General features: G+C 57.5%; 56 protein-coding genes (2 of these 56 only partly in view). 24 read left to right on the forward strand and 32 right to left on the reverse strand.

The features are described 5' to 3' along the window. Positions 1-161: the 5' portion of a Cys-tRNA(Pro) deacylase gene (ybaK, locus tag VCA57_RS09165; protein ID WP_411184678.1), read on the reverse strand. 310 nt of this gene lie to the left of the window's left edge; only the first 161 of its 471 coding nucleotides appear in the window; it begins with the start codon at positions 159-161; its stop codon lies beyond the left edge, outside the window. Between the two features lie 172 nt (positions 162-333). Between ybaK and VCA57_RS09170 the strand changes: the two genes are divergently transcribed. Then, positions 334-1095 (forward strand): DeoR family transcriptional regulator, encoded by a 762-nt coding sequence (locus tag VCA57_RS09170; protein WP_411184679.1) that lies wholly within the window; start codon positions 334-336, stop codon positions 1093-1095. A 138-nt stretch (positions 1096-1233) separates the two neighbouring features. Next, positions 1234-2775, forward strand: a complete 1542-nt coding sequence (gene glpD / locus VCA57_RS09175) for a glycerol-3-phosphate dehydrogenase (protein ID WP_411184680.1) — start codon at positions 1234-1236, stop codon at positions 2773-2775. A 233-nt stretch (positions 2776-3008) separates the two neighbouring features. Here glpD and ccoM read toward each other — a convergent pair whose 3' ends face one another. From ccoM to VCA57_RS09195, 4 genes are all read right to left on the reverse strand, one after another. Then, entirely contained in the window at positions 3009-3125 is a 117-nt protein-coding gene (gene ccoM / locus VCA57_RS09180; protein ID WP_325175658.1) for a cytochrome c oxidase subunit CcoM, read from the reverse strand. Between the two features lie 154 nt (positions 3126-3279). Beyond that, positions 3280-3441, reverse strand: a complete 162-nt coding sequence (locus tag VCA57_RS09185) for a hypothetical protein (protein WP_411184681.1) — start codon at positions 3439-3441, stop codon at positions 3280-3282. Beyond that, entirely contained in the window at positions 3438-4040 is a 603-nt protein-coding gene (locus tag VCA57_RS09190; RefSeq protein ID WP_411184683.1) for an alpha-ketoglutarate-dependent dioxygenase AlkB family protein, read from the reverse strand. Before VCA57_RS09190 ends, VCA57_RS09185 begins: the two co-directional genes overlap by 4 nt. Positions 4041-4051: 11 nt before the next feature. Next, positions 4052-4351 (reverse strand): aspartate-semialdehyde dehydrogenase, encoded by a 300-nt coding sequence (locus VCA57_RS09195; protein WP_411184685.1) that lies wholly within the window; start codon positions 4349-4351, stop codon positions 4052-4054. A gap of 174 nt (positions 4352-4525) precedes the next feature. On the opposite strand from VCA57_RS09195, the gene rapA reads away from it, so the two are divergent. Beyond that, positions 4526-7369 carry an RNA polymerase-associated protein RapA gene (gene rapA, locus VCA57_RS09200; RefSeq protein WP_411184686.1) on the forward strand — a complete coding sequence of 948 codons (2844 nt, stop codon included), beginning with the start codon at positions 4526-4528 and terminating at the stop codon, positions 7367-7369. Between the two features lie 66 nt (positions 7370-7435). Here rapA and VCA57_RS09205 read toward each other — a convergent pair whose 3' ends face one another. Continuing rightward, positions 7436-8764 carry a spinster family MFS transporter gene (locus VCA57_RS09205; protein ID WP_411184687.1) on the reverse strand — a complete coding sequence of 443 codons (1329 nt, stop codon included), beginning with the start codon at positions 8762-8764 and terminating at the stop codon, positions 7436-7438. A gap of 308 nt (positions 8765-9072) precedes the next feature. On the opposite strand from VCA57_RS09205, the gene VCA57_RS09210 reads away from it, so the two are divergent. Further along, positions 9073-11277, forward strand: a complete 2205-nt coding sequence (locus VCA57_RS09210; RefSeq protein ID WP_411184688.1) for a hypothetical protein — start codon at positions 9073-9075, stop codon at positions 11275-11277. 122 nt (positions 11278-11399) lie between these two features. Here the strand turns inward: VCA57_RS09210 and VCA57_RS09215 are convergent, their stop codons facing one another. From VCA57_RS09215 to VCA57_RS09230, 4 genes are all read right to left on the reverse strand, one after another. Then, positions 11400-12194 carry a hydroxypyruvate isomerase family protein gene (locus tag VCA57_RS09215; RefSeq protein WP_411184689.1) on the reverse strand — a complete coding sequence of 265 codons (795 nt, stop codon included), beginning with the start codon at positions 12192-12194 and terminating at the stop codon, positions 11400-11402. Further along, a complete protein-coding gene (locus VCA57_RS09220; RefSeq protein WP_411184690.1) occupies positions 12191-13081 on the reverse strand; it encodes an NAD(P)-dependent oxidoreductase in 891 nt (296 codons plus the stop codon). The genes VCA57_RS09215 and VCA57_RS09220 overlap by 4 nt, the downstream gene beginning before the upstream one ends. 127 nt (positions 13082-13208) lie before the next feature. Further along, a complete protein-coding gene (locus tag VCA57_RS09225; RefSeq protein WP_411184691.1) occupies positions 13209-13577 on the reverse strand; it encodes a DUF5064 family protein in 369 nt (122 codons plus the stop codon). 67 nt (positions 13578-13644) lie between these two features. Further along, on the reverse strand, positions 13645-13962 hold the full coding sequence (locus VCA57_RS09230; RefSeq protein WP_411184942.1) for a DUF2288 domain-containing protein: 318 nt from the start codon (positions 13960-13962) through the stop codon (positions 13645-13647). Between the two features lie 323 nt (positions 13963-14285). Between VCA57_RS09230 and VCA57_RS09235 the strand changes: the two genes are divergently transcribed. The 10 genes from VCA57_RS09235 (at position 14286) to VCA57_RS09280 (ending at position 23820) form a co-directional block, all read left to right on the forward strand. Then, a complete protein-coding gene (locus tag VCA57_RS09235; RefSeq protein WP_411184692.1) occupies positions 14286-15407 on the forward strand; it encodes a branched-chain amino acid ABC transporter substrate-binding protein in 1122 nt (373 codons plus the stop codon). A 120-nt stretch (positions 15408-15527) separates the two neighbouring features. Next, positions 15528-16451, forward strand: coding sequence for a high-affinity branched-chain amino acid ABC transporter permease LivH (livH, locus tag VCA57_RS09240; protein WP_411184693.1), 924 nt, complete (start codon positions 15528-15530; stop codon positions 16449-16451). Beyond that, entirely contained in the window at positions 16448-17707 is a 1260-nt protein-coding gene (locus VCA57_RS09245) for a high-affinity branched-chain amino acid ABC transporter permease LivM (RefSeq protein ID WP_411184694.1), read from the forward strand. Before livH ends, VCA57_RS09245 begins: the two co-directional genes overlap by 4 nt. Beyond that, positions 17704-18471 carry a high-affinity branched-chain amino acid ABC transporter ATP-binding protein LivG gene (gene livG, locus VCA57_RS09250; protein ID WP_411184695.1) on the forward strand — a complete coding sequence of 256 codons (768 nt, stop codon included), beginning with the start codon at positions 17704-17706 and terminating at the stop codon, positions 18469-18471. Before VCA57_RS09245 ends, livG begins: the two co-directional genes overlap by 4 nt. Then, the gene (locus tag VCA57_RS09255; RefSeq protein WP_411184696.1) at positions 18471-19172 is read left to right on the forward strand and encodes an ABC transporter ATP-binding protein; all 702 of its coding nucleotides are present in this window, start codon (positions 18471-18473) and stop codon (positions 19170-19172) included. Before livG ends, VCA57_RS09255 begins: the two co-directional genes overlap by 1 nt. Positions 19173-19371: 199 nt before the next feature. Beyond that, a complete protein-coding gene (locus VCA57_RS09260; protein WP_411184697.1) occupies positions 19372-20082 on the forward strand; it encodes an rRNA pseudouridine synthase in 711 nt (236 codons plus the stop codon). Positions 20083-20133: 51 nt separating this feature from the next. Next, positions 20134-20598: a DUF1456 family protein gene (locus VCA57_RS09265; RefSeq protein WP_411184698.1), complete on the forward strand. Its 465-nt coding sequence runs from the start codon at positions 20134-20136 to the stop codon at positions 20596-20598. A 105-nt stretch (positions 20599-20703) separates the two neighbouring features. Further along, positions 20704-21474, forward strand: a complete 771-nt coding sequence (locus VCA57_RS09270) for an SDR family oxidoreductase (protein WP_411184699.1) — start codon at positions 20704-20706, stop codon at positions 21472-21474. Between the two features lie 39 nt (positions 21475-21513). Next, on the forward strand, positions 21514-22209 hold the full coding sequence (gene tsaA, locus VCA57_RS09275; RefSeq protein ID WP_411184700.1) for a tRNA (N6-threonylcarbamoyladenosine(37)-N6)-methyltransferase TrmO: 696 nt from the start codon (positions 21514-21516) through the stop codon (positions 22207-22209). Between the two features lie 267 nt (positions 22210-22476). Continuing rightward, positions 22477-23820, forward strand: coding sequence for a diguanylate cyclase domain-containing protein (locus tag VCA57_RS09280; protein WP_411184701.1), 1344 nt, complete (start codon positions 22477-22479; stop codon positions 23818-23820). A gap of 50 nt (positions 23821-23870) precedes the next feature. Here the strand turns inward: VCA57_RS09280 and fpr are convergent, their stop codons facing one another. Continuing rightward, positions 23871-24650: a ferredoxin-NADP reductase gene (gene fpr, locus VCA57_RS09285; RefSeq protein ID WP_411184702.1), complete on the reverse strand. Its 780-nt coding sequence runs from the start codon at positions 24648-24650 to the stop codon at positions 23871-23873. A 125-nt stretch (positions 24651-24775) separates the two neighbouring features. Here fpr and VCA57_RS09290 point away from each other — a divergent pair, with 125 nt between their 5' ends. After that, positions 24776-25702: a LysR family transcriptional regulator gene (locus VCA57_RS09290; RefSeq protein WP_411184703.1), complete on the forward strand. Its 927-nt coding sequence runs from the start codon at positions 24776-24778 to the stop codon at positions 25700-25702. Positions 25703-25713: 11 nt separating this feature from the next. Here VCA57_RS09290 and VCA57_RS09295 read toward each other — a convergent pair whose 3' ends face one another. Beyond that, entirely contained in the window at positions 25714-26079 is a 366-nt protein-coding gene (locus VCA57_RS09295; RefSeq protein ID WP_411184704.1) for a diacylglycerol kinase, read from the reverse strand. 67 nt (positions 26080-26146) lie between these two features. Continuing rightward, positions 26147-26806, reverse strand: a complete 660-nt coding sequence (gene erdR, locus VCA57_RS09300) for a response regulator transcription factor ErdR (RefSeq protein ID WP_411184706.1) — start codon at positions 26804-26806, stop codon at positions 26147-26149. Between the two features lie 198 nt (positions 26807-27004). Here erdR and VCA57_RS09305 point away from each other — a divergent pair, with 198 nt between their 5' ends. Beyond that, positions 27005-27889, forward strand: coding sequence for a DMT family transporter (locus VCA57_RS09305; protein ID WP_411184707.1), 885 nt, complete (start codon positions 27005-27007; stop codon positions 27887-27889). Between the two features lie 6 nt (positions 27890-27895). Here the strand turns inward: VCA57_RS09305 and VCA57_RS09310 are convergent, their stop codons facing one another. Beyond that, the gene (locus VCA57_RS09310) at positions 27896-28606 is read right to left on the reverse strand and encodes a tRNA-uridine aminocarboxypropyltransferase (RefSeq protein ID WP_411184708.1); all 711 of its coding nucleotides are present in this window, start codon (positions 28604-28606) and stop codon (positions 27896-27898) included. Positions 28607-28763: 157 nt separating this feature from the next. Beyond that, a complete protein-coding gene (locus VCA57_RS09315) occupies positions 28764-30464 on the reverse strand; it encodes an OmpP1/FadL family transporter (RefSeq protein WP_411184709.1) in 1701 nt (566 codons plus the stop codon). 626 nt (positions 30465-31090) lie between these two features. Here VCA57_RS09315 and VCA57_RS09320 point away from each other — a divergent pair. After that, complete coding sequence (locus VCA57_RS09320) at positions 31091-31489, forward strand: quorum-sensing-regulated virulence factor family protein (RefSeq protein WP_411184710.1); 399 nt, start codon at positions 31091-31093, stop codon at positions 31487-31489. Between the two features lie 232 nt (positions 31490-31721). Beyond that, on the forward strand, positions 31722-32804 hold the full coding sequence (locus VCA57_RS09325) for an LOG family protein (protein WP_411184711.1): 1083 nt from the start codon (positions 31722-31724) through the stop codon (positions 32802-32804). 200 nt (positions 32805-33004) lie between these two features. Here the strand turns inward: VCA57_RS09325 and recX are convergent, their stop codons facing one another. From recX to VCA57_RS09340, 3 genes are all read right to left on the reverse strand, one after another. Further along, positions 33005-33472: a recombination regulator RecX gene (gene recX / locus VCA57_RS09330; protein ID WP_411184712.1), complete on the reverse strand. Its 468-nt coding sequence runs from the start codon at positions 33470-33472 to the stop codon at positions 33005-33007. Positions 33473-33483: 11 nt separating this feature from the next. Next, on the reverse strand, positions 33484-34527 hold the full coding sequence (gene recA / locus VCA57_RS09335; RefSeq protein WP_411184713.1) for a recombinase RecA: 1044 nt from the start codon (positions 34525-34527) through the stop codon (positions 33484-33486). A gap of 90 nt (positions 34528-34617) precedes the next feature. After that, positions 34618-35130, reverse strand: a complete 513-nt coding sequence (locus tag VCA57_RS09340; protein WP_411184714.1) for a CinA family protein — start codon at positions 35128-35130, stop codon at positions 34618-34620. 78 nt (positions 35131-35208) lie between these two features. Between VCA57_RS09340 and mutS the strand changes: the two genes are divergently transcribed. Both mutS and fdxA read left to right on the forward strand, forming a co-directional pair. Then, entirely contained in the window at positions 35209-37782 is a 2574-nt protein-coding gene (mutS, locus tag VCA57_RS09345) for a DNA mismatch repair protein MutS (protein ID WP_411184715.1), read from the forward strand. Between the two features lie 138 nt (positions 37783-37920). Further along, the gene (gene fdxA, locus VCA57_RS09350) at positions 37921-38244 is read left to right on the forward strand and encodes a ferredoxin FdxA (protein WP_090248347.1); all 324 of its coding nucleotides are present in this window, start codon (positions 37921-37923) and stop codon (positions 38242-38244) included. A 541-nt stretch (positions 38245-38785) separates the two neighbouring features. Here fdxA and rpoS read toward each other — a convergent pair. The 7 genes from rpoS to ispF all read right to left on the reverse strand — a co-directional run bounded on the left by rpoS (position 38786) and on the right by ispF (position 44717). Beyond that, positions 38786-39796, reverse strand: a complete 1011-nt coding sequence (rpoS, locus tag VCA57_RS09355) for an RNA polymerase sigma factor RpoS (RefSeq protein ID WP_411184716.1) — start codon at positions 39794-39796, stop codon at positions 38786-38788. 106 nt (positions 39797-39902) lie between these two features. Further along, positions 39903-40754 carry a peptidoglycan DD-metalloendopeptidase family protein gene (locus VCA57_RS09360; protein ID WP_411184717.1) on the reverse strand — a complete coding sequence of 284 codons (852 nt, stop codon included), beginning with the start codon at positions 40752-40754 and terminating at the stop codon, positions 39903-39905. 56 nt (positions 40755-40810) lie between these two features. Further along, complete coding sequence (locus VCA57_RS09365) at positions 40811-41749, reverse strand: DUF368 domain-containing protein (protein WP_411184718.1); 939 nt, start codon at positions 41747-41749, stop codon at positions 40811-40813. Between the two features lie 25 nt (positions 41750-41774). Next, the gene (locus VCA57_RS09370) at positions 41775-42410 is read right to left on the reverse strand and encodes a protein-L-isoaspartate(D-aspartate) O-methyltransferase (RefSeq protein WP_411184943.1); all 636 of its coding nucleotides are present in this window, start codon (positions 42408-42410) and stop codon (positions 41775-41777) included. Between the two features lie 41 nt (positions 42411-42451). Then, a complete protein-coding gene (gene surE / locus VCA57_RS09375; protein ID WP_411184719.1) occupies positions 42452-43201 on the reverse strand; it encodes a 5'/3'-nucleotidase SurE in 750 nt (249 codons plus the stop codon). After that, positions 43189-44247, reverse strand: coding sequence for a tRNA pseudouridine(13) synthase TruD (gene truD, locus VCA57_RS09380; protein ID WP_411184721.1), 1059 nt, complete (start codon positions 44245-44247; stop codon positions 43189-43191). The genes surE and truD overlap by 13 nt, the downstream gene beginning before the upstream one ends. Continuing rightward, positions 44244-44717: a 2-C-methyl-D-erythritol 2,4-cyclodiphosphate synthase gene (gene ispF / locus VCA57_RS09385; RefSeq protein ID WP_411184722.1), complete on the reverse strand. Its 474-nt coding sequence runs from the start codon at positions 44715-44717 to the stop codon at positions 44244-44246. The genes truD and ispF overlap by 4 nt, the downstream gene beginning before the upstream one ends. 130 nt (positions 44718-44847) lie before the next feature. On the opposite strand from ispF, the gene VCA57_RS09390 reads away from it, so the two are divergent. The 3 genes from VCA57_RS09390 (at position 44848) to VCA57_RS09400 (ending at position 48875) form a co-directional block, all read left to right on the forward strand. Next, positions 44848-45381: a sigma-70 family RNA polymerase sigma factor gene (locus VCA57_RS09390; RefSeq protein ID WP_411184723.1), complete on the forward strand. Its 534-nt coding sequence runs from the start codon at positions 44848-44850 to the stop codon at positions 45379-45381. Further along, entirely contained in the window at positions 45378-46337 is a 960-nt protein-coding gene (locus VCA57_RS09395; RefSeq protein ID WP_411184724.1) for a FecR domain-containing protein, read from the forward strand. The genes VCA57_RS09390 and VCA57_RS09395 overlap by 4 nt, the downstream gene beginning before the upstream one ends. Before the next feature lie 102 nt (positions 46338-46439). Then, positions 46440-48875 (forward strand): TonB-dependent siderophore receptor, encoded by a 2436-nt coding sequence (locus VCA57_RS09400; RefSeq protein ID WP_411184725.1) that lies wholly within the window; start codon positions 46440-46442, stop codon positions 48873-48875. Positions 48876-48914: 39 nt separating this feature from the next. Here the strand turns inward: VCA57_RS09400 and fghA are convergent, their stop codons facing one another. Together fghA and VCA57_RS09410 are read right to left on the reverse strand one after the other, a co-directional pair. Continuing rightward, complete coding sequence (fghA, locus tag VCA57_RS09405; RefSeq protein ID WP_411184726.1) at positions 48915-49760, reverse strand: S-formylglutathione hydrolase; 846 nt, start codon at positions 49758-49760, stop codon at positions 48915-48917. A 92-nt stretch (positions 49761-49852) separates the two neighbouring features. Continuing rightward, positions 49853-50965: an S-(hydroxymethyl)glutathione dehydrogenase/class III alcohol dehydrogenase gene (locus VCA57_RS09410; RefSeq protein ID WP_411184727.1), complete on the reverse strand. Its 1113-nt coding sequence runs from the start codon at positions 50963-50965 to the stop codon at positions 49853-49855. A 123-nt stretch (positions 50966-51088) separates the two neighbouring features. Here VCA57_RS09410 and VCA57_RS09415 point away from each other — a divergent pair, with 123 nt between their 5' ends. Next, positions 51089-51988, forward strand: a complete 900-nt coding sequence (locus VCA57_RS09415) for a LysR family transcriptional regulator (RefSeq protein ID WP_411184729.1) — start codon at positions 51089-51091, stop codon at positions 51986-51988. Between the two features lie 62 nt (positions 51989-52050). On the opposite strand, the gene ispD is transcribed toward VCA57_RS09415, so the two are convergent. The 5 genes from ispD to VCA57_RS09440 form a co-directional block, all read right to left on the reverse strand. Further along, positions 52051-52761: a 2-C-methyl-D-erythritol 4-phosphate cytidylyltransferase gene (gene ispD / locus VCA57_RS09420; protein WP_411184730.1), complete on the reverse strand. Its 711-nt coding sequence runs from the start codon at positions 52759-52761 to the stop codon at positions 52051-52053. Beyond that, a complete protein-coding gene (gene ftsB / locus VCA57_RS09425) occupies positions 52758-53039 on the reverse strand; it encodes a cell division protein FtsB (protein ID WP_411184731.1) in 282 nt (93 codons plus the stop codon). The genes ispD and ftsB overlap by 4 nt, the downstream gene beginning before the upstream one ends. A gap of 65 nt (positions 53040-53104) precedes the next feature. After that, a complete protein-coding gene (gene eno, locus VCA57_RS09430; RefSeq protein ID WP_411184732.1) occupies positions 53105-54394 on the reverse strand; it encodes a phosphopyruvate hydratase in 1290 nt (429 codons plus the stop codon). Between the two features lie 140 nt (positions 54395-54534). Next, positions 54535-55380, reverse strand: coding sequence for a 3-deoxy-8-phosphooctulonate synthase (gene kdsA, locus VCA57_RS09435; protein WP_411184734.1), 846 nt, complete (start codon positions 55378-55380; stop codon positions 54535-54537). A gap of 4 nt (positions 55381-55384) precedes the next feature. Next, positions 55385-56279 carry the 3' portion of a CTP synthase gene (locus VCA57_RS09440; RefSeq protein WP_411184735.1) on the reverse strand. It continues 737 nt past the right edge of the window, so 895 of the gene's 1632 nt are visible here — the last part of the coding sequence; its start codon lies beyond the right edge, outside the window; it ends in the stop codon at positions 55385-55387.

Below are 56279 nucleotides of genomic sequence, written 5' to 3' on the forward strand. Positions count from 1 at the left end.
TTCTCGCTAGCGGCAAGTAGCGTCTTGAACACTTGTGCAGGCTCAAGCTTGAGTTTTTCCGCCGCCTCCAGGCCATAGGAAGCCGCCTTGGGGTCGTGGTGATAGCTATGCACCTGATGCACAGCCTTGGCTTTTTTCAGCAAGTCGATGGCAGGAGTCATGTTCGAATGTGAAAATAATCTGACAGAGTTGGCATACCTTAGCCGAAAATACAGCCAGGAACAGTTTTTAACGTCACGCAGCGGCGGCCCACAAGGTGGCCACGATGGATGGCATGGCAATAAAATCCACCCGCCGACAGCCCATAATCTCGCGCCCTTTCAAGGAGCTTTCATGACCCTGCCACCGCGCCAACACAATATTCTCGAGCGTACTCGGGAACGTGGTTATGTCAGCATCGACGAACTAGCTCAGGCATTTGCCGTTACCCCACAAACCATTCGCCGCGACATCAACCAACTCGCCGAACAAGGCCTACTGCGTCGCACCCATGGCGGCGCAGCGAGTGAAGAAAGCTCCAGCACGCAAAACACCGCCTACAGCATGCGCGCCGGCCTGATGCGTGATGAGAAACAACGCATAGCCGCCGCCATCGCGGCGCAAATCCCCAACCACGCGTCGCTGTTTATCAATATCGGCACCACCACCGAAGCGATTGCTCGCGAGCTGCTGGGCCACAAGGGCCTGAAGATCATCACCAATAACCTGCACGTGGCCGCCCAACTTAGCGCCAAAGCTGACTTTGAGGTCCTTCTGGCTGGCGGCACGGTGCGCAGCGACGGCGGCGTGGTAGGCCAGGCGGCGGTGGATTTTATCCACCAGTTCAAGGTCGACTTCGCCCTGGTCGGCATTAGCGGTATCGATGAAGACGGCAGCTTGCTCGATTTTGACTACCAGGAAGTCCGCGTCTCGCAGGCGATTATCAGCAATGCTCGGCAGGTGTTCCTGGCAGTCGACTCCAGCAAATTTGGTCGCAATGCGGTGGTGCGCCTAGGCTCGATAGCGCTGGTTGATCGGTTATTCACTGACGCGACACCATCCACCGCGATCAGCCGTTTGCTCACCGAGCACAAGGTTCACTTAGAGTTGGTGTAAAAAAATCTAACCGTCTCTCGAGAATCAATGACCACTGAGCACAAAGGTGCATTGCCCAGTGGCAAAGCCACGCTTATTCGACTAGCATATTTTCGGAAGTGAACATAAAGCGTTCAATAATGACCTTTCGGTACCGCCATGCCTACTCGCCCCGCCAGCCTCACGCCAATTGCTGAAGTCTATGACCTTGCCGTGATTGGCGGCGGCATCAATGGTGTCGGCATTGCCGCCGATGCGGCGGGACGCGGCCTATCCGTGTTCCTTTGCGAAAAAGACGACCTCGCACAGCACACCTCGTCAGCCAGTAGCAAACTGATTCATGGCGGCCTGCGCTATCTCGAACATTACGAATTCCGCCTGGTGCGTGAGGCGCTGGCCGAGCGTGAAGTGCTGCTGAGCAAAGCGCCGCATATCATCAAACCCATGCGTTTTATCCTGCCGCACCGACCACACCTGCGTCCGGCCTGGATGATTCGTATCGGACTATTTTTGTACGACCATCTGGGCAAGCGCGAGAAACTGGCAGGCTCGCGCAGCCTGCATTTTGGTGCTGGCAGCCCGTTGCGCGCCGAGATCAGCCGCGGTTTCGAATACTCCGACTGCTGGGTCGACGATGCTCGCCTAGTCGTCCTCAATGCCATGGCCGCACGCGAGCAAGGCGCGCACATTCACAGCCGCACCCGCTGCGTAAGCGCGCGGCGCAGCAAGGGCCTGTGGCATATCCACCTGGAACGCAACGATGGCAGCCTGTTCTCGATTCGCGCACGCGCCCTGGTCAATGCGGCCGGCCCCTGGGTAGCGCGTTTTATTCGCGAAGACCTAAAGCAAGAGTCACCCTATGGCATCCGCCTGATTCAAGGCAGCCATATCGTCGTATCGAAGTTATTCGATGGTGAGCAGGCCTACATTCTGCAGAATGAAGACCGCCGCATTGTCTTCGCCATTCCCTATCAGGAGCGCTTCACCCTGATCGGTACCACAGACCGGGAATACCAGGGCGACCCGGCCAAGGTAATGATCAGCGAAGAAGAGATCGACTACCTGCTCAAGGTAGTCAACGCGCACTTCAAAAAGCAGTTGCAGCGCAGCGATATTCTGCATACCTACACTGGCGTGCGGCCGCTGTGCGACGACGAGTCAGACGATCCATCGGCAGTAACCCGCGACTACACCTTGTCACTATCCTGCCAGCCCGGCGAGGCGCCGTTGCTCTCGGTGTTTGGCGGCAAACTCACCACTTACCGCAAGCTCGCCGAATCGGCACTGGTACAACTGAAGCCTTTCTTCCCCAAGATGGGCCCAAGTTGCACCGCCAGCAGCCTGCTACCTGGCGCTGAGCAACTGGACAGCCCAAGCGCTTTGACTGACGCCCTATGCACACGCTTTGGCTGGCTACCCAACTCACTGGCGCGACGCTGGGCAAGCAGCTACGGCAGCCGCACGTGGGTGATGCTCAAAGGCGTAAACAACCTCAGCGATCTAGGTGAGCATCTCGGCGGCGGTCTGTACGCCCGTGAAGTCGATTACCTGTGCCAAGAAGAGTGGGCGTTGCAAGCGGAGGATATTCTCTGGCGGCGCAGCAAACTGGGCCTGATAACCACCCCAGCGCAGCAAGCCAAACTGCACAATTACCTGCGCATCGAGTCACCCCGCCGGCAGGAAAATGCTCACAACACTTAGCATCGCCAACCGATAAATTGCAGGCATTAAAAATGATCGTGAACCATTTCTAATGTCACACAGCAACGGCCGCTGGGTGACCATCCCAGGTGGCAGGCCATAAAAAATGATCGGGAATCATTTTTAACGTCGCGTAGCGACGGCCCGTGGGGTGGCCGCCATGGATGGCAGGCCATAAAAAAAGGCGACCGAAGTCGCCCAAATTGCCTTGCGTGCCCCTTGCTCCAGCAAACTCAGCTTTGCTTGCGCTTGTGCGAGTCCTGCCAGATGAAATAGCCAACACCGGCGAAGAAGGCGACCATCAGTCCGACTGTGCCGATACCTGCTAGAACTACGACATCGATAAACATGGTTGCCTCCTGCTTGAAGCCTGTGTGGGAATGGCTTCAAGTTAACAGGGGCAGCAAGGGCGCTATTGACCCAGATCAACAACGGGCCAGCGCGAGATGGGTGAGGCGGTGCTTAGCTGATCCAGATCAACAAATCAGGCCAAGTAGCGCCGTCTTACGGCTTTTTCGGCTTGCCCTTGGACTTTTTCTTGCCTTTACCCAGCGGCATGGCCTGCTCGAAAGCATCACGCATCTCGTTGAGTTTTTTGTCACGCAGGTCATGGATGCGCTTGTCGCGTTCGGCGGCGAAATCAATCAGCTTGTCGTCTTTGCTCATGGGCTCGGCTTGATCAAACGAAAGGTCAGGTTCAGGCGTGGCGCACAGGCACTGCGCGTCTTCGCCACTTGGTGTTGCCAATGATGCTGGGTTGGCCCGCGCATGACCAGCAGCGAACCATGCTGCAGCACTAATGAATGCTCAATGCGCTTCTGCCCTCTACGGCGCAGATCGAAACGCCTGGCACCACCAAGGTTAAGTGAGGCGATCAGCGGATTAGTTCCCAACGCGGCTTCATCATCACTGTGCCAGCCCATGGAATCCTGGCCGTCACGGTAATAGTTGAGCAGCACAGCATTCAGCGGCTGCCCCACTGCTTGCACCACCCGCTCGCGGATCGACGCCAGCAGCGGCGTCCAAGGCAACGGTTGGTGGGTCAACCCCGAGTAGCGGTAACTGGCCTCGGCATCGCCATACCAGGCCAGCAGACGCGGCACCGGCAGTTGCCGTCCATAAATCTGCACCTGCGGCTGCTGCCAAGGCACTTGTGCCGTCAACTCGGCTAACCAGCTGTCGGCGGTTGCTGCATCCAACCACTGCGCATCCAGCTCAAGCTCGGCGTCGGGTAGTTGCAAGGGGCTGTCGTCAAATAAACTCACGGATACAACACTCAAACTTCCACATCTACCCACAGCCCCTGGCGAGGCAATTCATTGATTACGGCTTCGTCCGCCTCGGCCACTTCACCTTCGGCCAGTTCCTCAGGGCTATAACCCTGACGGCGCTGACGCCGGCGCTGCTCCTCACGCAGCAACACTTCAGCATCCTGCGGGTGCCGTTTGTCCAGGCCCACACCGCTTTCCTTGGCGCTTTCAGCGGTGGGCGTAACCGGCGGAACTTCCGGGCGCGGCTTGATCACGTCCTGCTGAACGGTCACGGGAACCAGGCTATGAGGAATCGGCGGCAGCATCTATTAAGCCCTCCTTTGGTCAGACTGTCGGCCAGTCAAGCCACGACTTGAGCGTCACCTCGCTACACTTTTGAGCGACCGAAACACACAAAGTGCCCGATACGCTGCAATGCGCCTTTGGCCATGGCCCGACGCTGCGTTAACATAGTCGGCTTTTTCACGCGGGAGACAAGCATGGCGCAGTATGAACCGGGGCAACGCTGGATCAGTGACAGCGAAGCGGAGCTGGGTTTGGGAACCGTTCTGATGCAGGACGGCCGCATGCTCACCGTGCTCTACCCGGCCACCGGCGAAACTCGCCAGTACGCTCTGCGCAATGCGCCGTTGACCCGTGTGCGCTTCTCGCCGGGCGATGAAATCACTCATTTCGAAGGCTGGAAGCTGACCGTACAGGAAGTCGACGATATCGACGGCCTGCTGGTCTATCACGGCCTCAATGCGCAGCACGAGAGTGTCACCCTGCCGGAAACCCAGCTGTCGAACTTTATCCAGTTCCGCCTGGCCAGTGACCGCCTGTTTGCCGGGCAAATCGACCCACTGCCTTGGTTCGCCCTGCGTTACCACACGTTGGATTACACCAGCCGCCAATTGCAGTCCACGCTTTGGGGCCTCGGCGGCGTACGTGCGCAACCGATTGCCCACCAGCTGCACATTGCCCGCGAAGTCGCCGACCGCATCGCCCCACGCGTATTGCTGGCCGACGAAGTAGGCCTGGGTAAAACCATTGAGGCCGGTCTGGTGATCCATCGCCAGTTGCTGTCCGGGCGCGCTAACCGCGTGTTGATCCTGGTACCAGAGAACCTGCAGCACCAGTGGCTGGTAGAGATGCGCCGGCGCTTCAATCTGGACGTTGCCCTGTTCGATGAAGAGCGCTTTATCGAAAGCGACGCCAGCAACCCGTTCGAAGACTGCCAACTGGCGCTGGTCGCACTGGAATGGCTGTGCGACGACGAAAAAGCCCAGGACGCGCTTTTTGCCGCTGGCTGGGATCTGCTGGTGGTCGACGAAGCGCACCACTTGGTCTGGCATCCGGAACACGCCAGCACCGAATACGCGCTGGTTGAGCAACTGGCCGAAGTCATCCCAGGCGTGCTGCTGCTGACCGCAACCCCAGAGCAACTCGGCCAGGACAGCCACTTCGCCCGCCTGCGCCTGCTCGACCCGAACCGCTTTCATGACCTTGCAGCCTTCCGCGCGGAAAGTGAGCACTACAAGCCGATTGCCGAAGCCGTGCAGGAGCTGCTGGATAAAGGCAGCCTGTCCGCCGCCGCCCACAAAACCATCCATGATTTCCTCGGTGAGGGTGGCGAAGAGCTGCTCAATGCTGTCAACAGCGGCGATAGCGAAGCCTCAGCGCGCCTGGTACGCGAACTACTCGACCGCCATGGCACCGGCCGCCTGCTGTTCCGCAACACCCGCGCAGCGGTGCAAGGCTTCCCCGACCGCGAACTGCACCCCTACCCACTGGCCAGCCCAGTCGAGTACATGGAGCTGCCCATCGGCGAGCATGCCGACCTGTACCCAGAAGTCAGCTACCAGGCGCAAGCCGATGTTGATGAAGACCAGCGCTGGTGGAAGTTCGACCCGCGCGTCGAGTGGCTGATCGACACCTTGAAGATGCTCAAAAAATTCAAGGTACTGGTGATCTGCGCCCACGCCGAAACTGCCATGGACCTGGAAGACGCCCTGCGCGTGCGCAAAGGCATCCCGGCTACCGTGTTCCACGAAGGCATGAGCATCCTTGAGCGCGACCGCGCCGCGGCCTACTTCGCCGACGAAGAGTTCGGTGCCCAAGTGCTGATTTGCTCGGAAATCGGTTCGGAAGGCCGCAACTTCCAGTTCGCTCACCACTTGGTGCTGTTCGATCTGCCGGCGCACCCGGACCTGCTCGAACAGCGCATCGGCCGCCTCGACCGGATTGGCCAGAAGCACCGCATTCAGCTGCACGTGCCGTACCTGGAAAACAGCCCGCAAGAGCGCCTGTTCCAGTGGTATCACCAGGCGCTCAACGCCTTCCTCGCTACCTGCCCGACCGGCAACGCCCTGCAACACCAGTTCGGTAGCCGCCTGCTGCCCATGCTGGAAAGCGGCGACGATGGCGAATGGCAAGCGCTGGTTGACGAAGCCACAGCCGAGCGCCTGCGCCTGGAAGACGAACTGCATGCGGGCCGCGACCGCCTGCTGGAACTCAACTCCGGCGGCGCTGGCGAAGGCGAAGCACTGGTCGAGGCAATCCTCGAACAAGACGACCAATTCGCCCTACCGATCTATATGGAGCAGTTGTTCGACGCCTTTGGCATCGACAGCGAAGACCATTCTGATAACGCGCTGATTCTGCGTCCTAGCGAGAAAATGCTGGACGCCAGCTTCCCGCTCGGCGACGACGAAGGCGTGACTATCACCTATGACCGCGACATGGCGCTGGTGCGTGAAGACATGCAGTTCCTCACCTGGGAGCACCCTATGGTGCAAGGTGGCATGGACCTGGTGCGTTCAGGCTCGATGGGCAACACCGGTGTCGCGCTGATCAAAAACAAAGCGCTGAAACCTGGCACCGTTCTCCTTGAGCTGCTCTACGTCAGTGAGGTAGTAGCCCCACGCGCTCTGCAACTGGGCCGCTACCTGCCGCCCATCGCCCTGCGCTGCCTGCTCGACGCCAACGGTAACGACCTGGCCGCCAAGGTCTCGTTCGAGAAGCTCAATGAACAGTTGGAAACCGTGCCGCGTGCCAGCGCTAACAAGTTCGTCCAGGCCCAGCGTGACAGCCTTAACCCGCTGATCAATGCCGGCGAAAGCAAGGTCGCACCACGCCATAACGATCGAGTCGAAGAAGCCAAGCGTCGCCTGGCCGCCGAAACCGATGAGGAACTGGCCCGCCTGATTGCCTTGCAAGCGGTCAACCCGAGCGTGCGTGACAGCGAACTCAACGCCCTGCGCCAACTGCGCGAACAAGGCCTGGCCATGCTCGACAAAGCGGCGTTGCGTCTAGAAGCCATCCGTGTACTGGTAGCGGGCTAAAAAGTCTTACTCCCCATGCAACAAAAAGCCCGCAATTGCGGGCTTTTTGTTATGTAGCGTTTGGTCTCAGGCCGGTACAACCTCAGCCATCCCCCGCTGCATCCGTGCAGCATCCGTCACAAAGCAGCGTGACGCTTGCAGCAGAGCCAGCATGGTCAGTAGCAGTGCCACGGGGATCAGGTACATGGCGTTGTGCAGGCCGACAGCTTTAAAGGTTTCATTCATTTCACTGGCCCCTGCCACCAGCATCGCCGCTTGCGAGTAGTGATCAGACAGCATGCCGACCGCAACAGGGCCAAGCCCGCCGCCGAGCAGGTACAGCCCGGCGAAGAACAACGCCATGGCGGTCGCTCGCAGACGCGGCTCAATAACATCCTGAATAGCCGTGTAGACACAGGTATAAAAGTTATAGGCAAACAACCAACCGAGGCTGAACAGTGCCACAAATACTGCAATTTCAACGCGACCAGCGAACAAGGCATAGCCGGTGGAAAGCGCCGCAATCAGCATGCTCAGCGCGGCAAATAGCAGCCGCCCCCTCTGCCAGCGCTGATGGATCTTGTCCGCCAACCAGCCGCCCAGTGTTAGCCCGACAAGACCGGTCAAGCCGACGATCACCCCAGTGGCCATTGCGGCCTGCTCCAGCGGCATTAAGAAATAGCGCTGCAGCATTGGCACCATGAACGAGTTGCAGGCATAGGTGGCGAAATTGAAGGTCAGCCCGGCCACCACCAACCACCAGAACGTAGGAATCGCCAGCACCTTGCGCACGGGTTTATCCACCGGCGTCAGCGCCGACTTCACCTGCTCGGCAGCGCCGCGCGTGGGTTCCTTGATGAAGAACATAAACAGCGCCAGGATCACCCCCGGTACCGCGGCAATAAAGAACGGCGCGCGCCAGCTGTCGAAGGCCTTGACCATTGCACCGATGGTGAAAAAAGCCAGCAGCAAGCCAATCGGCAGGCCAAGCATAAAGATGCCCATAGCCCGGGCACGCTTGTGCGCCGGGAACAGATCGCCGATCAGCGAGTTGGCCGCTGGCGCATAACTGGCCTCGCCAATGCCGACGCCCATGCGAATCAGCAGGAAACTCCAGAAGTTCCAGGCCAGACCGTTGACTGCGGTAAGCCCACTCCAAACCGCTAAGCCCCAGCCCATGATTTTGCGCCGCGCACCGGTATCCGCCATGCGCCCCAACGGCACACCGGCAATGGCATAAACAATGGTGAACGCCGTACCAATCAAGCCCAGCTGCAAGTCGCTGAGGCTCCACTCCATACGGATCGGCTCAATAATGATCGCCGGAATGGTGCGGTCGAAGAAGTTGAATAGATTTGCCAAAAAAAGCAGAAAGAGAATGCGCCAGGCATTCGTTGCTTGTAGGGACTGCTGCATGAAATCGATCTCTAATTGTTGTTATCGAAGCACGTCCGTGGCGCGTTGCCAGCAGTCGTACCCAGCACGTACAAGGGCAATCTAGAGCCTCGCGCACGGCCTGTCTGTGACTATTTGTAGCGTGTATGCCGGACAATCGGCGCGCAGGCAAGCACGCCCGTCACAGAGCCACGGTGAAAAAAAGTAAATATGCGTAAGTAAAACCCGGCGAAACAGTGAGGTTTTTCATCTTTGTGCTACAAACAAGCATACAGAGTGCAATGTGGCCACTTGCCCCTCCTACTTGCTAGCCGCCGGACTGTCTCAAAATGAAAACAAAAAAAGACGCTGTGACCGCCCCCGTGACCGAAGCCACTCTGGCCAACCTGGCAGATACGCTCCTGGCCCCACTCGAACCACTGCCGCCACCCGCGCCGCAAGCACTGGCGCACAGCGACAGCAGCGACGAGCAGTACATGTATTTCACCGAGCGCGACATTGATCGCATCCTCGACAACCTCGACGGCCTGCGCAGCCTGGTGTTCCCACCCGCCCCGCAGGATGAAGACAACGAACGCCGCGTGCAGCATTTCCCCTCCGTCTGCCTGATCGGCCTTGGCCGCTGCGGCTCGAACATCGCCTTGGACGTTGCCTCACTGGTGTACAACGCTCGGCAGTTCTACCTGAGCGAGTTCAACAGCGAAGAAAAGGCCGTAGCCGAGCAAGATTTCCGCCCCACGCGCTGGATCCGCAGCAACCTGCTGCGTGCACCGAGCAAAGACAGCAAGCCGGTTTTTCTGATCGAACCACTGGTAATGCTTGGCGACCTGGACAAAGACATCGAAGGACGCATCCGCTTCTCGCGTAAGGGCGAAACCAGTGGCTTCCTCAACGACTACAGCAAGATGAAGATCATGGACCTCTCCGAGGTACATGCCGGTGGTGCGGGCAACGCGCCGATTCTCGGGCAGTACCTAGCCAAGATCATCCTCAACAAGGACACCCAGCGCTTTACCAATGAAGACTGGAAGTTCATTCACAGCTACTTGATAGACTCCTGCGGGATCAAAGCCAACCAGTCGCGACTGTATTTCTATATCTTCAGCGCCGGCGGCGGCACCGGTTCGGGCATGGCCTCGGAGTTCGGCCTGGCCCAGCAATTTGCTTATATGAGCAAGACCTTCGACACGAAGATCTTCGATGACAGCCCGGAAAACCGCGACCACAGCTTCGTCTTCGAGCCAATCTTCACCAGCGGCATCTGCATCCTGCCGAACATTTCCGACCAGCGCAGCGAAATGTCAGAGGCCCTGCACATCAACGCAGGGCGCTTGCTGTGCAAGTACCTCGCGGAAGAGTGGGACTTCTCCTACAACTTCGACAATGAAGAAAACAGCGAAGAAAGCGTGATGCGCCGCATCCGCCCATGGAACGCCATGATGCTGATTTCCAACGACATCATGCGTTACGCCGAAGAGAGCGATGACGGCAATATCCAGAACATCGACGTCAACGCCATGGAGCGTCACGCCAACCAGTACATTTCCCAGCAAATTTTCAACATTCTCACCGCCCAGGCGGTAACCACCGACTACGACCAGAACTACTTCCGCCGCGCCGGCATCGACATCGGCGAAACCATCCGCCTGGACGCCAACGACCTGTTTATGAGCCTGGCCGGCCCGGTGGCGGTGGCCTATGCCGAGTCCGTAGTGCCAGAGCAAAGTGCTGCGGCATTAGACAAGTTCCGTGTGCTGGATAAAGAGCCGTCGCGCCTGAATATCGACGACCTGTTCTTCCGCTCCATCGACCTGCCGCACTTCAACAAAGTGACCCAAGCCATTGAGGGCATCAGCCTGCTGCCGATCGAGTCCAAGCGTTACCGCGAAGCGCTGGAGGAGTACAAGAAGTCCGATTACAACGCCAGCAAACTAAGCGACCTGCACTTCTTCAAGAACTGCTCCTCGGTGGTGTCGATTGTCTCCTTGCCGAAAGACTACAAACTTTCCTATATGGATCTGAACCGGCTGAAAACCCACCTCAACAGCCTGTTCCCCAACACCACCTTGAAACGTTATGCACTGGTCATCGGCGCGTCGGCCAACCTCTCGCTGACCACCTTGATCGCCAAGAGCCCGTGCCTGTCGGATGATTTTCTGACGCTGATTGTGGCCTTTATCAAGCGCTGCTTCGCCCGCGATCCGCACCGCTTCGATGAAAGTCTGGACAACGCCATTCTCGACTTCATCATGAGCGATGAGTTCGACGAAGTGCGCGTCGACGCCATGCTCAATGAGTACGAAAATCCGGCGAAAATCCTCGACACCAACTGGTACGCGATCAAACCGATGTACGAGAAGAAGTACCGCGAGCTGATCCACGATCAGGACAAGTTCGTGTCGATCAACGACATTCGCCTGTCACGCGACAGCGTTAAGAAAGCCATCAAATACCTACGTGAGATCTACCGCCACCGCATCGGCAAGACCCGGGTTATCTCGCTCAACAAGTACCACGAAGATCCGCAAGACTAGGATCTGTTGCCGTTTCATCGCGAGCCGCGTTGCAGTGAGTGAAACGGCACAGACCCTAAACGCAGAACACCTGTTGCGCAGCAGCCACTGCCGCGCAACAGGTGCAAGCGCTTACACCGCCCTCAGCTCTGCGCCAACAACTCACGCCACTTATCAAGCCACCCCAGGCTCTGCTGAGTGCCCGCCTCATCCGGTCGATACTCAGCCGCCAGCCAGCCCTGATAAGCCGTTTCACGCAAGGTCAGCAGTAACGGGGCAAATTTCACCTGGCCGCTTCCCGGCGCACCGCGACCAGGATAATCGGCAAACTGTACATGACCGATACGCCCCGCCAGTAAGGTCAACCCGGCCTGCACATCCAACCCCTGACGTGCCATGTGATAAAAATCGTACTGCGCCGTTAAATTCGGATGAGCCACTGCCCCAAGCAACACATCCAGTTGTTCAGGGGTATTGATCAGGAAACCCGGCATATCCAGTGGGTTAATCGCCTCCACCACCACACCAATACCCAATAGTTGAAACGCCTCAGCGGTCTTGCGCAGATTGCTGATCAGACACGTCAACGCTTGCTCAGGCTCAAGACCTTCGGCCAACCGCCCAGGCAACACATTCACCAGCGCCGGGCGCACCATAGCGGCGTAGCTCAAGGCCTCCTGCAGTGCGGCGTCGAACTCGGCCTGACGAGCAGGCACCGCGGCCAAACCGGCGCCGCCACTCATCAGGTCACCTGCGGGCAGATTGATCAAACGCAGCGGCATACCAGCAGCATCCAGCGCCTCTTTCAGGCGGATAGCCGGCAACTCGTAGGGAAACTGGATTTCCACGCCATCAAAACCGGCAGCAGCCGCAGCCACCACCCGCTCGACAAGGGGAAGTTCGGTAAACAGGAGTGACAGGTTCGCGGCGATTTTCATGTATTGGGCTCCCGATAAAGCTGCACAAGCGTAGCCGGATCACATTCAAGATTGCCCTGACGGCCGTGCTGGCGCATCAGTTGCGCGGCCAGCCCAGTGAGCGGCGTAGCCGAACCGATCTGTTGTGACAGCTTGACGGCCGTATCCAAGTCTTTGAGCAAGGTGCGTACATGCCACTTGACCGGCTCAAACTGACTCTCAGCCATCTGTGGTGCAAGAATCTGCAACGGTTTGGAGTCAGCGAAACCACCTGCCAGCGCTGGAGCAATCAAGCTGGCATCAACCCCGGACTGTTCGGCCAAAGCCACCACTTCGGCGATCACCAAGGCGTTGCAAGCCACGATCATCTGGTTGCATACCTTGGTCACCTGACCCGCCCCTACATCGCCCATGCGCGTCAGGCGCTGCCCTAGGTGAGCAAGAATCGGCCGCACACGTTCGATATCCTCAAGCCGCCCACCGGCCATGATCGCCAGCGTGCCATTGGCCGCGCCGAGGGTGCCGCCAGAAACGGGCGCATCAACCCAATGCATACCGCTACGCGCATACAGCTCGGCGGCCATATTACGGGTGGCGGCTGGCTCCAGGCTGGAAAAATCCACCAGTAACTGTCCAGGTTTGGCTGTCTCGGCAATGCCACCACTGCCGAACACTACATCGCGCACCACCTCGGTATTGGCCAGGCAGAGCATGACGATGTCCGCCTGCTGACACAGCTGCGAGGGGGCGTTTAGCGCTTGCGCGCCCTGGGCTTGTAGCGCAGCACACTTCTCAGCGGAACGGTTCCAGACCACCAGCGGATAGCCCGCGGCCAGCAGCCGCTGAGTCATGGGCAAGCCCATCAAGCCAATACCCGCGAAGGCCAATGCAGGAAGAGCGATGGGCATAGGCAAACTCCAAATTAGTGATAAGCGCTATCTAAACGCAGCGTGTTCGCAGACCTGCCCTGGCAGCGTTGGCCCCTAAGCAGGCACGAGCTGCAGTCAACGGCTGCGCTCGCAAGAGGCAGATAGCCTATAAGCCATCCTGCTGTAAATGATCGAGGTTTACCGGGTCGCCACTATGGGCACCAAGCTTGGCGCGAATATCCTCAAACATATGATCGTACTCAGCATGGCCATGCATGATCAGGCTGTTATTGGTCGGCAAGCCATGCTTGTGTGCGAGCCGGGTAGCCACACTGGCGAAGTTAAACGCCGTATCGCGGTGCAGCTCAAAAACCTCGTCAAACCCTTTGCCACTCACCTGCCCTTGTAACTGCATGTGCAGCATCGGGCCTTCGACTGGGTCTTGGCGCACGTGGTAATGCAGATCAATGCTGAACACTGGCAGATCAGCTGTGGCCACACTATTACCGCGATGCAAATGACCGGGTTCAAACATACTGGTAACCCCTTTATCTAAGTTGCAGCGCTGTCGGTGCTATGCCGGCTGGGGACAACGCTCCAAATCAGTGCAGCGCTGCACGCTCACTGCGTTCCTGCGCCAACACCCAGGGCGCAACTACCACCGCCCACAGCTCTGGGTCGCGGGTTAGCAGGTCTTCGGCATGGCGATCATCAGCCCTGTTCAACTGTCCCGCAGCCAACCACGCAGAAACTTTTTCCTGATCATTCTGCGCCACAGCCTGCGCCACTTCGATCAGATCCTGCGCACCGTCAACCAGTAGCAACGCGCCACGGGCAAACACAGGTTGCAGCTCCTGCCAGGTAATAGATGCAGTTTCACCAAGCAGCTTGGCATAGAGGGTGCTAGGTTGTTCTGTCATGGGGAGTTCAGACATGGATTACCCTGTTATCAATGGCCGCTTTACGAATCGGTCACCATGATAGCGCCGAGCAGCCTGCAGGCAAATTCACCCTGCTGCTCGCGACGCTACCAGCGGCACCTAAGACACGCCGTTTTTTTATACGTTTATTACGTTAAAGCGACACCCCAGGGTTTTGCCCCCAGCATGCTGCTTTTCAAGCCGCAAAGCCGCGCTCTACACTGCACCGGTACAGTTGCCGGGGGGATAACCGGGGGACAACCCGGTTCTGCAGCTTTGGCCGCCAGGACTACAACAATCAAAACCAATAAGAGTGGAGCATTATGAACAAGGCTACTAAGCAGATTTCCAAGCTGTTTGCCGCCATGGCCATGGCAGGTGTTGCCAGCTACTCGGTAGCGGCTGACACCATCAAAATTGGTCTGGCTGGCCCAGTCACCGGCGCAGTCGCGCAGTATGGTGAGATGCAATTCATCGGTGCCAAAATGGCCATCGAGCAGATCAACAAAGCCGGCGGGGTGAACGGCGCACAACTCGAAGGCGTAGTTTATGACGATGCCTGCGACCCTAAGCAAGCAGTGGCCGTGGCCAACAAAATCGTCAACGACGAAGTCAAATTCGTGGTTGGCCACCTGTGCTCCAGCTCCACTCAGCCAGCGTCTGACATCTACGAAGACGAAGGCATTCTGATGATCACTGCGGCTTCCACCAGCCCAGAAATCACCGCCCGTGGCTATGAACTGGTATTCCGCACCATCGGTCTGGACAGCCTGCAAGGGCCAACCGCCGGTAACTTCATCGCCGACCACATCAAACCGAAAGCTGTTGCCGTGATCCACGACAAACAACAGTACGGCGAAGGTATTGCCACTGCGGTCAAACAGACCCTGGAAAGCAAAGGCACCAAAGTGGTTCTGTTCGAAGGCATCAACGCCGGCGATAAAGACTTCTCTTCGATGATCTCCAAGCTAAAGCAAGCGAACGTGGACTTCGTTTACTACGGCGGCTACCACCCAGAACTGGGCCTGCTGCTGCGTCAAGCGTCCGAGAAAGGCCTGAAGGTCAAGTTCATGGGCCCTGAAGGCGTCGGCAACAAGGAAATCTCGGCCATCGCTGGCCCAGCTTCTGAAGGCCTGCTGGTAACCCTGCCGAAGTCATTCGACCAGGACCCACGCAACCAAGCCCTGGTTGATGCGTTCAAAGCCAAGAACGAAGACCCAAGTGGTCCGTTCGTGTTCCCAGCCTACGCCGCTGTTCAGGTTATCGCCGAAGGCATCACCAAAGCTGGCAGCACTGACACAGCCAAAGTGGCTGCTGCACTTCGCGCCAACAGCTTCGATACCCCGACTGGCAGCCTGGCCTTCGACGAGAAGGGCGACCTGAAGGACTTCAGCTTCGTGGTTTACGAATGGCACCAGGACGGCACCAAGTCCGAAGCCAAATAAGCACGCCCCACGCATGAATCCAAAACCCACTGCCCAGCAGTGGGTTTTGTTTATTAGAAGAATCCCGGTTGCACGCTGCGCCACAAGCGCCGCCTTGCGTGACAGCCCAGGAGTTAGGCAATGCCTGATCTTTATCACTACCTACAACAGCTGGTTAACGGTCTGACCGTTGGCAGCACCTATGCCCTGATCGCCATCGGCTACACCATGGTTTACGGCATCATCGGCATGATCAACTTCGCCCACGGCGAGGTTTATATGATTGGCTCGTACGTCGCCTTTATCGCCATCACCCTGCTGGCCATGATGGGCATCGATAGCCTGCCACTGATCATGATTTGCGCGTTCGCCGCGAGCATCATCGTCACCAGTGCGTTCGGCTATAGCATCGAACGGGTGGCCTACCGACCGTTACGTGGAGGCAACCGGCTAATCCCATTGATTTCCGCGATAGGCATGTCGATCTTCCTGCAGAACGCCGTGATGCTTTCTCAGGACTCCAAGGACAAAGCCATCGCCAACCCACTCCCAGGCAATTTCGTGTTTGGCGAAAGCGCTATGAACGGCGTGGTAATTTCCTATATGCAGGTGCTGATCTTCGTCGTCACCTTCGTCGTCATGCTTGCTTTGACCCTGTTCATTTCCCGCTCACGCCTGGGTCGTGCCTGCCGCGCCTGTGCTGAAGACATCAAGATGGCCAATCTATTGGGCATCAACACCAACAACATCATCGCCCTGACCTTTGTCATCGGTGCTGCCCTGGCTGCCGTCGCGGCCGTGTTGCTGGGCATGCAATACGGCGTGATCAACCCCCACTTGGGCTTCCTCGCCGGCATCAAGGCGTTCACCGCTGCGGTACTTGGCGGTATCGGCAGCATCCCAGGTGCCGTACTCGGCGGCCTGGTACTGGGTGTGGCCGAAGCATTTGGGGCCGATATCTTTGGCGACCAATACAAGGACGTCGTGGCATTCAGCCTGCTGGTATTGGTGCTGCTGTTCCGCCCTACCGGCATCCTCGGCCGTCCGGAGGTTGAAAAGGTATGAGCAAGAACCTCAAAACTGCCCTGTTCAGCAGCATCCTTCTGCTGCTGATCGCCTACCCGATTCTTGGCCTCAAACTCAGCGTCGTCGGCATCAGCCTGCAGGTACAAGGCGCCAGCGCGCAAACTCTGTGGACCATCGGCATTGCCGCTGCATTGCTGTTCATCTGGCACCTGCTGCTGCGTGACCGCCTGCTCGGCGGTGAAAAGCTCAAAGGTGCCCTGCCCAGCCTGCCGCAGAACCTGAAAAACGCCATGACCCTCCCCAGCGTGCAGCGCTGGATCATGCTCGCGTTGTTCGTCGTGGCGCTGGCCTGGCCGTTCTTCGGTTCGCGCGCAGCGGTGGATATCGCCACACTGATCCTGATTTACGTAATGCTGGGCATTGGCCTGAACATCGTGGTTGGCCTCGCCGGCCTGCTCGACCTGGGCTATGTCGGCTTCTACGCAGTAGGCGCTTACACCTACGCACTGCTGGCCGAGTACGCAGGCTTCGGCTTCTGGACGGCATTGCCAATCGCCGGCCTGATGGCTGCCACGTTTGGTTGCTTGCTGGGCTTCCCGGTACTCAGGCTACGCGGTGACTACCTGGCCATCGTGACCCTCGGCTTCGGCGAGATTATCCGCATCATGCTGCGTAACCTCACCGACATCACCGGCGGCCCGAACGGTATCAGCTCGATTCCCAAGCCAGAGCTGTTCGGTCTGTCGCTGGACCGTCGCGCACCGGATGGTGGCCAGACCCTGCATGACTTCCTCGGCATCGCCTACAACTCCACCTACAAGGTGATCTTCCTCTACCTGATCGCGTTGCTGCTGGTACTGCTGGCCATCTTCGTGATCAACCGCCTGATGCGCATGCCGATCGGCCGCGCCTGGGAAGCCTTGCGTGAAGACGAGATCGCCTGTCGCGCCTTGGGCCTGAACCCAACTACTGTGAAGCTCTCCGCCTTTACCATCGGTGCCAGCTTCGCCGGTTTCGCCGGTAGCTTCTTCGCCGCCCGCCAGGGGCTGGTGACACCGGAGTCGTTCACCTTTATCGAGTCGGCGATGATCCTCGCCATCGTCGTACTGGGCGGCATGGGCTCGCAGCTCGGGATTATCTTCGCGGCGATCGTGATGACGTTGCTGCAGGAAATGCGCGACTTCAACGAGTACCGCATGCTGATATTCGGTCTGACCATGATCGTGATGATGATCTGGCGTCCGCAGGGCCTCATGCCCATGCAACGCCCACACCTGGAGTTGAAACAACGATGAGCCGCCCTATTCTCGAAGTGAGCGGCCTGTCCATGCGTTTTGGCGGCCTGCTGGCCGTCAACGAGGTCAGCCTCACGGTCAATGAAAAACAAGTCGTGTCGATGATCGGCCCAAACGGTGCCGGTAAAACCACAGTGTTCAACTGCCTGACGGGCTTCTACAAACCAACCTCGGGTAGCATCCGCCTGGCGGGTGAGCAGATCGAGGCTTTGCCTGGCCACAAGATCGCCCGCAAAGGCGTGGTGCGGACTTTCCAGAACGTTCGCCTGTTCAAGGAAATGACCGCGGTGGAGAACCTGCTGGTTGCCCAACATCGCCACATCAACACCAACTTCCTCGCCGGTCTGTTCAAAACCCCAGCGTTTCGCCGCAGCGAGCGCGGAGCCATGGATTACGCGGCGCACTGGTTGGAGCAAGTCAACCTGACCGAGTTCGCCAACCGCCCAGCCGGCACCCTGGCATACGGCCAACAACGCCGCCTGGAAATCGCCCGCTGCATGATGACCCGCCCGAGCATCCTTATGCTCGACGAGCCAGCAGCCGGCCTTAACCCGCGGGAAACCGACGACCTAAAAGCGCTGATCGGCATGCTGCGTAACGAGCACAACATCACTGTGTTGCTGATCGAACACGACATGAAGCTGGTCATGAGCATTTCCGACCACATCTATGTGATCAACCAGGGCACCCCCCTGGCAAACGGTACGCCGGAGCAGATCCGCGACAATCCGGACGTGATCAAAGCCTACCTGGGGGAAGCGTGATGCTGTATTTCGAGAACGTTTCCACCTTCTACGGCAAGATCCAGGCGCTGCATGATGTCAATGTCGAGGTTCGCCAAGGCGAGATCGTCACCCTGATCGGTGCCAATGGCGCTGGTAAATCGACCCTGCTGATGACCCTGTGTGGTAACCCGCAGGCCACCAGCGGCAGAATCCGTTATCAAGGCGAAGAGCTGATCGGCCTGGAAACCCCAGAGATCATGCGCAAAAGCATCGCCGTGGTACCAGAAGGTCGTCGCGTATTCGCCCGCCTGACCGTGGAAGAAAACTTGGTAATGGGCGGGTTCTTCGGCAGTAAAACCGACAACCAGGAACAGATGGACAAGGTTCTGCACCTGTTCCCGCGCCTGAAGGAACGCTTCGCCCAGCGCGCGGGCACCATGTCCGGTGGTGAGCAGCAGATGCTCGCCATCGGCCGCGCATTGATGAGCAAGCCTACCCTGCTGCTGCTCGATGAGCCGTCACTGGGGCTGGCCCCCATCATCATCCAGCAGATCTTCGACATCATCGAACAGCTGCGCAAAGACGGTGTAACCGTGTTCCTGGTCGAGCAGAACGCCAACCAGGCGCTCAAGCTGGCCGACCGCGGCTACGTGCTGGAGAACGGCCGCATCGTTATGCAAGGCAGCGGCCATGAACTGCTCAATGATCCAAAGGTGCGCGACGCCTATCTAGGCGGCTGAACACCTGCGAGGACAAAAGACCGCTCCTCGGAGCGGTTTTTTATCGCCGGCAATTTATCGCAGCCACTGCTGCAGGCCGTAATTAGGTAAGCATGAGCATCTTTCCTGGCAACTTTATCTGCGCCATTCGCCCGATGATCCGTGCACTTGCAGCATGGCCAGTTACAATGGTCGCCCTTTTTTACCGATGACTGCTGTTATGACCGACCCGATTCGCCTGTCCAAACGCCTGATCGAAGTGATCGGCTGCTCGCGCCGTGAGGCTGAGCTGTATATCGAGGGCGGCTGGGTGACGGTGGATGGCGTGGTCGTCGAAGAGCCGCAATGCAAAGTTACTGAACAACGCGTCGAACTGCTGCCCCATGCAGTCGCGACCCCATCAGAACCCGTCACCTTGCTGCTCCACGTACCCGCTGGGCACTACCCGGACCGCGCCATCGAGAGCATCAGCCCGGCCAGCCATTGGCAGGAAGACAGCTCCGGTATCCGCCCACTAAAAAACCATTTTGCCCGCCTCACCAGCTGCGCGCCGCTGCAAGTGGGCGCTGACGGCCTGCATGTCCTGACCCAAGACTGGCGCATCGAGCGTAAGCTCAAGGACGACCTGAGCAAGCTTGAGCAGGAATATGTGGTCGAAGTCGTCGGCACGCTCAGCCCCAGCCAACTGCAACGCCTCAATCATGGTTTGACCTTCAATGGCGTGGCCCTGCCTCCGTGCAAGGTCAGTTGGCAAAACGAAACCCGCCTGCGCTTCGCCTTGAAGAACCCACTGCCTGGCCAATTGGTATTCATGTGCAACAGCGTCGATCTTAAAGTGCTGGGCATGAAGCGCATCCGCATTGGCGGCGTGCCAATGGCCAAAGTGCAACCAGGGCAATGGCGCTACCTGGCCAGCAAAGAGCGCTTCTAACTATTTTTTCAGCGGCTGCCCTCAGGCAACCGCCCTCTTCAGGATCTACCAATGCTTAACAACGACGTACTGCGCAGCCTGCGCTACACCCTCGATATCAGCGATGCGCAAATGGTCGAGATCATCCAACTGAGCGGTAAACAGGTCACAGTTGCTGAGCTCAGCCCAATGCTGAAGAAAGAAGACGAAGAAGGTTTCACGGCTTGCGATGACGAGCTGATGGCGCACTTTCTCGACGGTCTGGTGTACTTCAAACGTGGCAAAGATGACAGCCGTCCGGCTCAGCCGTTCGAGCTGCCGATGACCAACAATATGGTGCTGAAGAAACTGCGCGTGGCCTTCGAGCTGAAAGAAGACGACATGCACGCGATCATGAACAGCGTCGACTGCCCGGTATCCAAACCTGAGATGAGCGCCCTGTTCCGCAAATTTGGCCACAGCAACTACCGCACCTGCGGTGATCAATTTCTGCGTAACTTTCTCAAGGGCCTGACCCTGCGCGTACGCGGTGAATAACCCTAAGCCATCTCCTGCATGGCGATGTATTTCCACGGGCAATAGTGCCTGCCGCATGGCAGGCACAGGATTAGGCTAATGGCATTCATCCCCTGAGGATTTGCCATGCACCCCTACTTTTCCCTGCAAGGTCGCACCGCTCTGGTTACCGGCGGCACCCGTGGTATCGGCAAGATGATCGCCAAAGCCTTTGTCGAAGCCGGTGCCACCGTCTACGTCTGTGCACGTGACGGCAAAGCCTGCGCACAAACCGCCGCCGAACTGTCAGCCTTCGGCATCTGCCATGGCATCGCAGCCAACCTGGCCAGCGAAGAAGGCGTGCAGATGCTTGCCGAGCAATTGGCCGGCAAGATCGACAGCCTGGATATCCTCGTCAACAATGCCGGTACCACTTGGGGCGCACCGCTGGAAAGCTACCCGGCCAAGGGCTGGGAAAAGGTCATGCAACTTAACGTGACCTCGGTGTTCAGCTGCATCCAAAAACTGCTGCCGCTGCTGCGCAAAGCCGGCAACGCGGACAACCCGGCACGGGTGATCAATATCGGCTCGGTGGCCGGCATCACCGCCCACGGCGAAGACGCCTATGCCTACGGCCCGAGCAAAGCGGCGCTGCACCAGCTGTCGCGCATGCTCGCCCGCGAACTGGTCAGCCAGCACATCAACGTCAATGTGATCGCCCCAGGCCGTTTCCCGAGCAAGATGACCCAGTTTATCGCCCAGGACGAACACGCCATGGCCGAAGACTGCGCGCTAATCCCAATGCAGCGCTGGGGCCGTGAAGAGGAAATGGCCGCCCTGGCGATCAGCCTGGCCAGCACCGCTGGGGCCTATATGACCGGCACGATCATCCCCATTGACGGCGGTTTTCACCTTTAGTCAGGTACTATGGCGGCGTTTTCACTCGATTACGTCGCCATGCCCTACTCCGTTTCCCCTATCGGTTTTGTCCGTTCCTGCTTCAAGGAAAAATTCGCCATTCCGCGCCAGCCACAGCTCGCACCGGCCGCTCGTGGCGTACTGGAGTTGCTCGCACCCTTTGATAATGGCGATGCCGTACAAGGCCTGGAACAAGTCAGCCATGTCTGGCTGCTGTTTCTATTCCATCAGGCTTTAGAAGACAAACCGCGCTTGAAAGTACGCCCGCCGCGCTTGGGCGGTAATCAATCCGTTGGGGTATTCAGCACGCGTGCGACCCACCGACCCAATGGCATCGGCCAGTCGGTGGTCAAGCTGGATAAGGTTGAAGCAGGCAAGCTATGGCTGTCGGGTATCGACCTGCTCGACGGTACCCCGGTACTGGATATCAAACCCTATGTGCCGTATGCCGATAATGTTGCAACGGCCTACAACCGCATCGCCGACAGTGCACCGCTACTGATCAAGGTCACCTGGCAGGACCAAGCACTCGCTCAGGCACATAGCCACGGGCAACGCCTCGACGAGCCGCTAGTCGAACTGATCGACCAATGCCTGGCCCAAGACCCGCGCCCGGCCTACCAGCAACCTGGCCCAGAGCGCCGCTACGGCGCCCGCTTCTGGGATGTCGATGTGCATTGGCATTACCCGCGAAGTGACACCATCTGTGTATTGGAGATAGTGCCGGCAGATTGACCAGAATGCGCGACACCACGCGCTAGAAACAAGCGCAGCCCATCTGCCCTCCTATACTCCTGAAAGTACTCCTGAAAGCGCCTAAATCCCTGATAAGGAAAAACTAAAACCAAGCTGATTACTCGGTACTGATTTTATAGGCGGCGGCTACAGGCAGGCATTCACGGCCTGCAGCCAAACAAGTATGGTGAGTTCAAGCGCTATGCTATTAATTAGCCAGCATGACTAAGCACAACTAACACATGAAAGCAGGCGTACTGTGAACGCATGAAAATCAATAACTACGCCCCTAGCGAAAACCTTGTTGACCTACTCCTCGACGCCATCTGCGTTGTCGACAAACAGGGCCATTTCGTCTTTGTCAGCGCAGCCTGCCAACGCATTTTCGGCTACCGCGCCGACGAAATGGTCGGCCAAGTCATGATCGACTTGGTACACCCCGAAGATCGCGCAAAAACCCTGCAAGCCGCCAATGAAATCATGGCCGGCGCGCAGCAGACGCATTTCGAGAACCGTTACCTGCGTAAAGACGGAAAAATCGTCCACATTCTCTGGTCTGCACGCTGGTCAGAGAACGACCAAGTCCGCGTTGCAGTGGCCCATGACATTAGTGAACGCAAGCGTAGCGAAGCATTGCAGGCAGCGTTGTACGGTATTTCCGAGGCAGCGCACTCCTCCAAAGACCTGCTCGGGCTGTTTCAACAAGTGCACTTGTTTGCCGGCGAACTGTTGCCGTCAATTGACTTCTCGGTAGCGCTCTACGATGAACAAAATGACCAACTGAGTTTCCCCTATTCCAACCGAACACCCGCTGAACAAGATGAAGGGTGGCAGGCGCATGTGTCTTCACTCAGCCAAGAGGTGATTCGCAATGGCAAAACCCAGCTAACAACCTCGGCTTTGTCGCAACAGCTTGCACCAGACAGCACCGAGCATTACTGGCTAGGCATCCCACTGCAATCGCACAAGGGCATCATTGGCGCATTGCTCGTGCAAAACAGCTCAGCCACACGCTATGACGAGCATGATCAGGAATTACTGCACTTTGTCTCAACTCAGGTGGCGACGGCCATCGAGCGCCAACAGATGCTCAGTCGCCTACAGTTTATGGCGCAGTATGACCAGCTCACCCAGCTACCCAACCGCGAACTGCTAAACGATCGACTGCAGACGGCCCTAGCACGAGCGCGCCGCGAGCAGTCGCAGGTGGCCTTGCTGTTTCTCGACCTGGACAAGTTCAAGCAAGTTAACGATACCTTCGGCCATGCTGCAGGTGACCAGTTGCTACAAGGCGTAGCCCAGCGTATTCGGCAATGCCTGCGTGAAGTCGATACGGTGGCGCGCTTTGCCGGTGATGAATTCGTCATACTCCTGGAAGACTTCCACGCCCCCGACCACGCCAACGGTGTCGCCGAAAAAATCCGCCTGACCCTCAACCAGCCTTTCGAGTTGCTTGGCCAAAGCCAGACCGTCCTACCGAGCATTGGCGTCGCGCTCTACCCCCAGCACGCCCAAGATGAGCAACAACTGCTGCAGCAAGCCGACAACGCCATGTACCGGGCCAAACAGAACGGCGGCAACTGCTTTAAAAGTGCTATGAACCCCGAGTAAAAGTACATAAAAAAGCCCGCCTAATAGCGGGCTTTCTACTGCAAGAGCACTTACTTCTCGACGAAGGCCCGCTCGATCAGGTAATCACCTGGTTCGCGCATACGCTGGGAGACCTTCAAACCAAACTCGTTCAGCACTTCACTGGTTTCGTCGAGCATGCTTGGGCTGCCGCAGATCATAGCGCGGTCATCCTGCGGGTTGATCGGCGGTAGGCCGATGTCCTGGAACAACTTGCCACTACGCATCAGGTCAGTCAGACGCCCCTGGTTCTCGAAGGGCTCGCGGGTCACGGTGGGGTAGTAGATCAGCTTGTTCTTCAGCGCATCGCCGAAGAACTCATTCTGTGGCAAGTGCTCGGTGATGAACTCACGGTAGGCCACTTCGTTCGCATAACGCACACCATGAACCAAGATGACTTTCTCAAAACGTTCGTAGGTCTCCGGGTCCTGAATCACGCTCATAAAGGGCGCCAGACCAGTGCCGGTGCTGAGCAGGTACAGGTGTTTACCAGGGTTGAGGTCATCCAATACCAAGGTGCCAGTGGGCTTCTTGCTGATGATGATCTCGTCGCCTTCCTTAAGGTGCTGTAACTGCGAGGTCAGCGGGCCATCAGGAACCTTAATGCTGAAGAATTCCAAGTGTTCTTCCCAGTTTGGACTGGCAATCGAGTACGCGCGCATCAGTGGGCGGCCGCTTTCCTGCTGCAGGCCGATCATCACAAACTGACCATTCTCAAAGCGCAGCCCCGGATCACGCGTGCACTTGAAGCTGAACAAAGTATCGTTCCAATGGTGAACGCTAAGGATGCGCTCGGAATTAAAGTTGCTCATGTGCTCGGGGGCTCCGAAAAGTGTAAGGTCGTCTGCGCGCCTGCGCCTAATAGGCCGGCATTGTAAAGAACGCCATAATATCTGTTAACTTGATTATCAAGATATGGGTTATCGGTTATATAGATATGCGATTTACACTCAGACAACTGCAAGTTTTCGTCGCCGTCGCCCAGCAGGAAAGCGTCTCCCGCGCTGCTGATTCCCTAGCCCTGTCGCAGTCGGCAACCAGTACTTCACTCAGCGAACTGGAGCGTCAGTCCGACTGCCAGCTGTTCGACCGCGCCGGCAAACGGCTAAATCTCAACGCCCTAGGCCTCCAGCTTCTACCTCAGGCTGTCGCCCTGCTCGACCAAGCCAAGGAAATCGAACGTCTGCTGGGCGGCAAAAGCGGTTTTGGCTCGCTGAATGTCGGCGCCACACTGACCGTCGGTAACTACCTGGCCACCTTGCTGATTGGCAGTTTTATGCAGCGCCATCCAGAATGCCGGGTCACCCTGCAAGTGCATAACACCGCCCATGTGGTGCAGCAGATTGCCCACTATGAACTGGACATGGGCATGATCGAAGGTGACTGCCAGCACCCTGATATCGAGGTGCAGCCCTGGGTTGAAGATGAATTGGTGGTGTTCTGCGCGCCACAGCACGCACTGGCGCAACGCGGCGTAGCAAGCCTGGAAGAGCTCGCACACGAGGCCTGGATTCTTCGCGAGCAAGGCTCTGGCACGCGCCTGACCTTCGATCAAGCCATGCGCCACCACCCTCGCAGCCTCAATGTACGCCTGGAACTGGAGCACACAGAAGCGATCAAGCGCGCGGTGGAGTCGGGTCTAGGCATCGGCTGCATTTCGCGCCTGGCGCTGCGCGACGCGTTTCGCCGAGGCAGCCTGGTGGCCGTGGAAACACCGGAACTGGATCTGCGCCGGCAGTTCTACTTCATCTGGCATAAACAGAAGTACCAGACCGCCGCCATGCGCGAGTTCATCGAACTATGCCGCGCACTAACCGCCAACGTCACGCGTAGTGACCAGATCGTTTTACCCGCCATTGCCTGACGCGCGACGACTCAGCCCAGCAGAATGACCGCCCATACCAAAGCGATCAGGCTAAGGGCGATGAACTGCGCGGCACTGCCCATGTCCTTGGCATTTTTCGACAGCGGATGCAGCTCTAAAGAGATACGGTCAATTGCCGCTTCGACCGCTGAGTTGAGCAACTCAACGATCAGTGCCAACAGGCAGACTGCAACCATCAACGCGCGCTCTACGCGACTGACATCCAAGTAGAAAGCCAACGGCAGCAGCACTACGTTGATCAGCAGCAGTTGACGGAACGCGGCTTCACCAGTGAAAGCAGCACGCAAGCCAGCTAACGAATAACCGGTGGCATTCAAGATACGTTTTAGGCCGGTTTGGCCCTTGAAAGGAGACATTAAGGATCATCGCAACAGGAGGAGGAAGACAGCGCAGGCAGTCTGACGGTGAAAGATTAACGGATGCTTAACCGTTAGCAGGCGCTGGGATCGACTCCAACTGCTGCAACAGCAAGGCGGCTTGGGTTCGGGTACGCACGCCCAGCTTACGGAAGATTGCCGTTACATGAGCCTTGACCGTCGCCTCGGAGACCGTCAGTTCATAAGCAATCTGTTTATTCAGCAAGCCATCGCAAACCATGGTCAACACGCGAAATTGCTGTGGAGTCAGGCTGGCCAGGCCCTCACTGGCGGCCTTCGCTTCGGCCGAAAGGGCAATCGCTTCTTGGCTCTGCTGCGGCCACCAGACGTCACCATCAAGCACCTGACGCACGGCTTGTTGAATGGTTTCCAACGGGCTGGATTTGGGAATAAAACCGCTGGCCCCAAACTCTCGCGAACGTGCGACGACGGACGCTTCTTCCTGGGCAGAAATCATCACGACCGGTATATGCGGGTATTGCCCGCGCAACAAAACCAGACCGGAGAAACCATAAGCACCTGGCATATTAAGATCGAGCAGGACCAGATCCCAATCGGTCTTCTGTGCCAGACAGGCTTCCAACTCGGCAATGCTGGCCGCTTCAACTAGCCGTACATCCGGCCCCAGGCCCAGCGTCAGCGCTTGCTGCAAGGCGCTACGAAACAAGGGGTGATCATCAGCAATGAGGATTTCAAATGCGGCCATGGTGAATCCTGTTTTTGTTATGTGGATACCCGCGACGGGTAGTGTCCAAGGCACGTAAACAGCACGTGCAGGGCGCTGGATGTCCACGCGAACAACCCCAACAGCGCAGAAAAGCGCCCCAGCATGCCGAGCGCTGACGGGGTGGTCAAGCTCGACGCTTTACGGCACAGTTCGCAACCTTGCGAATGAGAGCCTGAAATGCCTAACCACGCCCTACGCGCCGATCTGTTGATGCTCGTGACCGCCATGATCTGGGGCTCAGCTTTTGTCGCGCAACGCCTGGGGATGGATAGCATCGGTCCCTTTCTTTATAGCGGATTACGCTTCGGCCTGGCAGCACTGATTTTGCTGCCGGTATTGCACCTGCTACAGGGCCGTGAAAACAGCCCGGCGGTCGCCCCATTGAATCGGCAACTGCTGCGCGGCGGCGTACTGATGGGGCTGGCCCTGGCCCTGGGGATCAATCTGCAGCAGGTCGGCCTGCTGTTTACCAGCGTGACTAACTCCGGGTTTATCACCGGGCTGTACGTGATCGTCGTGCCGCTGCTCGGTTTATTCATCGGTCACAAGACCGGCCTGGGCATTTGGCTGGGGGCAGGCCTGGCGGTGGTTGGCATGTTCTTGCTCAGTGTCGGTGACGGTTTTCAGGTCGCGGCCGGAGATTGGCTGCAACTGGCCGGGGCCCTCGTCTGGGGTGTGCACGTACTGCTGGTGGGGTTCTTTGCCAGCCGCCATGACCCGCTACGTCTAGCGCTGGTGCAATTTATCACCTGCGCGGTAATCAGCCTGGTGATGGCCGTGATTTTCGAAGAGATTCAACTGCACGCGATCGTCGCCGCCAGCCCGGCGATTCTCTATGGAGGGATATTTGGCGTGGCCATTGGCTTTACCCTGCAGGTGGTGGCGCAAAAACACGCTATCGCCTCCCACGCCGCAATTATCCTGTCCCTGGAAGCCGTATTCGCCGCTATCGCCGGCGCTTGGTTGCTCGGTGAGTCCCTGGAGTTACGCGGCTACTTCGGCTGCGCACTGATGTTCAGCGGCATGTTGATCGCACAACTGTGGCCAAAGAAAGCGCCCTAAAGCCGTTTACAAAAACTCGCGCAGGCGCTCATGCGCGAGGTCATCCAGCACCACTTCGCGCTTCATTTTGGCCGCCAAGTAGTGCTGACTGAAGACATCCAGATAAGCATTCAAGCCATCGGCCGCACGCTGCTCGCCGGCCAGTTCCAGGCACATGGCGGCCACTTCGGCCGTGCAAAAGTGGTCGTTACGCTTGGATCGGCGCAAGCGATAGCGCGACAAGTGCTCAGGCTGCAAGCTAAGCACCGGTAAGCTCTCCAGATAGGGGCTTTTGCGGAACATCTTACGGGCTTCGGTCCAGGTCGCATCCAGCAGGATAAACAGCGGTCGCTTGCCCTCCTCCATCGCCACCTCAGTGACGACCCGCTCCGGCGTCACAAACTCCCCGGGGAACACCAAGTACGGCTGCCACTGCGGATCACTCAGCAGGGCCAGAATTTCTGACTCCACCTCAGTACGAAACCAACGGTAGGCAAAGGTATCCGCGACCAGATCGGCAATCAGCCAACCGGTATTGGTCGGTTTAAGCGGTTCCACATCGTGCATCAGCAACAGCATGCCAGCCTGCGTCGCGACCTTTGGTCGCCAAGCGCACAAACAATACTCAGGCACGACTCGGCAACGTTCGCAGCGCACGGCCTTGGAGCCACGCGCAATAAACGGCTTGGTACTGCTCTGCAAACGCTCGGCCCGCAGACGCGAAACGGCGTGACTCATAGCAACCTCTGAAAGCAGGCAGATAGCAAAACGCAGAGCATGGGGCAGTGTCCGACCAGTAGAAGAAGGCCGGCGAGTCTAGCAGAGGCGCAGGATAAAGCCGCCAGGGAGTGGACCTCTGGCCGCCGCGCGCATAACACCCACGGCAGCCGATGGCTTAAAACGTTTGATTGAAGGCCAGGCCAATAAAATGGATGCGGGTCTCGTACTCGCCTTTGAAGTTACCGCCGTTACCGGTGCAGCGCACACCACTATCGACATACACACCCTCGGCCCCTGGTGCCCAACCGGCTGGGGAGCAGCCATCCTGATAGTCCATTTTGCCGCTATTGAACTGCACATAGCTGTACGCCAGATCGATAGAGGAGTCTTGATCCAACTTGTAGTTGGCTCCCACTGACAGCCAGTACCGATCAGCATCAGGGAACGCGGGGTGGCGCTCGCTACTGCCATTAACCGGCGATTTGTCGTAGGCAACACCAGTACGCAGCATCAGGTCCTTGTCCCATTGATAGTTCATGCCGAGGGAGAGTTTGTAAGTGTCGTTCCAGTCTTGCTTAACCGTCGCATCGCCCTCCGTCACACCATTCAGATAGGGATAGCCTTCTACCTGATCCAGTTGAATGTCCACGGTGTCCAGACGTGAATGACGCGTGAACGTCAGGTCGGCCATCAACGCCACTTTGTCATTCAACTGATGAAACGCGTTGAAGGACAGCGACTCGGGGGTATCAATATTGGTTTTCGCATCTGAATTTGGGTGTAACCGCGAAGCGGCCAGTGCTGCTGGACTAATCCAATTGTCAGGGTCCAACACTTGCGCCAGTTGATCCCGAGGCGGCAGGTTAACTAAACCCAATAAGTCACTACCGGGGGACAAGTCGGTAGATGGGTCAGGTGCCGAGCCGCTGACCCCGGCAAAGCTCCATTTCGACTTACCCTCCATCGTGTGTTTGATGTGCGAGCGATAAGCAACGCCAAAGCGGGTGTTTTCCGTGGGTTCCCACAGGTAGCCGATGTTCCAGCCATAACCCCAGTCATCACCCTTGACGCGAAAATAGCCGTCACCCTCAACATTGTCGGCGAAATTCTTCGCCACGCAGTCAACAAAGCCATCACCCGATTGCCCATCGCAGCTGGCAATTTCCTGAGGTACGGTCAAGCCGCCATACAGCAAAGGAATACCAATCTGGCCGATAGGTGAAGCCGCCAGCTCGGTGAGTTCCTGGTTATTTTTCACGAACTGACCGGCCAGTTGCCGAGTAGCCCCCTGCACGTCTGCGGCACCGCGCTGAATCGACTTGATGTACTGCGCAGACAAGCCAAAACCAATGCTGTGGTGCTCATTGAAACGGTAAGCAATGCTCGGGTTGATATTTACGGTTTCCAGATTGGCCGACTGAATGCCATAACGACCGGTCCAGTCTTCGTTGTAATCCAACTTGGCACCAAAAGGCACGAAAATCCCCAGACCCACAGTGACCTTATCGTTGAGCTGACTGGAGAAATAAAAGTCGGGAGCGGCGGCGGCATCCGGTAAAAAAGAACCCGCACCGGAACCCTGTACGGGCTGACCAAAAACATCGGTGCTGCCAGTGTCCTTGAAGCTGCCTCGCGGAATCACCACGGTGATGCCGTTGGTTACCTGCGTTCCGGGCAACCGGGCCAGACCCGCAGGGTTATAGAAGATTGTCGACGGATCGACTGCCTCCGCACCGTTGGCATTGGAAGTGCCCTGGGCAGAGATCGACTGCGAACCGAAGTGGTACCCGGAAGCCAAGGCTCCGGAGCTGAAAACCAACACCAAGCCACCGCCAACAACTGCGGTGTGCCAGCATGATGGGCGAGTTCTTATCATTGTTCTCGTCTCCTACATGTTCGATAAACCTGAGCACGCACGCCACCAGCCCTACGCCAAAAGCGTGCCGTCCCAGTCGATAAACCGACGTTTCTGCACGAAGTTGTGACCCAGCACGGTTGCCCGACGATCCCCCATCCTTCGTAGTGGTTACGGCCTAATCAGACTTGCAAGCGGGTGACACCAGCATTGCTCAGGCCGCACTGCACAGCGTCCCCAAGAGCAACGGCACTGCATCGGAGGCTCTACGCCGATATTTTTTAATGAATGCGAAGCGTTACCGATCCACACGAAAGCGCTTGAAGATGGATGAGCACATCCATTCAAAAAATCGAAACGATGTTTTCCAGAAGCCTTTTTGCCGCAGTTATCGAATGGGCTGAGCCCGTGCAGCGGAAATATTTGTGCGGACTTTCATCCGTATGACGGGACCACGACGTGGCAATAAGAGCAGTCAACATGCAGGCATATAACAAGGACAGGCCGCCGCAGACTTGATCTCACCGCAAGCCAAGGTCAGGATGCAGCGCTGTCCCTGCTAGCACATTCGCAAACAGGCTGAACACCAGCGCCTGATAAGTGTCAGACGAGGCAGTTAACGTCGCTCTACCGATATGGAGATTCACATGCTGCGCTTTATCGCCCTGGCCTTTTGCTTTGCCCTACCCGCTGCGCAAGCAGCTTCGTTACAGGACTTCGAACTGAACAAACTGCTCAATCAAGTCGCTACGCAAAGCAGTGTGGGCACGCCACGGGCAATTAACGAAAACATTCTCGACCAGGGCTACACCGTCGACGGTAATGTGCTGATCAACCACCTCAGTGTGCAGCCTTCGCACGCCGTGCAAATGCGCGCTAACCCAGAGGATGTGCGCAAGCAACTGGGTGCCAGTGTTTGCAATAATGCGGGTTTCCGCACACTACTCGCCCGTGGTGCCGTACTGCGTTATCAGTTCAGCGAGTACAAAACCAACAAGCCCATCACCGCCGAGAATTTCGGCAAAAGTAATTGCGCCATGCAATAAGCCCCACCGATATAAGCAGCCAGGGTTGCCTTGCTAAGTTGGCACTGCAGCCAAGGCGGCGCCTGGTTGTGCGTCTTGAGCCTACCTAAGTACCAGTCAACGCTAGACTCATGCCTAAGCCCAGTTCGGCACACTCAATAGTGCCTGCGAAAATCCAGAAGGGCATCGCCCTCTGCTAATCCTAGCTTCACCAACGCACTAAACAGGTACAGCAATAACAAGGAGCCGTTGCATGCCTTACGAAGCGGATGACTACCTAGCCCGCCAGCTACAAACAAGCGGCATCGACGTGAGTGAAAAGCTCGATGAGTTGCTAGCCCTCACAGCCCCACAGAACAGCCAGAATCTGCCGCTCTATCGCGACATGCTCAACAGTGTTTTGCGCACCGCCCAGGCCGACCGCAATCGCTGGGACGCCAAAATCATGCTGCAGACCCTACGGGAAATGGAGTACGCCTTTAGTGCATTAGAGCCGTTCAAAAACCGCCGGAAAGTCACGGTGTTTGGCTCGGCACGTACACCAGTCAATCACTCGGTCTACCAATTAGCTAAAGACTTGGGGGCGGAACTGGCGCGTCAAGACATGATGACCATTACCGGTGCTGGCGGCGGCATTATGGCGGCAGCCCATGAAGGTGCCGGCCTGGATCATAGCCTTGGTTTGAATATTCGCCTGCCCTTTGAGCAGAACGCGAACGCCACCCTACAAGGCAGCACCAACCTGCTGTCGTTCAAATTCTTTTTCCTGCGCAAACTGTTCTTCGTTAAAGAAGCCGATGCCCTGGTGCTCTGCCCTGGTGGCTTTGGCACATTGGATGAAGCGCTGGAGGTGCTGATGCTGATCCAGACAGGTAAAAGCCCACTGGTGCCGGTGGTACTGCTAGATGAGCCCAATGGAAGTTTCTGGCAAGATGCCCTCGCGTTTATCCACAAGCAGCTGGAAGGTAATGGCTACATTTTACCCAGCGATATGCAGCTGCTGCGCCTGGTGAACTCGGTGGATGACGCTGTAGGGGAAATCACCCACTTCTATGCCAATTACCACTCCAGCCGATGGTTGAATGATCGTTTTGTTATTCGCCTGCAACATCCAGTGCAAGATCACCTGATAACAGATTTGCCTAAGCTATTTGGTGATATCTGCAAGGGTGGCAGTTTTATCCAGCAGCAGGGGCCGCTTGCTGACGAGGGCAATGAGCCTGATTTGAGTCAGCTAACGCGTCTCACCTTTGCCTTCAACGGCCGTAACCACGGGCGCCTACGTGAACTGCTCGATACGCTAAACCAGTCTCAGCATTGGCTTAAGTCGACTTAGGCCCGGTATAGCGCAAAAACAGCGAGACGAAACCGCAGTGTCTACAGGCTTTTACTAGAGAGCTGTGGTTTAACGGCTATTGCAGCAAAAGAGTGCCTGTAAACACGACCCGTAACGTCGACACGCCAACCGCACAGCCCAAATAAAAACGCCACACGCAGGTGCGTATGGCGTTTTTAATTTAGGTCACACTCAGCGAGTTAATCGTCGCACTGCGCACCGCTTAGCAAGCGTCCAATCAAATCAGCCGGATAACCCCGATAGCTGAGAAAGCGCCCCTGTTGGGCACGCTCACGTATATCGCGGGGCAACTCGCCGGCAAACTTGCGCTGCCAGGTTGCCTGCAGATGTTCACGCCAATCGATACCACTGTCACGCAAGGCCTGCTCTACATCGCCGCGAGCCAAACCACGCTGGGTTAGCTCTTCACGGATGCGTAAAGGTCCATAACCGGAGCGCGCACGATAGCTGACAAAGGCTTCCAGATAGCGTGCCTCAGACAGCAAACCTTCTTCTGCCAGGCGATCAAGGGCGGCTTCGATCAGCTCATCTGCCGCCCCACGGTTACGCAATTTACGCGTCAACTCGACGCGGCCATGCTCACGCCGCGCCAGTAGATCCATAGCTACCCGCCTTACAGCGACGGGACTATCAAGAACGATGGGCATAACGCGACAAATCAGGCGTCGGCATCAGCCAGGTCATCAGCCGTGGAGTTGGCCTTGACCACAGGACTGACCACCAACAGTTTTTCGCGAATCAAACCCTCAACAGTGCGCGCCACTTCTGGATTGTCTTCCAGGTACTTGGCCGAATTGGCTTTACCCTGACCAATCTTGCTGCCCTGATAGCTGTACCACGCACCAGATTTTTCCAGCAGACCGAGCTGCACGCCCAGGTCAATGATCTCGCCATTACGGTAGATGCCCTTACCGTAAAGAATCTGGAACTCAGCCTGACGGAACGGCGGCGCAACCTTGTTTTTCACTACCTTGACGCGGGTTTCACTACCAACCACTTCGTCGCCTTCCTTCACCGCGCCGGTACGGCGGATGTCCAAGCGAACCGAAGCGTAAAACTTCAGGGCGTTACCACCAGTGGTGGTTTCCGGACTGCCGAACATCACACCGATTTTCATACGAATCTGGTTGATGAAAATCACCAGACAGTTGGCGTTTTTGATGTTGCCGGTGATCTTACGCAGCGCCTGGCTCATCAGACGAGCCTGCAGGCCAACATGCATATCGCCCATTTCACCTTCGATTTCCGCCTTCGGCACCAGGGCCGCCACGGAGTCGATCACAATCACGTCGATGGCATTGGAGCGCACCAGCATGTCGGTGATTTCCAGAGCCTGCTCACCGGTATCCGGCTGCGATACCAGCAGATCGTCAACGTTTACCCCGAGCTTGCCAGCGTACTCCGGGTCGAGCGCATGCTCGGCATCGACGAAAGCGCACGTGGCACCGAGCTTCTGTGCTTCGGCGATCACCGACAGGGTCAGGGTGGTTTTACCGGAAGACTCCGGACCGTAGATTTCAACGATACGGCCTTTAGGTAGACCGCCAATACCAAGCGCGATGTCCAACCCCAGCGAACCCGTAGAGATCGCCGGAATAGCCTGACGATCATGGTCACCCATGCGCATAACCGCGCCTTTACCGAATTGTTTTTCAATCTGGCCTAGGGCTGCCGCCAAGGCGCGCTTCTTATTCTCGTCCATTTAAGTCCTCACGTAATCAAGAAGGGCCATCTAGCGGCCATCAACAACTGTATAAGTAGACAGTATTATTCCACAGGGCAAGTCGCACGCCTACCCCGCGTTTGGATTTTCTTGCGCAAGCAGGCGCAACAGCCCAGCCAGTGCGGCCTCGACCGTTTGTCGGCGCACCTCATTGCGGTCACCAGCAAACTGCCGGCGCACACTGAATACCTGTTCGCCATCCCCCCAAGCGAGCCAAACAGTACCAACCGGTTTCTCCACCGAGCCACCACCGGGCCCAGCAACACCACTGACTGCCACGGCAAAACGCGCCCCACTATTAACCTGGGCGCCGCGCACCATGGCCTCAACCACCTCGCGACTTACTGCTCCAACAGCGTCAAACAGCGCCACTGGCACGCCCAGCTGCTTGCTCTTCTGGGCATTGGAGTAGGTTACATAACCGGCTTCAAACCAGGCAGAACTGCCAGAAACGCGAGTTATCACCTCGGCAATACCACCACCCGTACAGGATTCTGCCGTCGTCACCTGGGCGTTGATGGCCAGCAGTTGCACACCCAACTCACTCGCTAATTGGGTCAAGTCACGCTCATTAACAGTCATCTGCACTCCGGGGTTAAAGCCAGCTATGCCGATACCGTACACTAGGCGCTTTTGCGATTCAGCCGGACAGTTAAAACGATGAGCCAAAGCGACCTCAGTTCTCACACGCCGATGATGCAACAGTACTGGAGACTGAAAAATCAGCATCCAGATCAACTGATGTTCTACCGCATGGGCGACTTCTACGAGATCTTCTACGAGGACGCAAAAAAGGCCGCCAAATTACTCGACATCACCCTGACGGCCCGCGGCCAATCCGCCGGCCAGGCAATTCCCATGTGCGGTATCCCCTACCACTCGTTGGAGGGCTACCTAGCCAAGCTGGTCAAGCTTGGCGAATCAGTGGTGATCTGCGAGCAGATCGGCGACCCAGCTACCAGTAAAGGCCCAGTGGAACGCCAGGTGGTGCGCATCATCACCCCCGGCACAGTCAGCGACGAGGCCCTGCTTGATGAGCGGCGCGACAACCTCCTGGCGGCAGTACTCGGTGATGAGCGCCTGTTCGGTCTGGCTGTACTGGATATCACCAGCGGCCGCTTCAGCGTGCTGGAGATCAACGGCTGGGAGAATCTACTGGCCGAGCTTGAGCGCCTGAATCCGGTTGAGCTGTTGATTCCCGATGACTGGCCGCAAGGCCTGCCCGCAGAAAAACGCCGCGGCTGCCGCCGCCGCGCACCCTGGGACTTCGAGCGCGACAGCGCGCACAAGAGCCTGTGTCAGCAATTCGCCACTCAGGATCTAAAAGGCTTCGGCTGCGAAAACCTGACCCTGGCCATTGGCGCTGCCGGCTGCCTGCTGGCGTATGCCAAAGAAACCCAGCGCACCGCTCTGCCGCACTTGCGCAGCCTGCGCCATGAGCGCCTCGACGACACGGTGATTCTCGACGGCGCCAGCCGGCGCAATCTGGAACTGGACGTCAACCTATCGGGCGGGCGTGACAATACCTTGCAATCGGTGGTCGATCGCTGCCAAACCGCCATGGGCAGCCGCCTGCTCAGCCGCTGGCTGAATCGTCCACTGCGCGACCGCAGTATTCTCGAGGCGCGCCAGGAGTCGATTAGCTGCCTGCTAGAACGCTATCGCTTCGAAACCCTGCAGCCGCAGCTAAAAGAAATCGGCGACCTGGAGCGCATTCTGGCGCGGATCGGCCTGCGCAATGCCCGCCCTAGGGATCTAGCGCGCCTGCGCGACGCCCTGGCCGCATTGCCCACGCTGCAAATGGCCATGACCAATCTAGAGGCACCGCACCTGGCAGAGCTGGCTGGAGTAGTCAGCACCTACCCGGAACTAGCCGAGCTGCTAGCCCAGGCCATTATCGACAACCCGCCGGCGGTGATCCGTGATGGCGGCGTCTTGAAGACTGGCTACGACGCCGAGCTGGACGAGCTGCAATCGCTCAGCGAGAACGCCGGCCAGTACCTGATGGACCTGGAAACCCGCGAGAAAGCCCGCACCGGCCTGGCCAACCTCAAGGTCGGCTACAACCGTGTGCACGGCTACTTTATCGAGCTACCGAGCAAACAAGCCGAGTCCGCTCCGGCTGACTATATTCGCCGACAAACCCTGAAAGGCGCCGAGCGCTTTATTACCCCGGAACTCAAAGAGTTCGAAGACAAGGCGCTATCCGCCAAAAGTCGTGCACTGGCGCGCGAAAAGATGCTCTATGAGGAATTACTCGAACGCCTGATCGGTCACTTGGGGCCACTGCAAGACAGTGCTGCCGCCCTGGCCGAGCTGGACGTACTGAGCAACCTCGCTGAGCGCGCGCTTAACCTTGACCTCAACTGCCCACGCTTTGTCGATGAACCCTGCATGCGCATCGATCAGGGACGCCACCCGGTAGTCGAGCAGGTGCTTACCACGCCGTTCGTAGCCAACGACCTGAGCCTGGACGATGACACGCGCATGCTGATCATCACCGGACCGAACATGGGTGGTAAATCTACCTACATGCGCCAGACCGCACTGATCGTGCTCCTCGCCCACATCGGCAGCTTCGTCCCAGCGAAAAGCTGTGAGCTATCGCTGGTCGACCGCATCTTTACCCGTATCGGCTCAAGCGATGACCTGGCCGGCGGCCGTTCGACCTTTATGGTGGAAATGAGCGAGACCGCCAATATCCTGCATAACGCCACAGAGCGCAGCCTGGTATTGATGGACGAAGTCGGACGCGGCACCAGCACCTTCGACGGCCTATCGCTGGCCTGGGCTGCTGCCGAACAGCTCGCCAAACTGCGCGCCTACACCCTGTTCGCCACTCACTATTTCGAGCTAACCGTACTGCCGGAAAGCCAGCCAATTGTGGCGAACGTGCACCTCAACGCTACCGAGCACAATGAACGTATCGTGTTCCTTCACCATGTACTGCCTGGCCCCGCTAGCCAGAGTTATGGCTTGGCCGTAGCGCAACTGGCGGGAGTGCCCAATGAGGTTATCCTACGAGCCCGTGAACACCTGGCCCGCTTAGAAACCACCAGCCTGCCCCACGATTTGCCCTCTGCACAGCCCGACCAGACAACCGGGCCAATGCAAAGCGATATGTTTGCTAGCCTGCCGCACCCGCTGCAAGAGGAATTGCGCAAGATCAATCCCGATGATCTGACTCCGCGCAAAGCGCTGGAACTGTTATATACATGGAAGACACGCTTCTAACGCTATTGCGCGTGAACTGTTAAACTCGCGCGCATTTTTATGACTGCCCGACTTAAAGCCTGAGCCGTGGCCAATACACCTAGCCTGCTAAAGCCCGCGTAGAACGGGGCAGGCTGGCGCCCGAGGAGAGAATCAGAAATGACCTTCGTCGTTACCGACAACTGCGTCAAATGCAAATACACCGACTGCGTAGAAGTCTGCCCGGTGGACTGTTTCTACGAAGGTCCGAACTTCCTGGTAATCCACCCGGACGAGTGCATCGACTGCGCACTCTGCGAGCCTGAGTGCCCTGCACAGGCGATCTTCTCAGAAGATGAGGTGCCGGAAGATCAACAGGAATACATCGAGCTGAACGCTGATCTCGCCGAAGTATGGCCAAATATCACCGAGAAGAAAGAGTCCTTGCCTGATGCTGAAGAGTGGGACGGCGTGAAGGACAAGCTGCAATACCTGGAGCGCTAGTACGCACTAACCCTGCCGTACAAAAACCCGCCTTGCGCGGGTTTTTACTTTTCTACAGCCCTAAATACCTGAGGTGACTTTTGGCTGACTCTGCAGCGAGCCCAGGATGTTTGCCATAAATTGCAGGCAAAAAAAGGGGCAGCTTACGCCGCCCACTCTTTTGTCCCTAGTCCCTGTATTTCCCAGCTCATCATCCTGATGAATCGCTCCTTACGATGTCCTGATTGTCTCCCTGACAACCTGTGTTTGTCCCTAAACACAGTTGCAATACTAGCGGTTCCCGTGTGTCTAACAAGCGCTGAAGTTATGCCGGCGAGCTGATCAGCCCCAAAATAAAAATATAATTAACCTTAAAAATCAATAACATATAAAAAATAGAGCATTTTATAGATCAGCTTTCACACCAAAAGCTTACGAAACCTGTAAGCGATGACTTACATGAGCGCTCACAAATCTTCTGAAACCCGTCAAGCGTTGCGCCGCACAGTTCTGTGCCACAAAAAACCCGGCTAAGGCCGGGTTGAGTGTGAGCGCATAAGACTCATTGAAATAATGAATCGCTCGATAAGCCGTTCTTTTCAAAAATTTCGCGCAAACGTTTGAGTGCTTCGACCTGGATTTGCCGAACTCGCTCACGAGTCAAGCCAATCTCCTGGCCAACCTCTTCCAGGGTACAGCTTTCATGACCACGCAGACCGAAGCGACGAATCACCACCTCTCGTTGTTTCTCAGTCAACTCAGACAGCCACTGATCAATGCTTTGCGACAGATCATCGTCCTGCAGCAATTCACAGGGATCCGTCGGACGGTCATCCGTCAGGGTATCGAGCAAAGTTTTGTCCGAGTCTTGCCCGATAGAAACATCTACCGAGGAGACGCGCTCGTTCAGACCGAGCATGCGTTTAACTTCGCCTACAGGCTTCTCCAACAGGTTGGCAATTTCTTCTGCGGACGGCTCATGGTCAAGCTTCTGTGTCAGTTCGCGGGCGGCTCGCAGATATACGTTGAGTTCTTTCACCACATGAATGGGTAAACGAATCGTACGGGTCTGATTCATGATCGCCCGTTCGATAGTCTGCCGAATCCACCAAGTGGCATAGGTCGAGAAACGGAAGCCGCGCTCAGGGTCGAATTTTTCTACCGCGCGGATCAGACCGAGGTTGCCCTCTTCAATCAGATCCAGCAATGACAACCCACGATTGACGTAGCGCCGAGCAATTTTCACCACCAGACGCAGGTTGCTTTCAATCATGCGCTTGCGGCCGGCAGGGTCGCCCTTCTGCGCTAAGCGCGCAAAGAACACTTCTTCTTCGGGGGTCAGTAGAGGGGAAAAGCCGATTTCGTTGAGGTATAGCTGAGTGGCGTCGAGCGCGCGGGTGTAGTCGATATACTTATGCTGCTTGCTGCTGGTCGCGGATGCTTTAGCTTTGCTGCGGGAAAGAGTTGGTTGCGCCTCTTCGTCTGAATCATCGTCAAGGACAATAGCGGGCTCCATCAGGAGCACTTCATCATCGACGTCAAACCCCGGCGCTTCTTTTTTATTGAGAGCCATTTTTTGTTATTCCTTGCTGAGTTCGACAGCAAGCCCTAGCGTGACCAAGTCCCTGGTTACACCCGAGCCCATCCCACCCACGTGGTGGAGACAGGCTAGCTCTAGATCAACGTCGCGGCAGGTATTGCAGCGGGTCGACAGGTTTACCTTGGCGACGGACTTCAAAATGAAGCTTCACCCGGTCGGTCCCTGTGGAACCCATTTCGGCAATTTTCTGCCCGGCTTTGACCTGTTGCCCCTCCTGCACCAACAGCCTGCGATTATGACCGTAGGCGCTTACGTAGGTATCGCTATGTTTGATGATTATCAACTCGCCGTAGCCCCGTAAACCACTCCCGGCGTAGACAACTGAACCATCAGACGCGGCCAAAACAGGCTGTCCCAATTCCCCGGCGATATCAATGCCTTTATTCAAACTACCGTTTGAGGAAAAACGTCCGATAACCGCACCGCTGGATGGCCACAACCAGCCAGAAGCAGACTTCTGTGTAGGCGGTAATGCAGTTACGGCTGGCGCAGTCTTGATTGGGGCTGGCGTCTGCGGCTTTGTCTGCACGGGCGCACTTGGCCGGCCCGATGGAGCGGTAACAATCACTGGCGCACTAGCAACCACAGGCGGACGACTAACTGACTGCCCATCAAAGCGAATGATCTGACCAACCCGGATCAGGTAAGGTGGAGCAATACCATTGCGCATAGCCAAAGCCTTCCAGTCCCAACCGAAACGGAAAGCAATGGAATACAGCGTATCGCCACGCCGCACCTGATATTGCCCACTCGTAACCGGCTGACGGTGTGGCATTTGGCTAGAGCCAACACTATGGCTACGGTCAACCACCTTCACGCCACCCGGCGGCGGGCTTGCACAAGCGCTCAACAGCACACTGAGGACAAGACCACTCAACAGGCTACGGGCACCGCTGGCGCGATTCGGCAATTGAATGGCTGTGAAACTCACCTACATCCCCCTCAGGTATAACTGACTACATTTTGCGGCCATGCATTGTGCCGCAATCATGGGTTATCACCAGTGCTTTGCAGATTGCGCCCTGCCAGCCACTCTAGGCCCAGTATCAAAACAATGCCTGCAATGAGCATAGTAATAGCCAAAAACACCTGCGGATCCTGCCCGCTGATCTCGGCGAAACGCTCAGGCCAGAGGTTTGTCTGCAGCACAGGCACCTGCAGCCCATGACTGTCGGCACGCCAGCTCAGGGTTTCCTTCCAGGGCCAGACCTTGTTCAGCGAGCCGAGCATCAGCCCGGTCAGAAAGGCCAGTGCCAGGTCGCGCCAGCGCGCCAGCAACCAGCGCAGCAAGCCGGCAAAGCTGACAATACCGACCAAACAACCACTGGCGAAAATCGCCAGCACGGTGATATCCAGCCCTTTTACTGCAGTCATAACAAAGCTATAGAGCCCCATCAGCACCAGCAAAAAACTCCCCGATATACCGGGTAAAATCATCGCGCAGATAGCGATAGCACCGGCCAGGAATAGGCTCAGAGGGTCATGTCCCCACTGCAATGGCGACGCGACGGTAATCCAGTACGCAAACGCAGCGCCCAGGATCAGACTGACAACGCGCGTCCAGTTCCAGCACTGAATCTCTCGCACTACCAAATGCGTCGAAACCAGAATCAAGCCAAAAAAGAATGACCACACCGGAATCGGATGCTCGGCCAGCAAGTAGGTAATCAGTCGCGCAAGGCTCAGTACACTGGTGGCGATACCCAGCAGCAGCACCAAGAGAAAGGTAGCATTGGCCGTTTTCCAGGCGTCTGCGATACGCCCGCGCAACAACAACCCCAGAGCCGCCGGCACGCTGGAGATAGAGCGCAACAGCTCGTCATAGATACCACTGATAAAGGCGATGGTGCCGCCCGAAACGCCAGGCACTACGTCGGCCGCGCCCATGGCAATACCTTTGGCGTAGAGCAGGAAATACTTCTTCATGGGTCCATCCGCAAACAATCGAAAATCAGGCCAATGGCCCATTCAGCAGGGGCACAAAGCGCACTGCATCCAGCACATGCCGGGAGAAGCCGTCTTCTTCACGGACAATCAGCAACAGCTCCTGCACATCCCCCGCACCAACCGGAATCACCAGACGCCCGCCTGGAGCCAGTTGGTCAAGCAACGCCTGCGGCACATTGGCCGCCGCTGCCGTGACGATAATGCCGTTATAAGGCCCCAAGGCATTCCAGCCTTCCCAACCATCGCCCCAGCGGAACACCACATTGCGCAGATTGAGTTGAACCAGGCGTTCCTTGGCTTTTTCTTGCAGATTCTGGATGCGCTCGACGCTGAATACCCGCTCGACCAACTGGGCCAGGATCGCCGTCTGGTAACCCGAGCCAGTGCCAATTTCCAGCACCTTGTCCAGAGGGCCGGCAGCCAACAGTAGTTCACTCATGCGCGCAACCATATAGGGTTGCGAAATGGTCTGGTTGTTGCCAATCGGCAACGCGGTGTCTTCATAGGCGCGATGGGCCAAGGCCTCATCGACAAACAAGTGGCGCGGCGTGCGGCGAATGGCTTCTAACACATGAGCGTTGGACAGCCCTTCTTCGTAAAGGCGCTGAATCAAGCGCTCACGCGTGCGCTGCGAGGTCATGCCAATACCGCGATGCTGTAACTCATCCTGCTCACGACGGATCACAGCAGCCCCTCCAGCCAGGGTTGCAGACTGTTGAAGCCCTCTTGAAAAGTGCGGTCAAGCTGCAACGGCGTGACCGAGACATAGCCCTGCATCACCGCATGGAAATCCGTACCGGGGCCGCCATCGTCCGCATCACCCGCCACCGAAATCCAGTAACCCTCTTTACCGCGCGGGTTAACGACTTTCACCGGTGCGGCAGCCCGCGCGCGATGGCCCAGACGGGTCAACTGAATCCCGCGGATATGCTCCAGCGGCAGATTAGGGATGTTCACGTTGAGCACGGTACACGGCGGCAGATCGAGTTGCTCATGCGCCTCGACCAGCTTACGGGCGAAATAGGCCGCCGTCGCCAGGTTATCCGGCTGACGTGACAAGAGCGAAAAAGCAAACGCCGGGCGCGCTAGAAAGCGCCCTTCCAAAGCCGCCGCCACAGTGCCGGAATACAGCACGTCATCACCCAGATTGGCGCCCAGATTGATACCCGACACCACCAGATCCGCCACCTGCGGCAACAAGCCATTGAGGCCCAAGTGCACACAATCGGTCGGGGTACCGTTGAGGCTGATATAGCCGTTGGCCAACGTGGTCGGGTGCAGAGGCCGGTCGAGCGTCAGCGAGCTACTCGCGCCACTCTTGTCCTGGTCGGGTGCAATCACCGTGCACTCGGCATAATCAGCCAGCGCCGCGTGCAGCGCAGCCAAGCCTGGCGCAGAGACGCCGTCATCATTAGAAATCAGAATACGCATGGGTTGTCCGTCTGCCCTGCAGGCAACAGATCGACAAGCTCACGCACCAAGACGGTGGCGAAGCATCCAGCCGGCAGGACGAATTCCAGTTGCAGAATGTCAGACTCGGGATAATGCCACGACAGGCCGCTAATGGGGAGGCGCAGAATTCGCCGTTCGTGTGTCATGCCTGCTTCTGCCAACCAGTCGACCAAGACACTCTCGCGTGCCGCTAGGTCCTGCTCCAGCGTCTGAGCAATACCTGAGGCAGACGAGGCACCGGCACCCCACAACGGCCCAGTAGGGTGTAGATCGAGGATCGCCAGGCGTGGATCAACGCACTCGGCTTCACCGGCCGCGAAGAAACTACGGCTGTCAGTAAAAGCCAGCAGATCACCCAGCAGCGCCTGATTCCAGGTGCCGGCACGAACTCGCTCGGCCAGCACCTGATTGAATAAGTAACTGCGCGCCGCCGAAAGTACCCGCGAGCGCACATTGCGTTTCTCAGGCAGGCTTTTATCCATGGCGAAATGCCGGGCATGGGCAACATTGCCACCTTCATGACCAAAACGTTGCAAGCCGTAATAGTTAGGGATGCCCTGCGCGGCAATTTGTGTCAGGCGTTTATCCAGCACTTCACGGTCAGCGCAAAGCTGGGTCAGACGCAGGGTAAAACCATTGGCGGCATGAGCGCCGCGCTGCAATTTACGGGTGTGGCGCAGCTGCTTGAGGATACTTAGGCTGGCATCTTCGGCGCCACTCAGGTCAGGGTTGGCCTTGCCCGGCAGATGCAGACTGAACCACTGGCGCGTCAGGGCCTGACGATCCTTGAGCCCCGCATAGCTGATCAGCCGTAGCGACACACCGGCAGCACGCGCGATACGCTTGGCAGCTTCTTCAGTATTCAGCTCGCGCTTTTCCACCCATAGCCAAAGGTGCTCGCCTTCGCCCGCCAACGGGATATCCAGCACCTCATCGACCTGAAAATCTTCCGCCACAGCCTTGAGCACTGCAGTGCCGCAGGGTTCGCCATGTGCCCTAGGGCCTAGCAGTTGAAGTTCATTCATCGAGCAACCAACAGCGCAACGGCATGCACGGCAATACCTTCCTCGCGTCCAGTAAAACCGAGCTTCTCGGTCGTGGTGGCCTTTACATTGACCTGATCCAGGCTCACTTGCAGGTCCTCGGCAATGCGCGCGCGCATGGTCTCGATATGCGGGGCCATCTTCGGCGCCTGGGCAACGATGGTGGCGTCGACATTGCCGACTTGCCAGCCTTTGCCGTGAATCAGGCCGAGAACATGGCGCAGCAACACGCGGCTATCCGCACCTTTGAAGGTCGGATCGGCATCAGGGAAGTGCTTACCGATATCACCCAGCGCGGCCGCACCCAGCAAGGCATCAGCTAGGGCATGCAACAGCACATCGCCATCGGAGTGGGCCAGCAGGCCGAACGCGTGAGGAATTTGCACACCACCCAGAGTGATGAAGTCACCTTCGCCGAAACGGTGCACATCGTAGCCATGACCGATACGCATACTGAGAGTACCTTGCAGAAATAAGACCGCGATTCTACCCGAAGGCCAGCCACAGTGCCGGCAACGCACTTGCTCAAACAGATCCAGGGGCATAAAATGATAAAAATTCTCATTTGCAACAATTACTCACATGGCTCATACCCCCGCCGCTCTGCAAACCCAAATCACTCAGATATACCGGGATCACCACCTCTGGCTACGAGGCTGGCTGCAGCCTCGCGTCGATTGCCGTGACCTTGCGGCTGATCTGGTTCAGGACGTTTTTGTACGCGTGCTAAGCGCTGATAACGCGGCCGGTAAGCTGGAGAGCGTGCGCGAACCTCGGGGCTACCTAGCGACCATCGCCCGCCGCCTGATGATCGACCACTTCCGCCGCTCTCGCTTGGAGCGTGCGTGGTTACAGGCCTTGTCTGAACAACCGGAGACCTCAACCATCTCCGAGGAAACCCGGGCCATCTTGCTGGAAACCCTCCATGAACTAGATGACATGCTCGCCGGGCTAGGGCCCAAAGTGCGCAAAGCGTTTCTGCTCTCGCAGCTCGACGGGCTGCCCTACAAGCAAATTGCTCAGCAACTCGACGTGTCACTGATAACCGTCAACCGCTACATCGCCAAAGCCTTGCAGCACTGCATGCTCTTCAACCTACAGGCCGAGCAAGCATGAGCATGATCAACGCCCAGCAACATGCAGCCCTAGAGCAGGCTGCGCAGTGGTACGCCCGCCTGCAGTGCGAAACGGCACAACCTAGCGACCACGCCGCCTGGCAAAGCTGGCTACAGGACGCGCCGCTCAACGACTGGGCCTGGCAACAAGCTGAGCGCCTGCAGCAACGCCTGCAACACATACCCAGCCGAATCGCCGGGCGCACGCTCGATCTCGCCGCTAAAACGCACTACAACAGCCGCCGTAACGTGCTCAAAGGCTTCGCCCTGCTATTAGGTGGCAGCGCTATTGGCTGGACGGGTTATCGCCAGGCCAGCGATGGCCCCTGGCTGGCGGACTACCGCAGTGAGATCGGCCAGCGTTTGCCTGTGACCTTGGCCGATGGCGGGCAGTTACTGCTCAATACTGACAGCGCGCTTGATGTGCGTTACGACGCACGCCAGCGCCTCATACACCTGCGCCAGGGCGAAGTCATGATCAGCACCGCCTCGGATGACGCCAACCGGCCTTTCTATGTACAAACACCTCAGGGCCTGATCCAAGCATTGGGGACGCGGTTCTCAGTAAAAATTGAGGACAATCAAACCCACGTCGCCGTCTACGAGCACCGTGTACGCATCACCCCGACTCGTGGCCTAGCAACGCTGCTGGAGCCGGGCCAGCAAAGCGCATTCACAAACCTTGAGAGCGATATCACGCAGCCGCTGGATGCCGCCCAAGGGGCGTGGAGCAAGGGCCTGATAATCGCCAACAACCAGCGCCTTGATGCCTTCCTGGCCGAGCTAGGCCGCTACCGACATGGCTGGCTGCGCTGCGATCCAGCCATCGCTGGCTTGCGCATCAGCGGTACCTTCCGCCTCGACGACAGCGCGCAGACCCTACGCGCCGTAGCCAGCGCCCTGCCCGTACGCATCGAACAACGCAGCCGCTACTGGATAACCGTAAGGCCGGCATAATTCGATTCGTTTTCAATGCAGATGATACTTCTTCTCGTTCTCGTTCGACTTATGGAGAGCAGCCTCGTGCAGCTCTTCTGCCAACCATAAAGAGAATGTGAAATGACAACCGCTTGTCGCCCTCAGACGCTCACGCTATCGCCCCTCAGCACCAGCATCCGGCGGACGCTGGTTTGCTCAGCCTTGCTCAGCGCCATCATCGTAATGAACGTTGTGCAGGCCGATACACCCCCACAACATGAGTACCACATTGCTCAGGGTGACCTAAGCCAAGCATTGACCGGCTTCGCCGCCGAAGCGGGCATTGTGTTGTCGTTCGACTCCAGCCTGACACACGGCAAAACCAGCCCCGGCCTGAATGGACGTGCCAACGTTGAGGATGGTTTACGCCAACTACTGGTCGGCAGCGGCCTGCGGGTAGTGCGCGAAGACGATGGCCGCTACTCGCTCGTCGCGACGGCTGACCAATCCAACGTACTTGAGCTGGGCGCAACAACCATCGTCGGCAATCAACTCGGCACAGTCACTGAAGGCACCGGCTCCTATACGCCGGGCACCATCGCCACCGCCACGCGCCTGGTGTTGACGCCGCGGGAGACGCCGCAATCAGTCACGGTCATCACCCGCCAGCACCTCGACGATTTCGGTCTGAGCAATGTCGATGATGTGATGCGCCATACGCCCGGTATCACGGTCTCCGCCTATGACAGTGACCGCACCAATTACTACGCCCGTGGTTTCTCGATCAATAACTTCCAATACGATGGCATCCCCTCAACAGCCCGTAACGTGGGTTATGCCGCGGGTAACACACTGAGTGACATGGCAATCTACGACCGGGTTGAAGTGCTCAAGGGCGCCACCGGATTACTCACCGGTGCAGGCTCACTGGGTGCGACGATAAACTTGGTGCGCAAGAAACCAACCCATGAGTTTCAGGGGCACTTCGAACTGGGCGCAGGCAGTTGGGATAACTACCGCTCCGAAGTGGATGTCAGCGGTCCGCTGACAGAGTCCGGGAATGTACGCGGCCGTGCCGTTGCCGCGTACCAGGACAAACACTCTTTCATGGATCGCTACCAACGCAAAAACAGCGTGTACTACGGCATCCTCGAGTTCGACTTGTCCGAAGACACCCTGCTTACCGTCGGTGCCGACTACCAGAACACCACACCGAAGGCGTCCAGTTGGTCAGGTACATTCCCGTTGTTCGACGGCGAGGGTAACCGTAACAATGTTTCCCGCTCCTTTAACAACGGTGCCAACTGGAGCAGCTGGGAGCAGTACACCCGCACGCTGTTCGCCAATATCGAACACACCTTCGCAAACGATTGGGTGGCCAAGGTGCAGTTGGATCACAAGATCAATGGCTACCACGCGCCGCTGGGCTCGATTCAGGGCTCCTATCCCAACACCGACGGCAGTGCCGGAATTTACCCGGCCAAGTACGTGGGCAAGACCACCAGCGACTCCATCGAGCTATACGGCAGCGGCCCGTTTCAACTATTAGGCCGCGAGCACCAGCTGGTAGTTGGCGCGTCTGGCTCGGTCTCGCGCTGGCGCGGTGACAGCTACTGGAGCCCAAACGCCTACGACAGCAGTGTGTCAAGCTTCGACAACTGGAACGGTGATATCGCAGAGCCCAACTGGGGCAGCGTGTCACAAAAAATCAGGGATACCACTCGCCAGGTGGGCACCTACACGACAGCCCGTTTCAATTTCACCGATGAGCTGAACGTACTGATCGGCGGCCGGTTCGTCGACTACAGCGTGACCGGCCGGGCAAGCAAAGAGAGCGGACGCTTTATTCCTTATGTGGGCGCCACGTATGACCTGAACAAAAACTTCTCGCTGTATGCCAGCTACACCGATATTTTCATGCCGGCTGACAACTGGTGGCGCGACCGCAACGACAAGATCCTCGAACCGGACGAAGGCCAGAACTACGAAGTGGGGGTAAAGGGCGAATTCTACGAGGGTGCGCTCAACGCCAGCCTGGCCTACTTCGAAATCCACGAAGACAACCGGGGCGTGGGTGACGACGAATACAACTTCCTCAACCCGATGGAGTATGCCTACAAGGCCATTGCCGCAAAGACCAAAGGCTATGAAGCCGAAGTGTCTGGAGAGTTGGCGCCTGGCTGGCAGGTACAAGCCGGATACACCCACAAGATCATTCGCGAGGACGGTGGCGGCAAGGTTTCTACCTGGGAGCCGGAAGATCAGGTCAGCGTTTATACCCACTACACATTCAAAGGCAGCCTGGATCGCCTGAGTATCGGTGGCGGTGCGCGCTGGCAGGGAAAAACCTGGCAGGCGGTGAACAACTACCCGCAATCGACCGTGGAAGATTTCGATCAGAAAAGCTTCTGGCTGGTCGACCTGATGGCGCGTTACCAGATCACCGATAACCTGTCGTCCACGGTTAACGTCAACAACGTGTTCGACAAAACCTACTACACCAACATGGGCTTCTATCAGTCCGGCACCTACGGTGAACCCCGTAATTTCATGGTAAATACCCGCTGGGACTTCTGACCCTGAATGCAAAGAGGCGCCAAATGGCGCCTCGTCTCTTTATCGGCTCAACGCCTCGGCATGGTGACGCAGGTGATCGTCGATAAAACTGGCGATAAAGTAGTAGCTGTGGTCGTAACCCGGCTGCAAGCGCAGGGTCAACGGATGCGCTACCGCCCTAGCCACCGTTTGCAGTGCCTGGGGCTTGAGCTGGCCTTCGAGAAAATCATCGCGATCGCCCTGGTCAATCAAAATCGGCAGCTTCTCCTGCGCTTCGGCCAGCAACGCACAGGCATCCCACTCGCGCCAGCGCGCACGGTCACCCCCTAGATACCCGGAAAACGCCTTCTCGCCCCACGGACAATTAAGTGGATTGGTGATGGGTGAAAAAGCCGACACCGATTGATAACGCCCGGGGTTCTTCAGCGCACAGATCAGCGCACCATGGCCGCCCATGGAGTGCCCGCTGATCCCACGCTTGGCGGAAACCGGAAAATTAGCCTCAATCAAGCTTGGCAGTTCTTGCACCACGTAGTCGTACATACGGTAGTGCCGCGCCCATGGCTCTTGCGTCGCATTGAGGTAAAAACCGGCACCGAGCCCAAAGTCGTAAGCACCGCCGGCATCGTCCGGCACACCCTCACCGCGCGGACTGGTATCCGGTGCGACGATAATCAAGCCAAGCTCGGCGGCCATACGTTGCGCGCCGGCCTTCTGCATGAAGTTCTCGTCGGTACAGGTCAAACCACTCAGCCAATAAAGCACCGGTAGCTTGGCCCCATGCTCAGCCTGGGGCGGCAAGTAAACGGCAAACACCATGTCGCAATTGAGTGTGCTGGAGCGATGGCGATAGCGCTTGTGCCAACCGCCAAAACTTTTGTTACTGGAAACAATTTCTAAGATCACGGGTAAATCCTCTCGCGGAGGGTGGAAAGCCGCGAAGCGGCTCCACCGGAGCGGGTGGATGCAGAAGCGCCATCCACCCTACGAAACCCAGATCAGAAGTGGATAACGGTGCGGATGCTCTTGCCTTCGTGCATCAGCTCGAACGCCTTGTTGATGTCATCCAACGGCATGTTGTGGGTGATAAAGGTATCCAGCGGAATTTCACCCTTCTGCGCCTTCTCCACATAGCCAGGCAGTTCGGTACGACCTTTCACCCCACCGAAAGCCGAACCACGCCAGACACGCCCGGTGACCAACTGGAACGGACGGGTGCTGATCTCTTGCCCAGCAGCCGCCACACCGATGATGATGCTCTCGCCCCAGCCCTTGTGCGCACACTCCAGCGCGGCCCGCATCAGCTGCACATTGCCGACACATTCGAAGGAATAGTCCACACCACCATCGGTCATCTCAACGATGACCTCTTGAATTGGCTTGGCAAAATCTTTCGGGTTAATGAAGTCGGTCGCGCCCAGTTCACGCGCCACATCAAACTTCGATGGATTAATGTCGACCGCAATAATTCGCGAGGCTTTCGCCATCTTCGCGCCGATGATCGCCGCCAGACCAATGCCGCCCAGGCCAAAGATAGCCACGGTCGCGCCCTCTTCCACTTTGGCGGTATTGAGCACCGCACCGATACCGGTGGTCACGCCGCAGCCGAGCAGGCAAACCTTTTCCAGCGGTGCTTCTTTGGGGATCACCGCCAGGGAAACTTCAGGCAGCACGGTGTATTCAGAGAACGTTGAGCAGCCCATGTAGTGGTAGATCGGCTCACCCTTATAAGAGAAGCGGCTGGTGCCGTCCGGCATCAGGCCTTTGCCCTGGGTCACACGCACCGAGCTGCACAGGTTGGTCTTACCGGAGGTGCAGAATTTGCAGGTACGGCATTCGGCGGTATACAGCGGGATCACATGATCGCCAACCTGCACCGAAGTCACGCCCTCACCAATAGCCTCGACGATGCCACCGCCTTCATGGCCAAGCACCGCAGGGAAAACACCTTCAGAATCCGCACCCGAAAGGGTGTAGGCGTCGGTGTGGCAGACGCCGGTGGCGACTATACGCACCAGCACTTCACCAGCCTTAGGCGGTGCAACGTCGATTTCGACAATCTGCAACGGTTCGTTCGGGGCAAAAGCTACGGCAGCACGGGACTTGATCATGGTCGCTCTCCAGCGGATTAAACGTGGCGCGAAGTGTAGATCAGTGCCCCAGATAAATAATCCATCAAAAAACAAAACATTCTTGCTATATAGGGACAATCAATCCCCATTCAGGACACGTTGATGAACCGCTGGGAAGGTCTCGATGAATTTGTCGCCGTCGCCGAGTGCGGCCAGTTCACCGCCGCAGCCGAACGCTTAAGCCTGTCTTCATCACAAGTCAGCCGACAAATCGCGCGTTTAGAAGAGCGACTGCAAACCCGCTTGTTCTATCGCAGTACCCGCCGGGTGGCGCTGACGGAAGCCGGCCAGACCTTTTTGCAGCATTGCCAACGCCTGCAGGATGCTCGCGAGGAAGCCTTGCGGGCGGTGGGTGACCTCAGTAGCGAGCCCAAAGGCCTGCTGCGCATGACCTGCGCGGTGGCCTATGGTGAGCGTTTTATTGTGCCGCTGGTGACTGACTTTATGGTGCAACACCCGCAGCTGCGGGTGGATATTGAGCTAAGCAACCACACCATCGACCTGCTGCACGACGGCCTTGACCTGGCCATCCGCCTTGGTCGCTTGCAGGACTCGCGCTTGATCGCCACACGCCTGGCACCCCGACAAATGTACCTGTGCGCCGCGCCGAGTTACTTACAGCACTACGGCCGCCCGCACTCATTGTCCGAACTAAGTAGGCACAACTGCCTGATCGGCAGCTCGGACCTCTGGAGCTTTCAAGCCAGCGCGCGTGACGCCAGCGTGCGGGTGCAAGGTAACTGGCGCTGCAACAGTGGTCAGGCGGTATTAGAGGCAGCTCTACGCGGGATTGGCCTGTGCCAACTGCCGGACTACTACGTGCTGGAACATCTGCGCAGTGGCGCCTTGGTGTCCCTGCTTGACAATCAGCAACCACCCGACACCGCCGTATGGGCGATTTACCCACAGCAACGGCACTTGTCGCCCAAGGTGCGGCAGCTGGTGGATTTTCTCAAACAGGGATTGGCGCAGCGTAGTGAGTATCGCCAAGAAGCCAGTTAACCGGCTGTTGGAAAATGTAGGAGAGGCAGACAGGACAACTAAGGTCGTTTTCCAACCGCCTGCTAGGAGCGGCCCTGCCACAGGCGATTAAGGCTGAGCAGATCTTCCGGACGCGTGACCTTGAGGTTATCCGAACGACCTTCGATCAGGCGCGGCGCCTGACCGGCCCATTCAATGGCAGAGGCCTCGTCGGTAATCGCTACCCCCGCCAGCAGCGCATCGGCCAGCGCGCGCTGCAACTCGCCCAGGCGAAACATCTGCGGAGTAAAGGCTTGCCAGATGCTTGAGCGGTCAACCGTCGCCAGCACTCGCCCATCTGCACCGGCGCGCTTGAGCGTATCGCGGGCTGGCACGGCAAGCAGGCCGCCTACCGGATCATCAGTCAGTTCACCGAGCAATAGATCCAGATCACTGCGTGCCAGGTTCGGCCGCGCCGCATCATGCACCAACACCCAGTCCTGTTCCTGCGCGCCTAGTTCATTCAGGCGCAGCAATCCGCTGAGCACCGAGTCAGCACGTTCGGCACCACCATCGGCACGCTGAATACGCCGATCATCGGCACAAGCCAGAGTCGGCCAGTACGGGTCATCGACAGCAAGACTGACCACCACCGCGCGCAACTGAGGATGCTCAAGGAAGCATTCCAGGGTGTGCTCAATAAGGCTTTTACCGGCCAGTTGCAGATATTGCTTGGGGCGGTCGGCACGCATCCGACTGCCGATTCCGGCAGCCGGAATCAGCGCCCAGAAAGGAGGGAGTTCGCAGGTATTCATTCAGTCAACTGATAGAGGGTTTCGCCCTCTTTAAGCATGCCAAGCTCGTGCCGCGCACGTTCCTCAACGGTTTCCATGCCGCTTTTCAGCTCCAGCACTTCCGCCTCAAGAATTCGATTACGTTCTTGCAGTTGCTCGTTCTCGCCCTTCTGCTCAGCAATTTGCTGCTGCAGTTGGTTGACCTGCGCCAAGCTGCCATCGCCGACCCACAGGCGGTATTGCAGACCGGCCAACAAGGCCAGCAGGACGATAAACACCCAGTACGCACGACTACGCATAGCAGTAAAAGACTCCGGATGAAAAAGGGGCGACTCGCGCCGCCCCTCTTTTAGCATGCCTGAGCTCAACCACGGAACTCGGCGCGACCGTTGTAAGGTGCCTTACCAGCCAACTGCTCTTCAATACGCAGCAGTTGGTTGTACTTGGACACGCGGTCTGAGCGGCACAGCGAACCGGTTTTGATTTGACCAGCAGCAGTACCCACAGCCAGATCGGCAATGGTGCTGTCTTCGGTTTCGCCGCTGCGGTGCGAGATCACAGCGGTGTAACCGGCGGCCTTGGCCATCTGGATGGCTTCCAGCGTCTCGGTCAGGGTGCCAATCTGGTTGAACTTGATCAAAATCGAGTTGGCGATCGACTCGTCAATACCACGCTTGAGGATCTTGGTATTGGTCACGAACAAGTCGTCGCCAACCAACTGCACTTTTTCGCCAATTTTATCGGTCAGGACTTTCCAGCCAGCCCAATCGGACTCGTCCATGCCATCTTCAATAGAGATGATCGGGTAACGCTGAGTCAGGCCAGCCAGGTAATCGGCAAAACCTTCGGCGTTGAAGACTTTGCCTTCACCGGCCAGGTCATATTGGCCATTCTTGTAGAACTCGCTGGAGGCGCAGTCCAAAGCCAGGGTGACATCATCACCCAAGGTGTAACCGGCATTGGCAACAGCCTCGGCGATGGCAGCCAGAGCGTCTTCGTTGGAGGCCAGGTTCGGTGCAAAGCCACCCTCATCACCAACAGAGGTGCTCAGACCACGCGCCTTCAGCACGGCTTTCAAGTGATGGAAAATCTCGGTGCCCATGCGCAGCGCATCGGAGAAAGTCTTGGCACCGACCGGCTGAACCATGAACTCCTGAATGTCGACGTTGTTATCAGCATGCTCGCCACCATTGATGATGTTCATCATCGGCACAGGCATGGAGTAAACGCCTGGCGTGCCATTCAGGTCAGCGATGTGCGCATACAACGGCACGCCCTTGGCCTGAGCAGCAGCCTTGGCAGCGGCCAGGGACACAGCGAGGATAGCGTTGGCACCGAGGGTGGCTTTGTTCTCGGTAGCGTCGAGAGCAATCATCGCCTGATCCAGAGCTTTCTGGTCAGTGGCATCTTTACCTAGCAGCAGGTCGCGGATCGGGCCATTGATGTTGGCCACAGCTTTAAGTACGCCCTTGCCCAGGTAACGGCTCTTGTCGCCATCACGCAGTTCCAGCGCTTCACGCGAACCAGTGGAGGCACCGGACGGCGCACAGGCGCTGCCAATGATGCCGCCGTCAAGGATTACATCGGCTTCTACAGTCGGGTTACCACGGGAATCGAGAACCTCACGGCCTTTGATGTCGACGATCTTTGCCATTGCGTGTAGCACTCCAAAAAATTGACGAGAAGGGTCGTACCTAGCTGCTAGTGGCGCTGAAGCCGAGACTCCAGCGCGCAACATACACCGCCTACAACATCAGGCTGTATACACAGGTGTTTAACCGAAGAATTACCGACTCAGGCAGTCTCAATCGGCGCAAAACTCTTGATCACATCATCCAGCTGTTTGAGCTGAGTGAGGAACGGCTCCAGCTTGTCCAGGCGCAGAGCGCAAGGGCCGTCGCATTTGGCGTTATCCGGGTCGGGGTGCGCTTCCAGAAACAGACCAGCCAGCCCTTGGCTCATGCCTGCTTTGGCCAGATCAGTAACCTGAGCGCGGCGACCGCCAGCAGAATCGGCGCGACCACCCGGCGTTTGCAGGGCGTGGGTCACGTCGAAGAACACTGGATAGTTGGTCTGCTTCATGATGCCGAAGCCGAGCATGTCCACCACCAGGTTGTTGTACCCGAAGGAGGAGCCACGCTCACAGAGGATCAACTGATCGTTACCCGCTTCGACGCACTTAGCCAGGATATGTTTCATCTCCTGGGGTGCAAGGAACTGGGCTTTTTTGATATTGATCACCGCACCGGTCTTGGCCATTGCCACAACCAGGTCGGTCTGGCGCGAGAGAAATGCCGGCAACTGAATTATGTCGCAGACTTCAGCGACAGGTTGCGCCTGATACGGCTCGTGCACATCGGTGATCACTGGTACGCCGAAGGTCTTTTTGATTTCCTCAAAGACCTTCATGCCTTCGTCCAGGCCAGGGCCACGGAACGAGGTAACCGAAGAACGGTTCGCCTTGTCGAAGCTGGCTTTGAAGACGTAAGGAATACCGAGTTTCTCGGTAACCCGCACGTACTCTTCACAGGCGCGCATGGCCAGGTCACGGGACTCAATAACGTTGATCCCACCGAACAACACGAACGGCTTGTCGTTGGCAATTTCGATGCTGCCAACCTTGATGATTTTCTGTGTCATGTCCCTATGCCTTCTTGGCTTTCTGCGTCAACGCCGCAGCAACGAAGCCACGGAACAACGGATGACCGTCGCGTGGCGTTGAGGTGAACTCGGGGTGGAACTGGCACGCGACAAACCACGGATGATCTGGCGCTTCAACCACTTCAACCAGAGCGCCGTCGCCGGAACGGCCGGTAACTTTAAGACCAGCATCGATCAGCTGCGGCAACAGGTTGTTGTTCACTTCATAGCGATGGCGGTGACGCTCGACAATCACATCCTTGCCATAGCACTCACGCACTTGCGAACCGGACTGCAACTGGCAATCCTGAGCACCTAAACGCATGGTGCCGCCGAGGTCGGAAGCATTAGTACGCTGCTCGGTCACGCCGGTTGCGTCCTGCCACTCAGTGATCAAACCGACAACTGGGTGCTGGCTGGCAGTGTCGAACTCAGTGGAGTTGGCATCAGTCCAGCCCAGTACATTGCGTGCGAATTCGATAACGGCGACCTGCATACCCAGGCAGATTCCCAGGTAAGGGATCTTGTTCTCACGGGCGAACTGCACGGTTTTAATCTTGCCTTCTACGCCGCGCAAGCCGAAGCCGCCCGGCACCAGAATGGCATCAACGCCTTCGAGCAAGGCAGTACCTTTGTTCTCGATGTCTTCGGAGTCGATATAACGCAGGTTGACCTTGGTGCGATTCTCGATGCCGGCATGGCTCATCGCTTCGATCAGCGATTTGTAGGCGTCCAGCAGCTCCATGTACTTACCGACCATGGCGATGGTGACTTCGTGCTCAGGGTTGAGCTTGGCATCGACTACGCGATCCCACTCAGACAGGTCGGCGCTGTTGCATTCCAGACCAAAGCGCTCAACAACAAAGTCATCCAAGCCCTGCGCATGCAGTACACCTGGG

Origin of the sequence: Pseudomonas sp. (genome assembly GCF_046581935.1) — a bacterium.
Classification (GTDB): Bacteria; Pseudomonadota; Gammaproteobacteria; order Pseudomonadales; family Pseudomonadaceae; genus Aquipseudomonas.

What these genes read in the sequence shown, in the direction of transcription:
- VCA57_RS09170 (WP_411184679.1), top strand. Translation starts at nt 334, where the DNA reads ATGACCCTGCCACCGCGCCAACACAATATTCTCGAGCGTACTCGGGAA.
- glpD (WP_411184680.1), top strand. Translation starts at nt 1,234, where the DNA reads ATGCCTACTCGCCCCGCCAGCCTCACGCCAATTGCTGAAGTCTATGAC.
- ccoM (WP_325175658.1), bottom strand. Translation starts at nt 3,125, where the DNA reads ATGTTTATCGATGTCGTAGTTCTAGCAGGTATCGGCACAGTCGGACTG.
- VCA57_RS09185 (WP_411184681.1), bottom strand. Translation starts at nt 3,441, where the DNA reads ATGAGCAAAGACGACAAGCTGATTGATTTCGCCGCCGAACGCGACAAG.
- VCA57_RS09195 (WP_411184685.1), bottom strand. Translation starts at nt 4,351, where the DNA reads ATGCTGCCGCCGATTCCTCATAGCCTGGTTCCCGTGACCGTTCAGCAG.
- rapA (WP_411184686.1), top strand. Translation starts at nt 4,526, where the DNA reads ATGGCGCAGTATGAACCGGGGCAACGCTGGATCAGTGACAGCGAAGCG.
- VCA57_RS09205 (WP_411184687.1), bottom strand. Translation starts at nt 8,764, where the DNA reads ATGCAGCAGTCCCTACAAGCAACGAATGCCTGGCGCATTCTCTTTCTG.
- VCA57_RS09210 (WP_411184688.1), top strand. Translation starts at nt 9,073, where the DNA reads ATGAAAACAAAAAAAGACGCTGTGACCGCCCCCGTGACCGAAGCCACT.
- VCA57_RS09215 (WP_411184689.1), bottom strand. Translation starts at nt 12,194, where the DNA reads ATGAAAATCGCCGCGAACCTGTCACTCCTGTTTACCGAACTTCCCCTT.
- VCA57_RS09220 (WP_411184690.1), bottom strand. Translation starts at nt 13,081, where the DNA reads ATGCCCATCGCTCTTCCTGCATTGGCCTTCGCGGGTATTGGCTTGATG.
- VCA57_RS09225 (WP_411184691.1), bottom strand. Translation starts at nt 13,577, where the DNA reads ATGTTTGAACCCGGTCATTTGCATCGCGGTAATAGTGTGGCCACAGCT.
- VCA57_RS09230 (WP_411184942.1), bottom strand. Translation starts at nt 13,962, where the DNA reads ATGACAGAACAACCTAGCACCCTCTATGCCAAGCTGCTTGGTGAAACT.
- VCA57_RS09235 (WP_411184692.1), top strand. Translation starts at nt 14,286, where the DNA reads ATGAACAAGGCTACTAAGCAGATTTCCAAGCTGTTTGCCGCCATGGCC.
- livH (WP_411184693.1), top strand. Translation starts at nt 15,528, where the DNA reads ATGCCTGATCTTTATCACTACCTACAACAGCTGGTTAACGGTCTGACC.
- VCA57_RS09245 (WP_411184694.1), top strand. Translation starts at nt 16,448, where the DNA reads ATGAGCAAGAACCTCAAAACTGCCCTGTTCAGCAGCATCCTTCTGCTG.
- livG (WP_411184695.1), top strand. Translation starts at nt 17,704, where the DNA reads ATGAGCCGCCCTATTCTCGAAGTGAGCGGCCTGTCCATGCGTTTTGGC.
- VCA57_RS09255 (WP_411184696.1), top strand. Translation starts at nt 18,471, where the DNA reads ATGCTGTATTTCGAGAACGTTTCCACCTTCTACGGCAAGATCCAGGCG.
- VCA57_RS09260 (WP_411184697.1), top strand. Translation starts at nt 19,372, where the DNA reads ATGACCGACCCGATTCGCCTGTCCAAACGCCTGATCGAAGTGATCGGC.
- VCA57_RS09265 (WP_411184698.1), top strand. Translation starts at nt 20,134, where the DNA reads ATGCTTAACAACGACGTACTGCGCAGCCTGCGCTACACCCTCGATATC.
- VCA57_RS09270 (WP_411184699.1), top strand. Translation starts at nt 20,704, where the DNA reads ATGCACCCCTACTTTTCCCTGCAAGGTCGCACCGCTCTGGTTACCGGC.
- tsaA (WP_411184700.1), top strand. Translation starts at nt 21,514, where the DNA reads ATGCCCTACTCCGTTTCCCCTATCGGTTTTGTCCGTTCCTGCTTCAAG.
- VCA57_RS09280 (WP_411184701.1), top strand. Translation starts at nt 22,477, where the DNA reads ATGAAAATCAATAACTACGCCCCTAGCGAAAACCTTGTTGACCTACTC.
- fpr (WP_411184702.1), bottom strand. Translation starts at nt 24,650, where the DNA reads ATGAGCAACTTTAATTCCGAGCGCATCCTTAGCGTTCACCATTGGAAC.
- VCA57_RS09290 (WP_411184703.1), top strand. Translation starts at nt 24,776, where the DNA reads ATGCGATTTACACTCAGACAACTGCAAGTTTTCGTCGCCGTCGCCCAG.
- VCA57_RS09295 (WP_411184704.1), bottom strand. Translation starts at nt 26,079, where the DNA reads ATGTCTCCTTTCAAGGGCCAAACCGGCCTAAAACGTATCTTGAATGCC.
- erdR (WP_411184706.1), bottom strand. Translation starts at nt 26,806, where the DNA reads ATGGCCGCATTTGAAATCCTCATTGCTGATGATCACCCCTTGTTTCGT.
- VCA57_RS09305 (WP_411184707.1), top strand. Translation starts at nt 27,005, where the DNA reads ATGCCTAACCACGCCCTACGCGCCGATCTGTTGATGCTCGTGACCGCC.
- VCA57_RS09310 (WP_411184708.1), bottom strand. Translation starts at nt 28,606, where the DNA reads ATGAGTCACGCCGTTTCGCGTCTGCGGGCCGAGCGTTTGCAGAGCAGT.
- VCA57_RS09315 (WP_411184709.1), bottom strand. Translation starts at nt 30,464, where the DNA reads ATGATAAGAACTCGCCCATCATGCTGGCACACCGCAGTTGTTGGCGGT.
- VCA57_RS09320 (WP_411184710.1), top strand. Translation starts at nt 31,091, where the DNA reads ATGCTGCGCTTTATCGCCCTGGCCTTTTGCTTTGCCCTACCCGCTGCG.
- VCA57_RS09325 (WP_411184711.1), top strand. Translation starts at nt 31,722, where the DNA reads ATGCCTTACGAAGCGGATGACTACCTAGCCCGCCAGCTACAAACAAGC.
- recX (WP_411184712.1), bottom strand. Translation starts at nt 33,472, where the DNA reads ATGCCCATCGTTCTTGATAGTCCCGTCGCTGTAAGGCGGGTAGCTATG.
- recA (WP_411184713.1), bottom strand. Translation starts at nt 34,527, where the DNA reads ATGGACGAGAATAAGAAGCGCGCCTTGGCGGCAGCCCTAGGCCAGATT.
- VCA57_RS09340 (WP_411184714.1), bottom strand. Translation starts at nt 35,130, where the DNA reads ATGACTGTTAATGAGCGTGACTTGACCCAATTAGCGAGTGAGTTGGGT.
- mutS (WP_411184715.1), top strand. Translation starts at nt 35,209, where the DNA reads ATGAGCCAAAGCGACCTCAGTTCTCACACGCCGATGATGCAACAGTAC.
- fdxA (WP_090248347.1), top strand. Translation starts at nt 37,921, where the DNA reads ATGACCTTCGTCGTTACCGACAACTGCGTCAAATGCAAATACACCGAC.
- rpoS (WP_411184716.1), bottom strand. Translation starts at nt 39,796, where the DNA reads ATGGCTCTCAATAAAAAAGAAGCGCCGGGGTTTGACGTCGATGATGAA.
- VCA57_RS09365 (WP_411184718.1), bottom strand. Translation starts at nt 41,749, where the DNA reads ATGAAGAAGTATTTCCTGCTCTACGCCAAAGGTATTGCCATGGGCGCG.
- VCA57_RS09370 (WP_411184943.1), bottom strand. Translation starts at nt 42,410, where the DNA reads ATGACCTCGCAGCGCACGCGTGAGCGCTTGATTCAGCGCCTTTACGAA.
- surE (WP_411184719.1), bottom strand. Translation starts at nt 43,201, where the DNA reads ATGCGTATTCTGATTTCTAATGATGACGGCGTCTCTGCGCCAGGCTTG.
- truD (WP_411184721.1), bottom strand. Translation starts at nt 44,247, where the DNA reads ATGAATGAACTTCAACTGCTAGGCCCTAGGGCACATGGCGAACCCTGC.
- ispF (WP_411184722.1), bottom strand. Translation starts at nt 44,717, where the DNA reads ATGCGTATCGGTCATGGCTACGATGTGCACCGTTTCGGCGAAGGTGAC.
- VCA57_RS09390 (WP_411184723.1), top strand. Translation starts at nt 44,848, where the DNA reads ATGGCTCATACCCCCGCCGCTCTGCAAACCCAAATCACTCAGATATAC.
- VCA57_RS09395 (WP_411184724.1), top strand. Translation starts at nt 45,378, where the DNA reads ATGAGCATGATCAACGCCCAGCAACATGCAGCCCTAGAGCAGGCTGCG.
- VCA57_RS09400 (WP_411184725.1), top strand. Translation starts at nt 46,440, where the DNA reads ATGACAACCGCTTGTCGCCCTCAGACGCTCACGCTATCGCCCCTCAGC.
- VCA57_RS09410 (WP_411184727.1), bottom strand. Translation starts at nt 50,965, where the DNA reads ATGATCAAGTCCCGTGCTGCCGTAGCTTTTGCCCCGAACGAACCGTTG.
- VCA57_RS09415 (WP_411184729.1), top strand. Translation starts at nt 51,089, where the DNA reads ATGAACCGCTGGGAAGGTCTCGATGAATTTGTCGCCGTCGCCGAGTGC.
- ispD (WP_411184730.1), bottom strand. Translation starts at nt 52,761, where the DNA reads ATGAATACCTGCGAACTCCCTCCTTTCTGGGCGCTGATTCCGGCTGCC.
- ftsB (WP_411184731.1), bottom strand. Translation starts at nt 53,039, where the DNA reads ATGCGTAGTCGTGCGTACTGGGTGTTTATCGTCCTGCTGGCCTTGTTG.
- eno (WP_411184732.1), bottom strand. Translation starts at nt 54,394, where the DNA reads ATGGCAAAGATCGTCGACATCAAAGGCCGTGAGGTTCTCGATTCCCGT.
- kdsA (WP_411184734.1), bottom strand. Translation starts at nt 55,380, where the DNA reads ATGACACAGAAAATCATCAAGGTTGGCAGCATCGAAATTGCCAACGAC.